The sequence below is a fragment of the Sporanaerobium hydrogeniformans genome (assembly GCF_002735925.1).
GTDB classification, from domain to species: Bacteria; Bacillota; Clostridia; order Lachnospirales; family Cellulosilyticaceae; genus Sporanaerobium; species Sporanaerobium hydrogeniformans.
In genome coordinates this window covers 173014-230684 of the sequence record NZ_PEDL01000002.1, presented here as the reverse complement: position 1 = coordinate 230684, position 57671 = coordinate 173014, and the positions used below count along the sequence as shown (strand labels likewise).

General features: G+C 34.6%; 49 protein-coding genes, 1 pseudogene and 1 other annotated feature (2 of these 51 only partly in view). Of the genes and pseudogenes, 13 read left to right on the top strand and 37 right to left on the bottom strand.

Annotated features, from left to right (window positions below):
* On the top strand, positions 1-24 hold the 3' end of the coding sequence (locus CS063_RS03965; protein WP_099448385.1) for a hypothetical protein. Its footprint begins 1338 nt before the window's first position; only the last 24 of its 1362 coding nucleotides appear in the window; the start codon falls outside the window, past its left edge; its stop codon occupies positions 22-24.
* A gap of 113 nt (positions 25-137) precedes the next feature.
* Here CS063_RS03965 and CS063_RS03960 read toward each other — a convergent pair whose 3' ends face one another.
* From CS063_RS03960 to rpsA, 6 genes are all read right to left on the bottom strand, one after another.
* The gene (locus CS063_RS03960; RefSeq protein WP_099448384.1) at positions 138-2924 is read right to left on the bottom strand and encodes a calcium-translocating P-type ATPase, PMCA-type; all 2787 of its coding nucleotides are present in this window, start codon (positions 2922-2924) and stop codon (positions 138-140) included.
* Positions 2925-3089: 165 nt separating this feature from the next.
* The gene (locus CS063_RS03955; protein WP_099448383.1) at positions 3090-7301 is read right to left on the bottom strand and encodes a 2-hydroxyacyl-CoA dehydratase; all 4212 of its coding nucleotides are present in this window, start codon (positions 7299-7301) and stop codon (positions 3090-3092) included.
* A 231-nt stretch (positions 7302-7532) separates the two neighbouring features.
* The gene (locus CS063_RS03950; protein WP_099448382.1) at positions 7533-10175 is read right to left on the bottom strand and encodes a valine--tRNA ligase; all 2643 of its coding nucleotides are present in this window, start codon (positions 10173-10175) and stop codon (positions 7533-7535) included.
* Positions 10176-10191: 16 nt separating this feature from the next.
* Positions 10192-10395 carry a hypothetical protein gene (locus CS063_RS03945; protein ID WP_099448381.1) on the bottom strand — a complete coding sequence of 68 codons (204 nt, stop codon included), beginning with the start codon at positions 10393-10395 and terminating at the stop codon, positions 10192-10194.
* A 48-nt stretch (positions 10396-10443) separates the two neighbouring features.
* Positions 10444-10661 (bottom strand) — a binding site (T-box leader).
* A 21-nt stretch (positions 10662-10682) separates the two neighbouring features.
* The gene (locus tag CS063_RS03940; protein ID WP_099448380.1) at positions 10683-11822 is read right to left on the bottom strand and encodes a hypothetical protein; all 1140 of its coding nucleotides are present in this window, start codon (positions 11820-11822) and stop codon (positions 10683-10685) included.
* 125 nt (positions 11823-11947) lie between these two features.
* Positions 11948-13099: a 30S ribosomal protein S1 gene (rpsA, locus tag CS063_RS03935; protein WP_099448379.1), complete on the bottom strand. Its 1152-nt coding sequence runs from the start codon at positions 13097-13099 to the stop codon at positions 11948-11950.
* A gap of 296 nt (positions 13100-13395) precedes the next feature.
* On the opposite strand from rpsA, the gene CS063_RS03930 reads away from it, so the two are divergent.
* Positions 13396-14760, top strand: a complete 1365-nt coding sequence (locus CS063_RS03930) for a sodium-dependent transporter (RefSeq protein ID WP_099448378.1) — start codon at positions 13396-13398, stop codon at positions 14758-14760.
* Positions 14761-14865: 105 nt separating this feature from the next.
* Here the strand turns inward: CS063_RS03930 and CS063_RS03925 are convergent, their stop codons facing one another.
* The 4 genes from CS063_RS03925 to CS063_RS17575 form a co-directional block, all read right to left on the bottom strand.
* A complete protein-coding gene (locus CS063_RS03925) occupies positions 14866-15711 on the bottom strand; it encodes a mechanosensitive ion channel family protein (protein WP_099448377.1) in 846 nt (281 codons plus the stop codon).
* Between the two features lie 56 nt (positions 15712-15767).
* Positions 15768-17570 carry an ABC-F family ATP-binding cassette domain-containing protein gene (locus CS063_RS03920; RefSeq protein WP_334293215.1) on the bottom strand — a complete coding sequence of 601 codons (1803 nt, stop codon included), beginning with the start codon at positions 17568-17570 and terminating at the stop codon, positions 15768-15770.
* Positions 17571-17828: 258 nt separating this feature from the next.
* Positions 17829-18440, bottom strand: a complete 612-nt coding sequence (locus tag CS063_RS03915) for a hypothetical protein (RefSeq protein ID WP_099448376.1) — start codon at positions 18438-18440, stop codon at positions 17829-17831.
* Positions 18441-18464: 24 nt separating this feature from the next.
* Entirely contained in the window at positions 18465-18635 is a 171-nt protein-coding gene (locus CS063_RS17575) for a hypothetical protein (protein WP_180270668.1), read from the bottom strand.
* 356 nt (positions 18636-18991) lie between these two features.
* On the opposite strand from CS063_RS17575, the gene CS063_RS03910 reads away from it, so the two are divergent.
* Entirely contained in the window at positions 18992-20179 is a 1188-nt protein-coding gene (locus tag CS063_RS03910; RefSeq protein WP_099448375.1) for a glycoside hydrolase family 5 protein, read from the top strand.
* Between the two features lie 165 nt (positions 20180-20344).
* On the opposite strand, the gene CS063_RS03905 is transcribed toward CS063_RS03910, so the two are convergent.
* Together CS063_RS03905 and CS063_RS03900 are read right to left on the bottom strand one after the other, a co-directional pair.
* The gene (locus CS063_RS03905; protein ID WP_099448374.1) at positions 20345-21415 is read right to left on the bottom strand and encodes an acyltransferase family protein; all 1071 of its coding nucleotides are present in this window, start codon (positions 21413-21415) and stop codon (positions 20345-20347) included.
* Positions 21416-21479: 64 nt separating this feature from the next.
* On the bottom strand, positions 21480-23075 hold the full coding sequence (locus CS063_RS03900) for an ABC-F family ATP-binding cassette domain-containing protein (protein WP_099448373.1): 1596 nt from the start codon (positions 23073-23075) through the stop codon (positions 21480-21482).
* A gap of 363 nt (positions 23076-23438) precedes the next feature.
* Here CS063_RS03900 and CS063_RS03895 point away from each other — a divergent pair, with 363 nt between their 5' ends.
* The 4 genes from CS063_RS03895 (at position 23439) to CS063_RS03875 (ending at position 27369) form a co-directional block, all read left to right on the top strand.
* Positions 23439-24059, top strand: a complete 621-nt coding sequence (locus CS063_RS03895) for a DedA family protein (RefSeq protein WP_099448372.1) — start codon at positions 23439-23441, stop codon at positions 24057-24059.
* Between the two features lie 165 nt (positions 24060-24224).
* A complete protein-coding gene (locus CS063_RS03890) occupies positions 24225-25091 on the top strand; it encodes a patatin-like phospholipase family protein (RefSeq protein ID WP_180270667.1) in 867 nt (288 codons plus the stop codon).
* A 10-nt stretch (positions 25092-25101) separates the two neighbouring features.
* Complete coding sequence (locus CS063_RS03885) at positions 25102-26199, top strand: DUF3810 domain-containing protein (protein WP_099448370.1); 1098 nt, start codon at positions 25102-25104, stop codon at positions 26197-26199.
* Between the two features lie 564 nt (positions 26200-26763).
* Positions 26764-27369, top strand: coding sequence for a hypothetical protein (locus CS063_RS03875; RefSeq protein ID WP_099448368.1), 606 nt, complete (start codon positions 26764-26766; stop codon positions 27367-27369).
* 187 nt (positions 27370-27556) lie between these two features.
* Here CS063_RS03875 and CS063_RS03870 read toward each other — a convergent pair.
* The 11 genes and pseudogenes from CS063_RS03870 to CS063_RS03820 all read right to left on the bottom strand — a co-directional run bounded on the left by CS063_RS03870 (position 27557) and on the right by CS063_RS03820 (position 38109).
* A pseudogene (locus CS063_RS03870) lies at positions 27557-29155 on the bottom strand (IS1182 family transposase).
* A gap of 110 nt (positions 29156-29265) precedes the next feature.
* The gene (ybaK, locus tag CS063_RS03865; protein ID WP_099448367.1) at positions 29266-29745 is read right to left on the bottom strand and encodes a Cys-tRNA(Pro) deacylase; all 480 of its coding nucleotides are present in this window, start codon (positions 29743-29745) and stop codon (positions 29266-29268) included.
* Positions 29746-29751: 6 nt separating this feature from the next.
* Positions 29752-30540 carry an AAC(3) family N-acetyltransferase gene (locus CS063_RS03860; RefSeq protein ID WP_099448366.1) on the bottom strand — a complete coding sequence of 263 codons (789 nt, stop codon included), beginning with the start codon at positions 30538-30540 and terminating at the stop codon, positions 29752-29754.
* Positions 30540-30812, bottom strand: a complete 273-nt coding sequence (locus CS063_RS03855; RefSeq protein ID WP_099448365.1) for a YkgJ family cysteine cluster protein — start codon at positions 30810-30812, stop codon at positions 30540-30542. Before CS063_RS03855 ends, CS063_RS03860 begins: the two co-directional genes overlap by 1 nt.
* A 1-nt stretch (position 30813) precedes the next feature.
* Positions 30814-31170 carry a zinc ribbon domain-containing protein gene (locus CS063_RS03850; RefSeq protein ID WP_099448364.1) on the bottom strand — a complete coding sequence of 119 codons (357 nt, stop codon included), beginning with the start codon at positions 31168-31170 and terminating at the stop codon, positions 30814-30816.
* A 142-nt stretch (positions 31171-31312) separates the two neighbouring features.
* On the bottom strand, positions 31313-32320 hold the full coding sequence (locus CS063_RS03845; RefSeq protein ID WP_099448363.1) for an ABC transporter substrate-binding protein: 1008 nt from the start codon (positions 32318-32320) through the stop codon (positions 31313-31315).
* A 1-nt stretch (position 32321) separates the two neighbouring features.
* Positions 32322-33197: an ABC transporter permease gene (locus tag CS063_RS03840; protein WP_099448362.1), complete on the bottom strand. Its 876-nt coding sequence runs from the start codon at positions 33195-33197 to the stop codon at positions 32322-32324.
* On the bottom strand, positions 33190-33357 hold the full coding sequence (locus CS063_RS03835; protein WP_180270666.1) for a hypothetical protein: 168 nt from the start codon (positions 33355-33357) through the stop codon (positions 33190-33192). The genes CS063_RS03840 and CS063_RS03835 overlap by 8 nt, the downstream gene beginning before the upstream one ends.
* A gap of 36 nt (positions 33358-33393) precedes the next feature.
* On the bottom strand, positions 33394-34437 hold the full coding sequence (locus CS063_RS03830) for a uroporphyrinogen decarboxylase family protein (protein ID WP_099448361.1): 1044 nt from the start codon (positions 34435-34437) through the stop codon (positions 33394-33396).
* Positions 34438-34733: 296 nt separating this feature from the next.
* Positions 34734-37142: a glycosyl hydrolase family 95 catalytic domain-containing protein gene (locus tag CS063_RS03825; protein ID WP_099448360.1), complete on the bottom strand. Its 2409-nt coding sequence runs from the start codon at positions 37140-37142 to the stop codon at positions 34734-34736.
* Positions 37143-37239: 97 nt separating this feature from the next.
* Entirely contained in the window at positions 37240-38109 is an 870-nt protein-coding gene (locus CS063_RS03820) for a helix-turn-helix transcriptional regulator (protein WP_099448359.1), read from the bottom strand.
* 135 nt (positions 38110-38244) lie between these two features.
* Between CS063_RS03820 and CS063_RS03815 the strand changes: the two genes are divergently transcribed.
* Together CS063_RS03815 and CS063_RS03810 are read left to right on the top strand one after the other, a co-directional pair.
* Positions 38245-39291, top strand: coding sequence for a uroporphyrinogen decarboxylase family protein (locus tag CS063_RS03815; protein WP_099448358.1), 1047 nt, complete (start codon positions 38245-38247; stop codon positions 39289-39291).
* Positions 39292-39313: 22 nt separating this feature from the next.
* Positions 39314-40372: a uroporphyrinogen decarboxylase family protein gene (locus CS063_RS03810; RefSeq protein WP_099448357.1), complete on the top strand. Its 1059-nt coding sequence runs from the start codon at positions 39314-39316 to the stop codon at positions 40370-40372.
* Between the two features lie 207 nt (positions 40373-40579).
* On the opposite strand, the gene CS063_RS03805 is transcribed toward CS063_RS03810, so the two are convergent.
* The 9 genes from CS063_RS03805 to CS063_RS03765 all read right to left on the bottom strand — a co-directional run bounded on the left by CS063_RS03805 (position 40580) and on the right by CS063_RS03765 (position 50306).
* A complete protein-coding gene (locus CS063_RS03805; protein WP_099448356.1) occupies positions 40580-40789 on the bottom strand; it encodes an FAD-dependent oxidoreductase in 210 nt (69 codons plus the stop codon).
* A gap of 68 nt (positions 40790-40857) precedes the next feature.
* Entirely contained in the window at positions 40858-41829 is a 972-nt protein-coding gene (locus tag CS063_RS03800; RefSeq protein ID WP_099448355.1) for an acetylxylan esterase, read from the bottom strand.
* Positions 41830-41972: 143 nt separating this feature from the next.
* Positions 41973-44309 (bottom strand): alpha-L-rhamnosidase-related protein, encoded by a 2337-nt coding sequence (locus CS063_RS03795; RefSeq protein WP_099448354.1) that lies wholly within the window; start codon positions 44307-44309, stop codon positions 41973-41975.
* A gap of 290 nt (positions 44310-44599) precedes the next feature.
* The gene (gene rhaM, locus CS063_RS03790; RefSeq protein WP_099448353.1) at positions 44600-44911 is read right to left on the bottom strand and encodes an L-rhamnose mutarotase; all 312 of its coding nucleotides are present in this window, start codon (positions 44909-44911) and stop codon (positions 44600-44602) included.
* An 18-nt stretch (positions 44912-44929) separates the two neighbouring features.
* Positions 44930-46120 (bottom strand): uroporphyrinogen decarboxylase family protein, encoded by a 1191-nt coding sequence (locus CS063_RS03785; RefSeq protein WP_308415420.1) that lies wholly within the window; start codon positions 46118-46120, stop codon positions 44930-44932.
* 222 nt (positions 46121-46342) lie between these two features.
* Positions 46343-46738 (bottom strand): hypothetical protein, encoded by a 396-nt coding sequence (locus CS063_RS17820; protein WP_099448352.1) that lies wholly within the window; start codon positions 46736-46738, stop codon positions 46343-46345.
* A gap of 412 nt (positions 46739-47150) precedes the next feature.
* Positions 47151-47387, bottom strand: a complete 237-nt coding sequence (locus CS063_RS03775; protein WP_099448351.1) for a DUF4372 domain-containing protein — start codon at positions 47385-47387, stop codon at positions 47151-47153.
* A 208-nt stretch (positions 47388-47595) separates the two neighbouring features.
* Entirely contained in the window at positions 47596-49035 is a 1440-nt protein-coding gene (locus CS063_RS03770; protein WP_308415419.1) for an MFS transporter, read from the bottom strand.
* A gap of 146 nt (positions 49036-49181) precedes the next feature.
* Positions 49182-50306, bottom strand: coding sequence for a uroporphyrinogen decarboxylase family protein (locus CS063_RS03765; RefSeq protein WP_099448350.1), 1125 nt, complete (start codon positions 50304-50306; stop codon positions 49182-49184).
* A gap of 117 nt (positions 50307-50423) precedes the next feature.
* Here CS063_RS03765 and CS063_RS03760 point away from each other — a divergent pair, with 117 nt between their 5' ends.
* A complete protein-coding gene (locus CS063_RS03760; protein ID WP_099448349.1) occupies positions 50424-51335 on the top strand; it encodes an AraC family transcriptional regulator in 912 nt (303 codons plus the stop codon).
* Between the two features lie 45 nt (positions 51336-51380).
* On the opposite strand, the gene CS063_RS03755 is transcribed toward CS063_RS03760, so the two are convergent.
* Positions 51381-51599, bottom strand: coding sequence for a hypothetical protein (locus CS063_RS03755; RefSeq protein WP_099448348.1), 219 nt, complete (start codon positions 51597-51599; stop codon positions 51381-51383).
* A 326-nt stretch (positions 51600-51925) separates the two neighbouring features.
* Here CS063_RS03755 and CS063_RS03750 point away from each other — a divergent pair, with 326 nt between their 5' ends.
* Positions 51926-53569, top strand: coding sequence for a recombinase family protein (locus CS063_RS03750; protein WP_099448347.1), 1644 nt, complete (start codon positions 51926-51928; stop codon positions 53567-53569).
* Here CS063_RS03750 and CS063_RS03745 read toward each other — a convergent pair.
* Positions 53566-54165, bottom strand: a complete 600-nt coding sequence (locus CS063_RS03745) for an ABC transporter ATP-binding protein (protein WP_099448346.1) — start codon at positions 54163-54165, stop codon at positions 53566-53568. The two genes, CS063_RS03750 and CS063_RS03745, sit on opposite strands and share 4 nt — an antisense overlap.
* Positions 54166-54346: 181 nt before the next feature.
* A complete protein-coding gene (locus CS063_RS03740; RefSeq protein ID WP_099448345.1) occupies positions 54347-55534 on the bottom strand; it encodes an aminotransferase-like domain-containing protein in 1188 nt (395 codons plus the stop codon).
* A gap of 120 nt (positions 55535-55654) precedes the next feature.
* Here CS063_RS03740 and yfcE point away from each other — a divergent pair, with 120 nt between their 5' ends.
* Positions 55655-56197, top strand: a complete 543-nt coding sequence (yfcE, locus tag CS063_RS03735) for a phosphodiesterase (RefSeq protein ID WP_099448344.1) — start codon at positions 55655-55657, stop codon at positions 56195-56197.
* An 81-nt stretch (positions 56198-56278) separates the two neighbouring features.
* On the top strand, positions 56279-57019 hold the full coding sequence (locus tag CS063_RS03730; RefSeq protein ID WP_099448343.1) for a peptidylprolyl isomerase: 741 nt from the start codon (positions 56279-56281) through the stop codon (positions 57017-57019).
* 75 nt (positions 57020-57094) lie between these two features.
* Here CS063_RS03730 and CS063_RS03725 read toward each other — a convergent pair whose 3' ends face one another.
* Together CS063_RS03725 and CS063_RS03720 are read right to left on the bottom strand one after the other, a co-directional pair.
* Complete coding sequence (locus CS063_RS03725; protein WP_099448342.1) at positions 57095-57571, bottom strand: pyridoxamine 5'-phosphate oxidase family protein; 477 nt, start codon at positions 57569-57571, stop codon at positions 57095-57097.
* 64 nt (positions 57572-57635) lie between these two features.
* Positions 57636-57671: the 3' portion of an HAD family hydrolase gene (locus CS063_RS03720; RefSeq protein ID WP_099448341.1), read on the bottom strand. It continues 615 nt past the right edge of the window; the window shows 36 of its 651 coding nt (coding positions 616-651); the start codon falls outside the window, past its right edge — the gene reads right to left on this strand; its stop codon occupies positions 57636-57638.

Genomic DNA, 57671 nt, shown 5'->3' with positions numbered 1-57671 from the left:
CTTTTAGAAAACGATTTCTTTTAAAAATAAGCGTTTCACAGACTATAAATACACAAAGACACCTTTAAGTTCGTCCAAAACGTCTTAAGGCGTCTTTTTATTTTTTATTAATTACTAATAGAGTAATAAGTGCCTATTTATATTTTCTTTAAGGCAGGAAATGTTTTTTTAGCTTGTCTCCATACTCTACGTGTAGAATGTTTAAGTGTTCTAAGTATCCATTTTACACCTTCATTAAGGATAAGAATCAAACTAGCGTAAGCTACTATTTTAAGCCATAATCCTAGACTAAGAGGTGCTGCACTAAAAAGTTCTTTTCCCCACTGTACCATCATTACATGCATACAAAGGGTGATGCCAATCGTCCATAATGCCCATTTATTTTTTAAAAGATTAGGGAATATACTTCCTGTGCCAAACTCCCGACAATTAAGGGCATTAAAAAGCGTACTAAAAACTAAAAGGCTAAAAAGAGCTGTTTGTGCCTCTACAGGATTATTTATATTTATACCTAAAAAGTTATTTCTAATTTGTAACATAAGCAGTGTGATAATAATACCTCCATTTACTATAATGTTGCGGATCATATACTGATTAATGATATTAGCCTTACGAGCAATGGGCTTACGCTTCATTACTGTTTCACGAATAGGTTCAAGTCCTAATACTAAAGCAGGGGGTCCATCCATAATGATATTCATACATAAAAGTTGAATCGTAGTAAAAGGCATGGGATAATCCATTATTTGAGTTAAAATAGCAACCATAAAGGCAATCACATTAACTGTTAATTGAAATTGTATAAAACGTTGAAAATTATTATAAATTCCTCTTCCCCATTTAATAGCTTCAACAATTGTTCCAAAGCTATCATCTGTTAAGATAATATCTGCTGCATTTTTACTTACCTCTGTTCCCGCAATGCCCATAGCAATCCCTACATCTGCCTTAGTAAGTGCGGGTGCATCATTGATACCATCCCCTGTTACCGCAACAACCTCTCCTGCTTTTTGAAGGGCTTTAACGATGCGCAACTTAGTATCTGGCTTGGACCTTGCAACAATACTAATGGTTTCTAATTCTTTAGCTAGAATAGCTTCACTTAAGCCTTCTATATAACTGGCTTCTACTGCTCTTTTACCCTTCCCTACAATTCCTATTTCTTTCCCTATAGCAATGGCTGTTTGTAAATTATCACCTGTTAGCATTTTGGTTTCAATACCACCTTCTGCCGCACAAGCCACTGCTTCTTTAACACCTGGACGAATAGGGTCACTAATAGCTACAAAGCCATTAAATATAAGCTCTCTATTCCACTTTTCCTTCTTTGTACTCCCAGGATTAATCCCTTCTTCTCCATACGCAAACGCAAGTACACGCATGGCCTCACCTTGCATAAGTCCTATTTCATAGAGAATCCTCCCACGCCTTTCAGCTGTTAGTTCTTGAAGTCTCCCATCTTTCTTTTCATAACGACATTGTTCTAATATAACTTCCGGCGCTCCTTTAGAAAAGATTTTATAACAGCTACCGTCCTTTACTGTAGTTACCATAAACTTAGTTTGTGACTGAAAAGGTAAACGATAAACAATCTGTGTTTTTTCTCGTAGTTGCTTATAATGATAGTCCTTACATAAATGAAGTAAGGCCCCTTCTGTCGCACTACCTATGTACTTTTCTTCATGTGGCGTCGTTTCTAAGTCAGCCGTACTATTAAGTACACAGTTTTCAATAAAAAAACAGTCCATCCCCTTCAAGGACACATATTGACCATTACAATATACTTGAGCAACTTGCATCTTATTTTGAGTTAAAGTACCCGTTTTATCACTGCAAATAACACTAATGGAGCCAATTGTTTCACAAGCTTCTTTCTTGCGAACTAATATATGAATACTTGCCATCTTTTTCATCATAATAGCCAAAGTAATATTAATCATTGTATTTAGACCTTCTGGTACCGCTGCCACAATGAGTGCTACACAGACAACAAAAGCTGTTTTTATTTCAGGAAAATGATAAAAGAGTGGACTAAGAGAATGGATAAAATTCCCTAAGCTATCAAACTGTAATGTAATATGACTTTCTTTTCCAATTTGCCAAAACATATAAACAAAAAGAACTGCTGCAACTGCAGTAGAGATTTTAGAAATTCCTGCCCCTAAATTATTCATTTTAATCTGTAAAGGTGTGTCCTCTTCTCTTTCCCCTAATTCCTTTGCAATATTCCCCATTTCTGTATGGTCACCTGTTTGTGTAACTACCATACACCCTTGTCCACAAGCTACCAACGTCCCTCCAAAAAGCATATTGTACTGTTTAGCCGGTATAGGGTCTTTAAGTACTTTCTCACCATTTATATCTAACTTTTCAAGTTCTACAATACCTTGTCTTTTCTTAACATCATCCGACTCACCTGTAAGCATGTCCTCTCTTACCTTAAGATCAATAGCCTCTAAAATTCTCCCATCAGCAGGTACTCTGTCCCCACCTTCTAAAAAAATAATGTCACCTGGAACAATTTCCTTTTTAGATAGCAATGTCTTTTGTCCGTCACGAAGCACTTTTACCTCACAGTCATCTACCATTTGTGAAAGAGCTTCAGAAGCCTTACGTGACTTACTTTCTGTCACCAGTCCAATGGTAATACCTAATAAAACAGCAAAGCAAATACCCATTGCATCATCGTATTCACCAATTAAAAGACTTACTCCTGATGCAATTAACAAAATCACAATGAGTTGTTGGGTTAATGCTTCTCCTAATTCCTGTAACAAACTTTTTTCTTTAGGAGGTGTAAACGTATTAGGCCCCACCTTTTCTAATCTTTTTTTTGCTTCACTTGTAGATAGACCTCTTTGCTTGTCCACCTCTAGTGCTTGTAATACCTTATTTGCTTCTTGCCTATAATATCTGTCTTCCATAGTCTCCTCCCTCATTCATCAAAGTGTAACCTACTACTATATATATACAGCTTGACTATTTTGTATGTCATATAAAACAAAAAAGATAGCAAATAAGAAAGGTTGTTTTAATCACCTCTTATCTGCTATCTTTTTAAAAAGGAAAGAAACTTCTTCTAATACTTATTATTGATTTTTAAAAGCTGTTGCCATCATGAGTTTGATACGATTCAACTGATTGACACTGGAAGCTCCTGGATCATAATCAACTGTTACAATATTCGAATGTGGATAAACACGTCTTAATTCCTTGACCATACCTTTCCCTGTGACATGATTAGGTAAACATCCAAAAGGTTGCATACAAATGATACCATTCACTTTTTCTTCTAGCAAGCTAATGATTTCTCCTGTTAAAAACCAACCTTCTCCCATTTGATGCCCTAATGACATAATCTCTCCTGCTTTTTGAGCCAAATGATTAATAGAGTGAGGAGGAGTAAAGCGTTTACTTTTTGCTAAAACCTCTTTTACATACTGACGTTTTTGTTCTAGATAGGCAATAGCAATCTGCCCTCCTAATTTTCCTTTAATGGATTTTTCTAAAAAATGATGCTTAAAGATATTATTATAAGCGCAATAAAGGAAAAAGTCTAAGAGATCTGGCATTACAGCCTCTCCCCCTTCTTTTTCAATAATATCCACTGCATGATTATTGGCCTCAGGATGAAACTTTACTAAAATCTCACCTACAAGCCCTATCTTAGGCTTAACTATTTCCTTTAACTCTAATGTATCAAACTCTTTTACAATAGCAGCTACATTTTGTTTAAAAACAGTCTTATTCCCTGTCCTTACATTTTCAATCCCCCTTGCTACCCATTTTTCATAGAGTGCATTTGCAGAACCATGAACCGCTTCATAAGGACGTGTACGGTATAAAACACGCATTAATAAATCTCCATATAAAATAGCAATAATTGCCTTATTTAACATATTGGGAGTAAGTGAAAGCCCTGGATTATCCTCTAAACCAGAAGCATTTAGGGAAATAACAGGTATCTCATCAAAACCACATTCATGAAGTGCCTTACGCAAAAAACCAATATAATTAGACGCTCTGCACCCTCCCCCTGTTTGCGTTATCATAAGAGAGGTATTATGGATATCATATTCACCACTTTTAAGAGCCCTAATAAACTGACCAATCACAATAATAGCAGGATAGCATGCATCATTATTAACATATTTAAGCCCTTCTTCAATATCTTCTCTTGTTGCATCAGCTAATAGTTTAAACTGATAGCCTGAGCTTTTAAAAACCTCTTCTACAAACTGAAAATGAATAGGTGACATTTGAGGTGCCAAAAGAATATGGTCCTTCTTCATTTGTTTAGTAAAGATAACTCTAGGTCTAGGTACACTTACTTTTTCTTTCCTATATAGCTTTTTACGTTCCTCCATAGCTGCCTTTAAAGAACGAATGCGAATCTTAATAGCTCCTAGGTTACTTCCTTCATCAATTTTAATAAGGGTATAAATTTTCCCTGCACCTTCAAGTATTTCTTGTACTTGATCAGCTGTTACCGCATCCAAACCACAGCCAAAAGAAGTTAACTGTACTAATTCTAAATTCTTCTGATGACTCACAAAATCTGCTGCACGATATAATCGGTTATGATAAGACCATTGGTCCAGTACACGAAGTGGTCTTTGAATCTTCCCTAAATGAGCTACCGAATCTTCTGTTAAAACGGCCAGTCCTTCTCCCGTAATGAGATGGGTAAGCCCATGGTTGATCCCAGGATCTACATGGTAAGGACGTCCACTTACTACGACTCCTTGAACTCCTTCTTTATGCATCCATTTAAGTGTTTCTTCACCTTTAGCTGCCATATCCGCTTTAAAAACTTCTAGAGTCTCAAATCCCTTTGTAACAGCTGCTTTTATTTCCTTATAAGTAATATTTAATTCTTTAAACTCTTTTGTAAGTTGCTTAGTTACCATTTGCGTATCATTTAAGTTTAAAAAAGGATATTTAAAAATAAATTTAGAATCTCTTACTTCATCCACATTGTTCTTAATAACTTCTGGGTAAGAAGTAACAATAGGACAATTATAGTGATTATCACTTGTTAGATCTTCTTGCCTTTCATAAGGCACAGAAGGATAGAAGATAAAACGAATACCTTTTTCTACTAAATCCATAATATGCCCATGAGTTATTTTAGCAGGATAGCATACAGATTCCGATGGAATAGTTGCGATTCCTTTTTCATAAATTTTTTTATGAGAAACACTTGATAGCTCTACACGAAATCCAAGGGTTGTAAAGAAACTATGCCAAAAAGGATAATTTTCATATATATTAAGTACTCTTGGTATACCTACACTGCCGCGAGGCGCTTCCTCAATGGGAAGGCTCTCATAGTCAAAAACACGCTTATACTTATAGTGTACCAAATTAGGAATCTCCCCTATTCGCTCTTTACTACCATTCATTTTTTCACACTTATTGCCATATACGAAGCGTCTACCATCACTGAGTTCATTAACAGTTAAAAGACAGTGGTTTTCACAGCCTTTGCAACGTGAAGGAATCTTAATCATAGAAAGTTTACAAATTTCCTCACTATTTAATAAGGTACTTGGCTTTCCTTGATAACGCTCTACTGCTAAAAGAGCTGCTCCATAAGCTCCCATTAATCCAGCAATGCTCGGACGGATGACCTCCTTACCTAAAATAAGTTCAATAGCTCGTAAAACTGCTTCATTATAAAAGGTACCACCTTGCACAACAATATCCCCTTGTATTTCTTCCGTACTGCGCAGTTTGATTACCTTATATAAAGCATTTTTAATAACAGAATAGGAAAGTCCTGCTGAAATATCTCCTATTGTCGCACCTTCTTTTTGTGCTTCTTTTACTTTAGAATTCATAAAAACAGTACACCGTGTTCCTAAATCTACTGGATCCCTGGCATAAAGTGCAGCTTCCACAAACTCCTCAAGACTCATATCCAAAGATTGACTAAACATCTCAATAAAAGAGCCACACCCCGAAGAACATGCCTCATTTAAAATAACCGATTGTACCACACCTTCTCTGGTGCGTATGCACTTCATATCCTGACCACCAATATCCAATATAAACTCTACCTTTTTACTAAACCTTTGTGCTGCTTTATAGTGAGCAATTGTCTCCACTTCACCTAAATCTACTTTAAAGGTATTTTTTATTAAAGCTTCACCATAACCTGTTACACAACTATTTTTAATCTGAACTCCTACAGGTAATAATTCATATAATTCCTTTAATTTATCCTCTATCAACTGAAGAGGGTCTCCTTTATTGCTTCCGTAAAAAGAATACACCAATGTTCCTTGTGAATCAATAAGCGCTAGTTTAGTCGTAGTAGAACCTGCATCAATTCCTAAAAAAAGCTCTTTTTGACAAGTAACTAATGAGCTTTCCTTTACCTTATAAGTTTGATGTCTCTGACGAAAAACTTCAAGCTCCTCTTTTTTTTCAAATAAAGGTTTTAAACTATGCCTTCTGCTAAAACCTTGTTCTAAATCTTCTAATCTCTTAAGTAACTCTTCTAGAAAAAGACTTTCTTCTTTTTGAGCTAATAAAGCTGCACCTAAGGCAACAAAAAGTTGAGGTTCTTTTGGTAAAATCACTTCCTCTTCTTTCAAATGTAAGGTTGCTATAAAACGTTCCCTTAGTTCTGAAAGGAAAAAAAGCGGGCCTCCTAAAAAGGCAATTCTCCCTTTAATAGGCTTACCACACGCTAAAACGCTAATTGTTTGATTAACAACAGCCTGAAAAATAGAAGCCGCAATATCTTCTTTGCCTACTCCTTCATTAATAAGGGGCTGTACATCTGTCTTGGCAAATACCCCGCACCTTGCTGCAATGGGATAGATAACCTTATGCTTTTTTGCAAGTTCATTGAGTCCTGCTGCATCTGTTTCTAAAAGTGTTGCCATCTGATCAATAAAGGCACCTGTGCCCCCGGCACAGCTTCCATTCATGCGCTGTTCCAACGTATCTAAGAAATAGGTGATTTTTCCATCTTCCCCTCCTAATTCAATAGCCACATCTGTTTGTGGAATATAATACTCCACTGCTTCTGTACAGGCAATCACCTCTTGTACAAATTGTAATTTTAATAGTGTCGCAAGCTCCATAGCTCCTGAACCTGTAATCACTAATTGAATAGACGCATTGCCTACTACCTCTCTACTTGTCTCTAAAATATGTAACAAAGTTTTTCGTATATCTGAATAATGTCTTTCGTACCTAGAGTAAATAAGTTTAAATGCTTTATCTAAAAAAACTACTTTTACTGTTGTAGATCCTATATCTACACCTAAATACAAACCCTGCTTCATACTACAACACCTCATTGTGCTAAAAATAATAATTATTCTTTATATTTTACCTTTTATTTTTATAAACACTTATTTATGTAAAATTTTTATAAAGTGATGCTTTCTTTATTATAGTCCCAAATTTCATTATTGTATAGAGATGGCTTTTACTTGTGATTTACCCTCTCTGCATAATTAATTTTAAAAGACGTATCCCCTAGTTTTCTAGAAAATACGTCTTTATACAAACTCTTATTTCTTTAAATGATTTAAGCGCTCAACAACAACTTGAAGCATATCTTGATATTTTTGACGTTTTGCCTTTTCTTCTTCAATCAGCTTGGCAGGTGCTTTAGCCACAAAACCCTCGTTAGAGAGCTTTTTGTCTACACGCTCTACTTCTGCTTCTAACTTCTGCTTTTCTTTAGTGAGACGTTCCAACTCTTTTTCAATATCTACAAGCTCCGCAAAAGGAATATAAAGTGTTGCATGAGGAACAACAACAGAAACAGCATCACTATCAATACCTGTAGTATCTTTTTGAATAATAACTTCTGAAGCAAAACCAAGTACGCTAAAGAATACTTTACCTCTTTCAAAAATATCAAGTGTCTTTGTATCCTCTGATACAACATATACTTTGGCTTTACGTGAAGGAGGTACATTCATTTCACTTCTTAAATTACGAATATTACGTACAGCACCTTTTAAAAGTTCAATTTCTTCTTCATCTTCCTTATAATCCCATTCTTTTTTAAAGGTTGGCCAACTAGAAAGCATGATAGTATCTTCTTGATCTTGAAGACTCATAAAAATTTCTTCTGTAATGAAGGGGATATAAGGATGGAGCATCTTTAAAATAGAAATCATGACTGTTTTAAGTGTCCAAAGAGCAGCCTTACGAGAAACATCTTCTTTGTTATAAAGGCGTGGTTTTACCATCTCAATATACCAATCACAGAATTCTTCCCAAGCAAAGTCATAAAGCTTTTGAACAGCAATACCTAAGTCGTATTTATCCATATTCTCTGTTACTTCTTTAGCAAGTGTATTTACTTTAGAAAGAATCCAACGGTCTGCCGCTGTAAACTCTTCTTCTTTAACCGTTAAGTTAATGTCTTCTCCTTCAAAGTTCATAAGGATAAAACGTGCTGCATTCCATAATTTGTTACCAAAGTTACGGTTTGCTTCTACTCTTTCATAGTAGAAACGCATATCATTACCTGGTGCATTACCTGTTACTAAAGTTAATCTTAGTGCATCTGCACCATACTTTTCAATCACTTCAAGTGGGTCAATACCATTACCTAAAGATTTACTCATCTTGCGTCCTTCAGCATCTCTTACAAGTCCATGGAATAAAACATCCTTAAATGGTATTTCCCCCATTTGTTCAAGGCCTGAAAATACCATACGTATTACCCAGAAGAAGATAATATCATAACCTGTCACAAGGACACTTGTTGGATAAAAATGTTCAAGTTCTTCCGTTTTTTCTGGCCAGCCTAAAGTAGAGAATGGCCATAGTGCAGAGCTAAACCATGTATCTAAAGTATCCTCATCTTGTACCAACTTTGTTCCTTGACATTTTAGACAACTATGAGGCATTTCTTTTGAAATAATAATTTCACCACATTCTTCACAATAATAAGCTGGAATACGATGTCCCCACCAGAGCTGACGAGAAATACACCAATCTCTGATATTTTCCAGCCAATTAAAGTAGGTTTTTTCAAAACGTTTAGGAACAAGATTCATATCCCCATTCCTTACAGCTTCAAGAGCTGGCTTTGCTAACTCTTCCATTTTAACAAACCATTGGGCTTTAATCATCGGCTCAATAACAGCCTTACAACGGTCATGTGTCCCTACATTATGAGTGTGTGGTTCTACTTTTACTAAAATACCTTCTGCTTCAAGATCTTTTACCATTTCACGACGTGCATCATAACGATCCATACCTGTATATTTACCCGCTAAAGCATTCATGGTTCCATCATCATTCATAACACAGATTTGAGGTAAATTATGACGCTGACCTACTTCAAAGTCGTTAGGATCATGAGCTGGTGTAATTTTTACCACACCTGTTCCAAACTCTTGATCTACATAACTATCGGCAATAATGGGTATCTCTCTATCAGTAAGAGGTAATTTGACTGTTTTACCAATAAGATGTTTATAACGTTCATCTTCTGGATTAACTGCCACAGCTGTATCACCTAGCATGGTTTCAGGACGAGTCGTTGCTAACTGAATAAATTCATCACTCCCTACAACTGGGTAGCGTAAGTGCCAAAAATTACCTTCTTTTTCAGCATGTTCTACTTCTGCATCCGAAATAGAAGTTCCACATACTGGACACCAGTTAATAATACGAGAGCCTCTATAAATATATCCTTTATTATAAAGTCTAATAAAAACTTCTTGTACAGCTTCACTACAACCTTCATCCATGGTAAAACGTTCACGTTCCCAGTCACAAGAACTTCCTATCTTCTTAAGCTGACTAATAATACGTCCACCATATTGTTCTTTCCATTCCCATGCACGTTCAAGAAAACCTTCACGTCCAATATCCTCTTTAGTAATGCCTTCTTTTAACATTTGCTCTACAATTTTTACTTCTGTAGCAATACTGGCATGGTCTACACCAGGTACCCAAAGGGCATTATAACCTTGCATACGTTTATAGCGAGTTAAAATATCTTGAAGGGTATTATCAAGGGCGTGACCCATATGCAATTGTCCTGTAATATTAGGGGGTGGCATCACGATAGTAAAAGGTTCTTTATCCTTTTCTACTTCCGCATGGAAATAACCGTTATCTACCCATTTTTGATACAATCTTTCTTCTACTTGATTAGGATCATATACTTTTTCTAATTCTTTCATAATATCCTCCTTTGTTTTAGTGCATTAACATCAAAAAAACCAAACCTATAGCTGCTACCACAAAACCAGCTAATCTCACCGCAATAATAGCTCCTGCTGCTAGAATTTCTATCTCTTCTTTATCTTCCTTATCTAGCTTTGTTTTAGCAAGTACAATTCGCCTTGCTCCCAAAGTAATGGCTAAGCCGATACAAAGCAGTACAAATCCAATGAGCTGCATCCTAAGCCTCCTTATTTTCCCAATAAAAAGAGCTTTTTCTTCCTTATCTCTAAGGACGAAAAAGCTCGCGGTACCACCTTAATTTTTTGCTTTGCAAGCAAAACTCTCAAATGCTATAACGGGCTGACCCGCTACTTCCTACTTAATTTCAGAAATAGTGCTCCAAAGCTACCTTCTAATAGCCTTTGCGTAAGAAGACTTGCAGCGTCATCATCTTCTCTCTCTAGTCGCAGTACTACTATACTCCTCTTTGTCATTGCATGTTGTTTATTGGATTACTTCATATTTTAGGCATCTTTTACTAATTTGTCAAGAGGCATACTTATACGCCTATTGTATTCTTTGAGCTTATTATTAATAAAGTCTCTTGCTTCTGGTTCTTCTTGCAGAGCAAAAATTTCCTTCCATAAATCCTCTTCATAGCCCTCAATTATTTGAAGCTGCTCTAGGGTCTTTTCTTTATCTGCTTCCAATGTTTTTAAACTACTTACTTTTTTATTGGTTAAAAGCCAGTCTGATAAATTTTCAATATACGTAATAGCAATGCCTTTACTCTTGATAATGGCAAGCATTTCTTCCTCAATTTCTGAAAGCGTACGATTAAAGCCTGTATACTTCTTCTCATTATCCTTATTCTTAAGATAACGACTATAATACATCTCTAATTTAGCAGCACTATCTACCCCTAGCTTATCATACTGGAAATTCAAATAGCGGACTTGATGAAAATAACGAATTTTAGTCTTGTTCATATAGCGAGCTGCTTTTTGTTGCAAAATAGCATTTTTATTTAACTCTTTTTCAATATGTTCCTTGGCATAAATAAGTCCTCCTACAAAAAGAACTAGTATCGATCCAAAGCCACTTAAATACACCCATGTTTTTTCTCTTAAAGCCTGCATATAACCAAATGTCATCAAAAGCCCTATTCCAATTGTTACAATAAAAACAATACTAAATATTTTAAGAAAGTGATAACCTTTTAAAAGTGCCTCTCTTTCTTCTAAAAGTTCTTCTCTTTCCTCTTCAAGATAATACATATTTCTCTCAGATTCTCTTTTCTTTTTTTCACACTGTTGAATTTCATGAATGAGTTCGGGTATTTGGGCTTCATATTGAGAAACAATAAAGAGAGACTTGTTATTTTTAATGAGTCGACCTTTTAAACTTTGCTTCTTCTCCTCCAGATCTTTTGCCCTACTTGCTAAAAGACTTAATCGTTCCCTATCTTCCTTTTTAAGGGCATCAAACTTCTTAATTTCCTGCTCTCTTCTCTCTAAATCTCCTATGTACTCCTCTATGCGTTTCTTTTTAACAAATAATTCCCCTAATTCTTCAAAAAGTTGTTCTATCGTCCGTATAGGCATATCTACTACAACACTACTTTTTGCCTTTCTACTTCGCAAAAAATTCTTAAGGAATTGCATTTCTCCTCCTCGCCCTCTTTTTTATTTTTCTTTAATGATAGCATGTTTTTCCCCTTTTTCCTACAACAAACTCATAAGCAAAAAAGAACCCCTAGAATCTAGAGGTTCTCATTATTCCTATAAGCTTAGAATACATTTCCTAAAACATCGCCTAATTTTGCATTGTCATCTTCTTGTGTCATATAGTGTTCAATTTCACTATTATCTACTTCTTCCGCTACTTCTTTCATACTAAGAGAAATCTTTTTATTTTCTTTATCAATGTTAAGAATTTTTACTTTTACTTCTTGTCCCATTTCTAATGCTTCATCAGCCGTTTTAATACGTTTTTCTGATATCTGCGAAATATGGATAAGTCCTTCTACATTTGCACTAAGTGCCGCAAAAGCACCAAAACTTGTAAAGCGTGTAATTTTAGCTGTTACCACTTGATCCTTTTCAAGATTAACAACTTCTAATTGCCATGGATCAGCAGTAATATCCTTAAGGCGAAGAGAAATTTTACCTGTTTCAAGATTAACACCTAGTACAGTTACTTCTACTTTCTCACCTTCTTTTACTACATCTGAAGGATGTTTAATACGTACCCATGATAAATCTGTATTATGAACTAAACCTTCTACACCACCTAAATCCACAAAAGCACCATATGGCATCAGTTTAGTAACTGTCCCTGCATATTTTTCACCCTCTACCAACTGAGCAAGCTTTTCTTTTTTAAGCACTTCAGCTTTTTCAGTAGCAATGCGTTTACCTGATAATACAAGCTTTTTAGTTTTTGGAATAAATTCAATGATTTCTACTTCTACATCTTGACCTACATATTTTGAAAGATCTTCAACATATGTATTACTAATTTGAGAAGCTGGGATAAAGGCTCTTAACCCTTTAACAGGTGCAACCACACCACCTTTAACTACTTCTTTGATACGTACTGTAAAGGTTTCTTTGCTATCTGCTAAAACCTTAACATCTTCAAGAGCTGTTTCAGCTTCTGCACGTCTTTTAGAAACAAGTACATTCCCTTCACCATCATCTACTTTCATAACAAGCACTTCAAATTCAGCACCGATCTCAATATCTTCTTTTGCAACATCTTCATAAGAATATTCATTCCAAGGAATGAGTCCGTCTGTATGATAGCCAATATTAACTACCACACCTCCATCTTGTACTAAAGCTACTTTTGCTTTAAGAATGTCACCTCTATATATACGTGTCATTGACTTATCAATTTCTGCCATCAAGTCAGCCATGGTGAGATTATTTTCATCCATCTTTGTATTCCTCCTTAATTATCTCTCAATATACCTCTATTATTATACACACTTTAAGCTCAAAAATATAGTATATTTAAAAGTTTTTATGCAATAATTTATAACCACTCCTATAGTTCAATTTTTTATAATAAAATTTATATAATTACCACATTCTATCTTTTCATCCTTCTTGTTTCCAAATATATAAAATAAACTTCTAATTTAGAAATAAAAATCTTAAATTGTATTTATAGCTAAAACCTTATATAATAAAGCCGTTCAAACTAAACTAAAAACTTGAAAGAAGGTGCAAAATGCATAATAGAGATACATTTGCTTCAAAAATAGGTATTGTTGCTGCTGCTGCAGGTTCTGCCATTGGATTGGGAAATATTTGGAAATTCCCTTATATGGCTGGTAAATATGGTGGAAGTGCTTTTATTATCATTTATTTATTAGCCATTCTTTTAATGGGCTTTCCTCTTATTTGTGCAGAGTTTGCTATGGGACGAAAGGCACGTACCAATGCAGTAGATACATTTGGCGTGGTGACTAGTAAAAAAGCTTGGAACATTATAGGTGTTGTTGCTGTTCTTACAGTTTTCCTCATTTCAACCTTTTATATTATGATTACAGGCTGGGTTATTTATTATTTTGTTACAACCCTCACTGGTAAGCTTTATCATATACCAGTAGGTATAGAAGTTGCTACTTATTTTGATATGGTTTTTAACACCATGAGTTCCTCTATGTGGCTTCCTTTAATTCTTGCTTTAATAGCTGTTTGCGCAACAGGCTTTATCAATGCTATGGGAATCCAAAAGGGTGTTGAAAAGTATTCCAAACTACTCATGCCTGTTTTATTTATCCTTTTTCTTGTACTTATTGGTTATTCCACTACTTTACCCGGCTTTAAAGGAGCCATTTCCTTCTTATTTCAGCCTGACTTTAGTTCTATTACTCCATCTGTTATCATCAGTGCTATTGGGCAAGCCTTTTTCTCACTAAGTTTAGGTATGGGTGCACTTATTACCTATGGTAGTTATATTTCAGAGAAAGAAAATATTCGTAGTATTGGAGCACAAGTAGTGATTGCCGATACCATTATCGCTCTTTTTTCTGGATTGCTCATTTTTCCTGCTGTTTTTACCTACAACTTAGAACCTACAGCAGGTCCTGCACTTATCTTTATGTCATTGCCGCAAGTTTTTCTCAAAATGCCAGGTGGACAACTTTTTAGCGCTCTTTTCTTTTTAATGATTTTTGTGGCTGCCCTTACTTCTCTTGTTTCTATGCTTGAGATTCAGATTACCTACATTGAAGAAAAAACTAAGTGGTCTCGGAAAAAAGCTACAGCCGTAGTTGTAGCTGCAATCAGCTTAGGAAGTGCTCTTATTATTGGTGGAGAAGGTCCTCTTTCCTTTATCACGATTACAGGGAAGTCCTTCTTTGACAGCTTGGATTACTTAACCAATAATATTACTATTCCTTTAGTAGCTGTTTTCACAGCTATCATTGTAGGCTGGGTATGGAAAAAAAACGCTTTCAACAAAGAACTTGCCAAAGGTGGCCATGAAGCTAATACAGTGGATCATTTCTTCTTTTTCTTATTGAAATGGGTTATTCCACCAACTATCCTCATTTTGATGATTGCTCTTTTACTGGGTGTACAAGCCTAATCTCTGACTGATCATCTATTTAATCCAAATAAAGTGGACACGTCAAAACAATTTGCCGTGTCCACTTTATTTCGTAACTCTTCGCTATACGCTATATTTGACCTTTTAGACAAGATGAATATCCGTCCTCCCACGTACTTCTTTTAAAATATCTTCCCATATCAAATGCTCTAGTGTACGTCTTTGACGTGGTTTACACAAATAACGTAAGAAAAACACAATCTTTCCATCTTTAACTTCTGTATAAATGATAGGATCTAAATTGTTATAATAAATAAGATATTTACTTCCAGCAGAAGCAATCTGTTCCTTCGCTTCTTCTTGATCATCCAAAATATGCCTTTGTAAAATTTCATAAAAAAACACCTTAGCAAGTTCCCAGTTACTATCTAAACTTAAACTAACTTGTTGTTCATTCCAAATAAACTGAAAGCCCTTATCATAATTGGCAAGTGGTGAGCTAAAAAGAATAGCATTAGGCAAGTGTACAATGCGTCCTGTACTTTGTTCTCCTCCCATGCGATGTCCTACCTCTAAAAGCTTAAACTCAAAAAAACCAATATCAATGACATCTCCTATTTGACCTGCTACTTCTATGCGCTGCCCTACTTGAAAAGGTTTTGTACTTAAAATATAAAAACCACTGATACTATTAATAATTACATCCTTCATAGCAATGGCTAAACCTGCGGAAAAAATACCTAAAAAGGCTAATATATCTGAGGAGGATTTATACCAAATAAAGAGCAGGGAAATGATGTATATTACCAAATATAAATTATTAAAATATTTCCTCCTCTTATAATCCTTAAAAACATCTTCACACTTTTTACAAAATAGCTTTTTAGTGGCAAGGCGTAATATTAACAAAATGATGAGTCCTATTAGACTATAGATAAGTGCTTGAAAGAATGCTAAATCTCCCATTAAAACATTTTGCAATGCTTTCATAGAATCCCTCCTATTTTAACTGGTTACCTCTTTGCTATGTTAACTTAAAAATCTTACTATCTTGTTTTTTCATGAAGTTCACTTAAATATTCCCATCGTTCCATCTTATACTCCAGCTCACTTTCTAATTCTTCTTTTTTATTTGTTAGTTCTTGTAATTTATTAAAGTTGGTTGCATTTTTAGTCATTGCTTCTTCTACTTCTTGTAGTTTACCTTCTAGGTTTTCTATTTCTTCTTCAATCTTTTCATATTCCATCTTTTCTTTAAAACTCATTTTTAACTTTTGGGCAGCTGCTTGTGCCTTTTGCTCTTTATAAAGTGCATTTCCTTCTTTAATAGATTTTTGAATGTCTTCTTTTATTTCACTTATTGGTATCTGACGTGCTCTATAATCACTATAGTTACCTGGACAGTTCACAATCTTTCCTTGTCCTTCAAAGGCAAAAATCTTTTCTGCCATACGATCTAAAAAATAACGATCATGTGATACTGCAATGACAGGCCCATCAAACTCCTCTACATAATTCTCTAAAACCTGTAAGGTATAAATATCTAAATCATTAGTAGGCTCATCTAAGAGGAGTACATTTATGTCTTCCATTAGTACATGCAGCAGATAAAGACGTCTACGTTCTCCTCCTGATAACTTCCCAATAGGTGTATAGTGCATATAAGGTGGGAACAGAAAACGCTCTAACATTTTGCTCGCAGAAACCAAGGTTCCATCCGCTGCTTTGATAAACTCCGCCTTTTCTTTGATAAAATCTATAACACGCATATCCTCTTTTAGGTCTTTACTCTCTTGTGTATAATATCCTATCCTAACAGTTTCTCCTATTTGAATCTCTCCTGTATCGCAAGAGATTGTTTGACTTATTAAATTAAGTAAAGAGGATTTACCTATGCCATTATTACCTATAATCCCAATACGGTCTCCTCGAAGAACGGTGTACGTAAAGTCTTTAACAACTGTTTGGTCACCATAAGCCTTATTAACTTCTTTAAGTTCAATAATTTTTTTACCTAATCGACTCGTACTAAGGCCTACTTCTAAATTTTGCTTGCCATTACTACCTAAACTTTCTTCTAGTTCATAAAAACGATCTTGTCTTGCTTTTTGCTTAGTACGCCTAGCTTCTACACCTTTACGCATCCATTCCAATTCCTTTTTATAAAGAGTAGATCTTTTCTCACGTAGACGTTCTTCTATACTTTCTCGTAATTGTTTTTGCTCTAAAAAAGCTTCATAGTTACCTTCGTAACGATATAGCTTTCCCTCTTCTAACTCCACAATCTTATTAGCTACCCGGTCTAAGAAATAGCGGTCATGAGTCACCATAAGAAGAGCTGTTTTTTTAGCCTTTAATTTTTCTTCTAAATAGTCAATCGTTGCATTATCTAAATGGTTAGTAGGCTCATCTAAAATCAGTAAATTACAAGGGCGAATAAGTACCCCTGCAAGAGCAACCTTTTTTCGTTGTCCCCCAGAAAGTTCCTTAACCTTTTGACTAAATTGAGTAATGCCTAGCTGCATGAGTATTGCTTTTGCCTCACTTTCTAGCTGCCATGCATCCAAAGCGTCCATTTGTCCATTTAGCATTATTAATTTCTGTTGCAAAGCTTCATTATCTGGTGTTTTATTAATAGCCTCTATTGTTTCCTCATAAGCACATAGTACCTTCATTACAGGAGATTCCCCTTTAAAAATTTGTTCAATAACAGTAGAGTCTTCATCAAAAATAGGATTTTGAGGTAAATACTCCATAGTTAGCTCATTAGAAGTAGCCATTTCACCTGCATCAGGAGTTTCTATACCTGCTAAAATTTTCAAAAAGCTACTTTTACCTGTGCCATTAATCCCAATAATACCAATTTTATCTTGACTATCTATACTTAATGAAAGATCACTAAATAAAACCTTTTCACCATATACTTTTTTTTAGTCCTTGTGCTGATAATAAAATCATTTTTCTTCCTCTTTCTCTTTTCGAATTTCTATACTCTTACTATATCAACAATTTATAAATAATAAAAGAAAGAGTTATAAGTCTCTAAATTTCTACTCTAACTCTCTCTTTACATTTTTTATTTATTTTTAAAATCAATTTTTCAAAAATCATACTTCTTTTTCATTATACATTTGTAATGTCTCTATAGCTGTTCTTTTTCCTTTATGGATAGCTAAGTACATATACATACTATAAAGAGCTGCTCCCAATGTGCCATAAACAATATCCTCCATCGTATCTTGTAAACTTCCTAGTTGTGTCCTAGTACCTAATAAGCTATCTGAAGTAAATTCAAATATTTCCCATATCCCTGCTCCCGCTAGTGATAAGAGGCTCATGAAGAGTACAATAAGTAACCATTTTTTATGTTTTATCAAAAGCTGCTCTCTGTCTAAACACATCAGTACTAAAAGTCCCACATAATCTAATAAAATTCCAGAAGTAAAGTGCAGGAGTATATCCCACCAAAAAAAAATATCATAGCATCTTAAATAAGTTCCTAGCCATTGTGAACAAAATATAAAAAGTTGATAACTCATTATGGCTCCTGGCGTAACCCTTACTTGTAAAAGTTTTGTAAAAATTTCCGGTACAAAAGTAAGTAGAAGACTTGCAAAAAGGAGTCCTCCCTTACCAAAATCACCTACTACTAGCTCATATATACCACTTAGTACAAATAGAATACGAAAACCATAAGTCATTACTCTTTTCCACAACATCTTTTTTCTCCTTAATTACTTTTTTTACTCACTGATGGCGTCCATTAAAAGGAGTTGGCTATTTGTACATTCTCTTCCTGTTTCCTTGTTAATATGTAAAAACTCCGTCATCCTCTCAGGATTAAAGGATACCCAATAAGCAGGTATTAAATGCACAAAACCACATACTTCACATTTATAGAAATAATTTTCCATCTTCTTCCCTCCTCTTTTCGTTAATATATTTATTATAAAACAATTAGTTTGAATAAACCACAAAAGAGTAGGTTATACTAGTATTACATCTTAATCCGAACCGTTAAGATGCCAAGACATCCAAGCAAACACCCTATATTACATCCATCATTTTTAAGAACCTTATCTCTTTGACTTCCTTCGGAAGCCAAACACCTTACCCAAGCGCAAAAGATCTCTCTTTTCCTAAGAGAGATCTTTTGTTTTTAAAAGAGTGCAATATTTTTATTTATAGTTGTCAAAATAATCATCTCATTAATCCCTCAAATGCTCTAAAATAGAAAGAAAAAGCTTATCATTTTTCAAGGAGGTTCATTATGTTTAAAATGCAAAAAATATTAGGTATTTTTTTTACTAGTTTCTGCTTTCTTCTCATAGGCTGTAATACTTCCTCCTCTATAGTTCCCCCTAGTTCTCCACCGACTACAGAATCCACGTCCTCTTCTTCTCCATTAGAAATTTCGCCTTCACCCAGTCCTGAGATTAATCCACAGTTGAATGCTACCAACCAGTCGCCTCCTCTTGTCATCTCTAGCGAAATACCTTTAGCTCCCCCCATTTTTCCCGATGGTTCACCTGTAGCACTACATGGTGCATTACATATAGAAGGACGTCAGCTTCTCGATACCCATAACAAGCCTTTTCAATTAAGAGGTATTAGTACCCATGGCATCCAATGGTTTGGAGACTTTGTTAACGAAAAAAGCTTGAAACATTTAAGAGATGACTGGAAAGTGAATGTGATTCGTTTAGCTATGTATACTGACACCACTTCTGGTTATTCTGATAATCCCCTCCTCCTTCAGCAAAGCATGCAAAAAGGCATAGAAATTGCTACAGAACTTGGACTCTATGTTATTGTAGACTGGCATATTTTATCCGATGGCAATCCCAATACCCATCTTGAAGAAGCGACTATTTTCTTTGATGCTTTTTCTCGTCTTTATAAAAATTACCCCAATATCCTCTTTGAACTATGTAATGAACCTAATGGCCCTAATGTCACATGGGAGGAAGAAATTAAACCTTATGCTGAAAAAATTTTAGCTTGCATACGTTCTAACTCTAATCAATCCATTATTATAGTAGGTACACCCACTTGGTGTCAAAACATCTTAGCAGCTGCTAAAAATCCTCTCGAAGATACTAATTGCCTCTATGCCCTTCATTTTTATGCTTCCACCCATACAGTTACTTTAAGAACCTATTTACAAATTGCCAGCGATAAATATAGCTTACCCCTTATTGTCAGTGAATTTGGTACCTGTGAAGCCTCTGGCGATGGAGCTATTAACTTTACAGAGTGTGATAATTGGATAGCACTCTTAGATGATTATACTATCAGTTGGGTTAACTGGAGTCTCTGTGATAAACCTGAAACCTCCGCTCTATTAAATCCCGGTGCTTCTTTCACTGGTCCTTGGCAAGAGAACGAGCTTACTGAAAGTGGTCGCTATATAAAAGCTCTTCTTATTCAATCAGCTGCTTCCAAGGATAAAGAGTAACTTAATTCCTTAACTTATTGAAACCAAAAAGGAGTGACTTAAAAATCACTCCTTTTTTAATGAAAAGATATAAAGTATTTAGCTGTGCATCATTAGTATAAGAGAATGTTCCATTTATTCCTACCTTTATTTGTTAGAACTATGTTAAAAATAGGTTAAATGAGGTCACCTTCGTATTTTGCGTCCTATTTTAACAAGCCTAGGGCGCATATGCTGATATCCCCTTCGACAAGGTTCCCAAATTTTAGGACTGTATACTACAGAGTTAACTGGATGAAAAAGACTTTTATATATTTTTTGAGTAGGCCTTCTAGAAAGCAAATACACAATAATAATAGGACTTATACACATAAAACTTATACTTATCCATACATTGTGCGTAAGGTATTGTACACAATAAATCATTCCATATACTGCAATAGTTAAATAAGGGTGAAAAATATAAATATTCATCGTTTGCTCCCCTATTCGGGTAAAAAATGTCCTACGCCGTGGAATAAGGCTAAGTACACAAATACTCAATAAAGTGGCACCTACATATAAGGCTCCTCTAGATAAAAATCCTTCTTGCATACTTAAGCCACTTTCTAAATAGGAATGGGAATTATAAAAAAATTCATAGTTTATAAGTCCGGTCTTTACCACAAAGCTTGCTACTCTTATACCTAGTAAAATGCCACATATAGCCAAAGTCTTTTCTATCTTAGATACTTTTAAAAGCATTTCTTCCTTAGTATAATAGCCTATTAAAAAGAAGGGCATAAATGTAATAGTTCGTGATAAGGATAAAATGACTCCTCCTCTAGGCATTAACCCAATTAGTAGGCCACATACAATACTAATGGGAACAATATGCGGAATCTTAACGAGGTATTTAAGGCTCATCCTCCAAAAGAAAAGGCTAATCAAATACCATAAGGTCCAGCCTGGATAAATAATAAGTAACATGAACTTTCCTGTGGCAATAAAAACAAGGACATACCAAATCACATTAAAAATGACATAAGGAATAAGTAAATTTTTAATAGCTGTCTTGCGTCCTTTATCAATGTTTTTAGAAAGATAACCTGAAATAAAAACAAACAAGGGCATATGAAAAAAGTAAATAAACAAATAGACTACTTTTAAAAAAGAATATTCATCAATATAATACTCAATAATATGTCCAAACACTACAAAAAAAATCAAGAAAACCTTTAGATTATCTATAAAATAATTCCTTTTGCTTGTCTCCACTTGCCTGTTTCCTTTCCGGCTTTATCCCTTACAAAATTATAAATTTATCCACTTTGATTCCTCTTTATTTGTTTGCTTTTTTAAATTCTAAATACTCATCATAAGTTGAAGTACGGTCAATGAGTCCATCCTCTGTTAATTCAATAACCCGATTCGCAATAGTTTGGATGAATTGATGGTCATGGGAGGTAAAGAGTACATTCCCTTTAAAGTCAATAAGACCATTGTTAAGAGCTGTAATAGATTCAAGGTCTAAGTGGTTAGTAGGTTGATCAAGAAGTACTACGTTGGCTCCTGAAAGCATCATGCGCGAAAGCATGCAACGTACCTTTTCTCCCCCTGATAAAACTTTAGCTGGTTTAAGTGCCTCTTCACCACTAAAGAGCATACGACCTAAGAAACCACGTAAATAGCTTTCCGATTGATCATCTGAAAATTGTCTGAGCCAATTAATAAGGTCTAAGTCACAATCGTTGAAAAACTCCGAGTTATCTTTTGGGAAGTAAGATTGAGAAGTCGTAACTCCCCATTTAAAGCTTCCTTCATCTGGCTCCATCTCTCCAATCAAGATTTGAAGAAGTGTAGTTCCTGCCATCTCATTTTCACCAACAAGTACAATTTTATCATCCTTATTCATACGAAAGCTTACATTGTTTAATACTTTTATACCCTCTATTGTTTTACTAATACCCTCTACAGTAAGGATTTCATTACCCACTTCGCGGTCTGGCTTAAATTGAACAAAAGGATAACGTCTTGAAGAAGCTGGCATTTCTTCCAAAGAAATTTTATCTAAAAGTTTACGACGAGAAGTCGCTTGTTTGGCCTTCGACTTATTAGCAGAGAAGCGCGTAATGAAGTTTTGTAATTCTTTCATTTGATCTTCTTTTTTCTTATTTTGAGCCTTCATTAAGTGTTGCATCATTTGACTTGATTCATACCAGAAATCATAGTTCCCTACATACATCTTAATTTTACCAAAGTCAATATCTACAGTATGAGTACATACTGTATTTAAGAAATGACGGTCATGGGATACCACAATAACAGTACCTGGGAAATCTAATAAAAAATCTTCTAACCAGTTAACAGATTCAATATCTAAGTGGTTAGTAGGCTCGTCCAAAAGCAATATCCCTGGTTGTCCAAAAAGAGCCTGTGCTAAAAGAACTTTGACTTTATCTCCACCTTTTAGGTCTTTCATTAAAGCATAGTGGAGTTCTGTCCCAATCCCTAATCCTTGAAGGATTTGAGAAGCATCTGAATCTGCTTCCCAACCATTTAACTCTGCAAATTCACCCTCTAATTCTGCTGCTCTTTCGCCATCTGCATCACTAAAATCTTCTTTAGCATAAAGTGCTTCTTTTTCTTGCATAATTTCATATAAACGGGCATTCCCACGAATAACAGTTTGAAGTACTTCGCATTCATCATATTGGAAATGATCTTGTTTCAAAACAGACATACGAATATTTTTAGGGATAGCTATTTCCCCTGTTGTGCTCTCAATTTCACCTGATAAAATTTTAAGGAAGGTAGATTTACCTGCACCATTGGCTCCGATAACACCGTAACAGTTACCTGGTGTAAATTTTAAGTCCACATCTTTAAAAAGTGTACGTCCTGCAAATTGCAAGCTCATATTATTCACTGTAATCATCTATTGCTCCATCCTTTACTTTCCTATTATTTTCGTTCATTTTGACTGTGCTAGTATACCATAAAATTGAGAACTTGTAACCTCAAAATTGCAATAAGCTTGCTTATCCTACATAAAATACTATTATTATCAGATATAAAGAAAAAATTTATACTTAAGTATCTCAGACCTTTTGCATCTTATCCTAGTCATTTACTCTACAAAGCCTTTTTATTACTCTTTCCTATTACCTGTAAAAAGTGTATATTATTTATAAATGAAGTCTATTATTTATAAATATAATTCAAATACTTGTATTATTTTTCTTGTTTTGAAATAGTATTAGATAAGAAATAATTTATTTTAGTATAAAGGAGTTTTTACATGTCAATTATTACATCTTTTCTTAATCAACTCATGAATCTGGTAGGACTGTTAGGGTATCCTGGCATTTTTGCCATTATTGGACTTGAATATGCCTGCTTCCCTATTCCCAGTGAAGTCGTCTTACCTTTTGTAGGTATGAGTATTACACAAACTCATTTATCTTTTTTTATCGTATTTTTGGTAAGTATTTGTGCTGGTCTTATAGGCTCTCTTCTCTGTTATGCCATCGGATTTTGGGGAGGAGCACCTTTTTTAGCATGGCTTTCTAAACATTCCTCAAATGCTGAAAAAGCAACTTGCAAATTTAATCGTTGGTTTGATTGCTATGGTAGATGGGCTGTTTTGCTTGCTCGCATCGTACCACTTACGAGGACTTATATCTCCTTCTTTGCTGGAGCAAGTCGCATGTCATTATCTATCTTTTTACTCTATTCTTCTGTTGGTATCAGTGCTTGGAATCTAGTACTTATTAGTCTTGGTTACTTTGTCGGAGATAACTGGCCCCTTATTGAACGTTTACTTAATACCTATAGCAATGTTGTTCTCATCTTACTCGCTCTCACTCTTCTTCTTTACGTTATCAATCACTTCTTTTGTAAAGTTAAAAAGGCCCAATAGGGCTTTTTTATTGGTTAAAAGTCTAAATATAAGGAAACAAGTTCTTTTCGAGAAAATCTTGTGATTCTTTTGACCATACTTTATACTAAAAGTAGGAATTATTTTGATTAATGAATGACTATTTTAATTAGTATGTATTTTATAACACGCTCAAGGAGGAATCCCGTGGAAAAGAAAATTGGACTTATTGTAGAAGGTGGAGGGATGCGCGGTGCCTATACAGCTGGTGTTCTAGATGCCTTTGATGACCACCACCTTTTTTTCCCTTATATTGTAGCTGTATCTGCTGGTGCTAATACTGTTTGTAGTTACCTTTCCAAGCAAAAAGAACGAAATAACCGTATTTATACAGAATGGATTACTGATAAACGCTTTATTCATGTAAATAATCTCTTTAAAGAAGGTTGTTACTTTGGAATGCAATTTTTATTCGAAGAACTGCCACTTAACTTAGACCCTTTTGATTTTGAAACCTTCAAAAAAGCAAAAAATATCTTCAAGGTCGGAACAACACACTGCAAAACAGGTAAAGCGGTTTATTTCGAACCTCTAAGATGTGAAAAGCAACTTGATACCAATCATCTATTACAGGCTTCAAGTAGTTTACCGCTTATTGCAAAACCCGTTTTAATTAATGGCGATTACTACTTAGATGGTGGCATTGTCGATGCTATTCCTATTGAACAGTCCATTAAAGATGGGAATACTCATCATGTCATCGTTCTTACTCGCAATGCCTCTTATCGCAAGAAGCCTTCTACTTCTATGTCTCGTTTAGCCAAACTAGGGCTTAAACAGTATCCTGAAATAGCAGAAGCCCTTCGTGTACGTCACTTGCGTTATAATGCTACACTGGATAAACTTGAACGCCTTGAAAAAGAAGGTAAGGTATTTGTCTTTAGACCTCAAGCACCACTTAAAGTGGATCGCTATGAAAAAAATCCTGTTAAACTCAAAGCACTTTTTAAACAAGGTTATGATGAAACCGTTAGTAACCTCTCTCAGTATACAAAGTGGCTAGATAGCCTATAAGGAGGCTTTTATGAAAAAATGGACTCACTTACAACTTATCAGCCTACTATTAGGTCCTGTAGGACTCTTTCTCCATGTACTTTATTCGTATTTTCCAAGCCATGGAGAAAGACTTTATTCAGCTAGTACCAATAAACTGTTTATTCAGTTTCAAAGCCTATTTACAGGACTTTTCCCTTTCTCTTTTCATGAATTCCTTTTTTATGGGTTAATACTCTTTGTTTTTTATCTCATTATACATACATTCATAAGGTCTAAAAATGCTTCTCAAAAACAAAAACTATATTTTCTTTCTCATCTCTTTAATATAGGAACCTTTTTATCTGTTACTCTTTTCATCTTTATTAGTTTTTGGGGGCTTAATTATAGCCGCCCTTCCCTTAGTGAAACCTATGGTTTTCACAGAACTTCTTATACACATAAGGAATTAATTAACCTTTATAGTTATCTCATCAAAAAGTGCAATACGCTTAGAGAAAATCTTCCTGAGAATGAGGTAGGTGTTTTTACTTTTCAGGAAGATTATCGCTCTATCTTCAAACGTGCCTTTTTAGGTTATGAAGAGGCTGCTTCACTCTTTCCTACGCTAGGAGGTAACTACGGTAACCCTAAACCTATCTTAGCTTCCAAACTTATGAATTATACAGGTATCACTGGCTTTTACTCCCCTTTTACTGGTGAAGCAAATGTGAGTACAGCCATTCCCGACCTATGGCTCCCTTGTACAACTACCCATGAAATGGCCCATCAACGTGGCTATGCTCATGAAGAAGATGCTAACTTCATTGCCTTCCTTACTTGTAGTCTCCATCCTGATACAGATTTCCAATACTCTGGTTACTTTTTAGCCCTTCTTCATACGCAGTCTGCCCTATGGAACGTGGATAAAAATCTCGTCAAAACACTTAATACTCATCTTTCTAGCAAAGTAAAAACTGATCTTAACTATAATAATGACTTCTGGTCTAAATATGATGGGTGGATAGAAGAAATCTCTGCTCAAATCAATGATTCGTATCTCAAAGCTAATGGTGTGTCTGATGGTGAGAAAAGCTATGGGCGTATGGTAAACCATTTACTCGACTATTATGAAGCCTATTTACATTAACTGAGAAACCTGTTCATTTTCATTATTCATTCTAAAAACACATAAAAGGGAGTGTCGCGAAACCATGAAATAGTTTTGTGGCACTCTTTTGTTATTTTTATATTTTACTTAATATTGATTTATATCAATTTTACGCAGTAAAGAAAGGGACATTACATAACTATAGCAAATTCAGTAACATACTTTTAAGAATAGGTAATTTAGCTTTGCATGAGAAACGTATGAGACAAACTGCTTATTCTCGTATAGAAAGCTATTTAGAGGAACTTATTCAATTTGGAAAAACTTAGGCTTAAATTAACGCCTATGATAAACCATCTATACTTTATAATTATGTAGAATTTTTTCTTGAAAATTTCATATCCTAAACTAACCTCCTTTTTCGAATAGTGTTAGAGTAAAAAACTCCAAGAAAAAATAATCTTGGAGTAATTATCTCATATTTACTAAGGTTTGAATATCTACTGGATTATTATGTGCTTACGTTTCAAAAGTATATATATACTTTTAAAACAATATCTTATATAATATTTTCAATTATAATTCATAGAGGGGGAAAGCTATGTGAAATGTTTCAGGAAAATATATAGTTTTGTACTTATAGGACTAGTTGTCTTTAATATGATACTTTATTTATTAGAGCGATTAGAAGGAATATCCATCATTAATGATGGTATTAATATCATATTTAAACTTATGGTACCAATTTTAACCTTATTTTTCCCTTACTTAGGAAAAAAATGGGTAGCCGCATTTATTCTAATAGGTAAATTTTTAGTGTTATTATCTATACCTTATATATTGTTAATGATTACCTTTTTCCAGAATGAAAGCGATGTTAAATATGGATATGTGCAATCCCCCTCCCATACACATGAAATTATAATAAAAGGATCTGTTAAAGGGTTACATAATTTTACACAATATATTGAAATTTACGAAAAATTAGGCGGAATCTTCAAAAAAAATCTTAATACATCTATTAGTGTACGTGAAAATAAGAATGGAGAATTTCGTAAAGCTATTTTTAAAGATGGAATAAGGCTAATAGGGCAAGAAAAATATGATCTAGGGAATGGTTATATTTTAGAATGGATAGACGAAAATACTCTTGAGATATCACATAGCCCATCTGCTGAAATTAAGAATACAGTAAACCTCTCACATTAATAGCACAAAATTTAAGCAAAAGTTTTTAGCTTTTAAATAATTGATTAGAAAGGGAGTGTCGCGAAACTATGAAATAGTTTCGTGGCACTCTTTTGTTATGTATATAAATGGAAGTTTACATCTATGTATATAAATATCCCTTATTTTTAGCGCATCTTAATAAACCTATAATTATTAGTTCTAAAATTTAGGCTGTTTTTAATGGATGTAGATGTTTTTCACACCGTTCATTTTGAATTTTTGAATGAAGTTTTCTGATATTGTAGGCAAAACATAGGAGCATAAATTCAGTTTTGACGTTATTTTTACCACGTCTTAAAAATCTAGTGAAATTATGATCCCACTTGAGTACACCAAAGGCCCCTTCAACCTGAATAGAACGATTCATCCTAAGCTGAATACCCTCATCTGTTTTTATATTTTCATATGAGATGGCTCTCTTTTCCACAAACTTTTTAGAGACTTGTAAGCGTCTATTTCCCTTTGTGCATTTTTCTTTATACCTACAACCTGTACAGTCTTCACACTCATAGGTTGTTACTTCTGATACATAACCATTTGCCGAAGTTTTGTGGCTAATCCCTTGTACTTTTAATGATTTATTTGCAGCACAAATATAATAATCTTCGTCTTCCATGTAATTCATGTTTTCTCGCTTACTTATATCATTTTTAAAACTTTTCTTTTTCCACTTTTCATACATAGAAGGCTTAATATAAGGTTTTTGATGATTTGCTTCAAGATAAAGATAGTTTTCTTCACTTTCATACCCTGCATCTGCAATAATATTTTTAGAGCGAATAGCTAAATGATTATGGAGATTTTCTAGGAAAGGAATTAATGTTGCAACATCACTACGATCAGCATAAATATCCATGCCGATAATATATTCACTTTCAACACCAATCTGAACATTATAGCCAGGTTTGAGTTGTGCATTTCTCATAGGGTCATCTTTCATATGCATAAAAGTGGCATCTGTATCTGTTTTTGAATAACTATTTCTGCCTTTAAACAATGCATTACAGTTATCATATTTTTGTTGCCGTTCTAAAAATGCTTGGGTTTGTTCGGTGAGTTTTTGTAAAAGGGTTTTTCATTTACCTATGCCGTGAACAAAGCTAATGCCTTCATCAGATTGTTTTGTTTTTAGAAAGGATAATACTTTGGATAAGGATGTGGCTACATTTTTAGGATCAAATGCTATATCTACCAGGTAATTTGTGTTTATTTGATTAAAAAGATCTTCTATTTTTGTATGCATCTTATCTTCATTTTTACGAATGACTTTCTTCCATACAAAAGTATATTTATTAGCATTGGCTTCAATTTTTGTGCCATCTACAAAAAGATGATCAAAATTTATCTCATGAATATCGCGTAAAAGAAGGATCATTTGATAAAAAAGATCTTCTAAACAATCACGGAGGTAATCTTTGATAAATCTAGCAATGTTAAAATGATTTAATGCTGGGTAGCCTTATAAAAGCCATTTAAAGTTAATATCTCTTTGACATGCTTTTTCAATTTCACGTGTAGAATAAATGCCTTCCATAAAGGCATAAACGATTACTTTAAAGAGGATTCTAGGTTCGACACCGGGTTTTCTCTCTTTGTGAGAGTAAGCCTGATATAATTTTGTATAATTTAATTCCTCCAGTATGTGGCTAAGGAGCCGAACAGAATCATCTGGTGCAACCGCAGTTTCAAAATCTATAGGGAGGGGGAGTTGATAAGCTCCTCTAAGTTCAGTATACTGTTTGTGTTGTTTTACGATGTCTTTCATAAACTTAGTATAACAACAGAGGCAGGGGATTATCCCCTGCCTTATTATTTTGTATAAAAGTAGGGCTGTCGCCCAACTAATCTAATTGATTAATTGCGCGACAGCCCCTTTTAATCTATTACTAAATCTGCAAAATCTCCATTAATATAGGCGCTTAAATGCTCTGGTGCAATGGTCACTTGAAAACCAACTTTCCCTGCACTAAAGGTAATCTTTTGTTGTGATTTAGCAGCCTCATGAATATACGTTTTAAATTGCTTTTTCATTCCTATAGGTGAACACCCTCCTCTTATATACCCAGTTACTTTTTGGAGATCTTTCACATGAAGCATTTCTATATTTTTTTCACCTACTATTTTGCTGGCTTTTTTAAGATCGAGTTCTTGGATAACTGGAATAACAAAAACATAGTAGTTTTTTGAGTGCCCACAAACTACTAGTGTTTTATAAACCTGTTCAGGTGCTTTACCAATTTTGGCAGCTACTGCTACACCATCTATTTTACCATCGCTTATATCATAACTGGTTATCTCATAAGGTATCTTTTCTTTATCTAATAGACGCATGACATTTGTCTTAGCTATTCCCACTTCTCCTCATCCTTCCCTATGTAAATAGAGTGTTTGATCTAAAGGTTCATTGTCTGAAAATAAATCTGGATTAATGGCTAGCATTTGAAAGAGTAACTCTGTCATTGGCTTAGCTTCACAGCACCTTACCTCAGCATCACCAAAATGCCCCATCTTCATTACATGACGTTCTTGAAAGAACTTATCTACCTTCCAAAAATGCAAAGACCATCTTAGTCCACAATGTCTTCTAGAAGGCACATCTATTTCTGTACCATCCTTTAAAACAACCACCAAAGGTTCAGGCTCATCTGTTAGGCGTCCTGGAATATCTGCCCACTCCTCTACTCCATGTATAAAGGTATTTCGAGTAAGATCTACTCCTAATAGCATAATAGTAGCTTCTCGCTCAAGCAATTTGCCCCAAGGAGATTCTTTTGAACAAGGTGTATCACATTTCTCATAGTCTGCAATAAAGCTTTCTGCTTCTTTACCTATTGCTGCGACAGAATGTGTGGGATGCTTAGCTCGAACAACACCTGGTCTCTTACGAAAAAGCTCAGGCAAAATCCCTACACAAGAAGGACTATCTTCTAAATAAAACCTAGGATTTTCTTTATTAATATACGCCCAGGTATGGGTTGGTAGTACAAGAAGCCCTTCCTTCATGTATTCCATCAAAGCATCAAGTACAGTATCTGCTCCCCCTTCTACTTCTCCTATACTCTTCATCGAAGAATGAACAAGTAGCGTCCCTTTCGGATCAATATTTAATTTCTTTAAATAACCTATCAAATCCTGCTTTGAATAACTCATTACTTTTCTCCTCTCTCCGTAGGCATTGTTAGCTTTTCTAAATGTTCTAAATAAGCCATGGCCTCTTCTTGTGAATGACCACACATTTCCTCATGAGGCTTTAATCTGCCACATACTTCTGGTCTACTAGGGCTTCCAAAAATTTTACATCGGTTAAACTCATCCAGTTGCACACAACGCTGACCTGCCTTTTTGCCTTGTGGCATACCTGGAATAGGTGTCGTAATTGATGGGGCAATGCAACATGCCCCACAGTTTTCTCTACATTTCATTTTATTTTCTCCTTGCCCCACAATAAGGGCAAAAATCATAATCTCTGTCTAAAATTCTTTGACAGCTTGGACAACTCAAAGGCATTTGTTCTATTTGAAGTGGTCGGCAAGCTTCTACCCCCTTTTTGTCATAGGTTAATAAAACGCCATCCTCTTCACTGATTTCATAACGTTTGCCGCAGCTTTGATCTACCAAAAAGTAGCGGGTTCCCCAATGCCAAATAGGAATAAAAAATACCCTTAAACATTGATAGGTCTTTACTAAAACAAGTGAACCTTGCTGCCCACAACCATGACATCTTCCCATAAGACGCTTCACTTCTTTTTGCAAAGTTGTGATATCTATAAAAATAAACATTGCATCCCTCACTTCTTTTTACATTTATCTCCTGCCCATTATAGCAAATTTCTTTCTCTTTGTATCCTTTTTTATAAAAAATGGAGTTTGGTTAACTGTCTTATTTGCACAGTATACGCCAAACTCCTTATCTTTAATCCTCTTACTTAATTGCTTTTTCTGCAAATACTGTTGTAACAAGCGTCTCATAATCTGCACGTTTATTTAGTTCGCCTGCCATTTCCATAACATCCATTAAACGATTAAAGCTTTCTTCTTTTAAAACAGGTGTCTCACACCATGCGTCAATATCTTTATAACGCTGTACAACAGCTGTTAAATCTTCTAAACTAAGTTCTTTAAATTGAGGTGCAATGACTTTAGCGATTTCTTCTGCCGAACTATTTTTAACGAATTGTTGCCCTTTATAAAGAGCATCTGTAAACTTTTGAATCGTATTCGGATTTTTTTCCATATAAGATTTTAAAGCAGAATAAGCTGTATAAGGAATTTCACCTGATTCTGCTCCAATAGAAGCTACAACATACCCTTTACCTTCTTTTTCAAGAGAGGTAGCTATCGGCTCGAAAAGTGCAACATAATCTCCTTCTCCACCAACAAAAGCACCACCCATAGCTGCAAATTGGACATCTGTACGAACATTTACCTGACCACTTGCTACCTCTTCACCTAATACTAAGCCTTTATTTTTAAGCACATATTCTAGTGTCATTTCAGGAACGCCACCTTTTCGTCCCCCAATGATTTCCTTACCTGCTAAAGTCTTAAAATCAAAGTTAGGTTCTTCCTGTCTAGAAACCAAAAAGCTTCCGTCTCTTTTTGTCACTTGTGCAAAATTAATCGCATAATCTTTATTACCTTGATTATTCACATAAATGGAAGCCTCTGGTCCCATAAATCCAATTTGTACTTCACCAGAAAGAACCGCGGCCATTGTCTTATCTGCACCTTGTGTACCAATAAGCTCGATATCTAAACCTACTTCTTTAAAAAAACCTTTTTCAAGAGCAACATATTGAGGAGCATAAAAAACAGAATGTGTTACTTCTGCTAATTTAATGTGTGTTAAACCTTTATCACCACAGCCTGTTGTTAACATAGAAAGAACCATGGCAAAAACAAGCACCCAAAGAGCTTTCACTTTTTTCATATTATTTCACCTCGTTATTAACTGGTATTTTTTTACAATCTTCTGCTATAGCATACTCACTTTTAGCTTGTTTGGTGACTCTTTTGGCAGAATATATTTTCTCAATCAAGTTTACAATTTCATACATACCAAAAGCACAAAACGCAAGTACAACAACTCCTAGCATAACAAGATCTAAACGAAATACCTGGCCACCATACACAATAAGATAACCTAGTCCATAACGCGAAACAAGGAATTCACCAACAATAACACCTACCCAGGAAAGCCCAATATTAATCTTTATAATATTTATGATATTTCCCACATTAGAGGGTAAAATAAGCTTGGTTAAAATTTGATATTTATTTGCACCAAAGCTTTTAAGCATTTTAATTTTTTCTTCCTCTGCATTTATAAAATAATTGTAAGCTGATAAAATAGTCGTTACAATAGAAATCGTTACAGCAGTTACCACAATCCCACCAATTCCTGCACCTGCCCATACGATCAAAATAGGAGCCAAGGCTGTTTTAGGTAACGCATTTAAGACAACTAAAATAGGATCACATACCTTAGCTACTGTTTCAGACCACCATAAAATAATAGCAATGAGTATCCCTAAAAAAGTCCCCAAAGAAAAACCTAAGACTGTTTCCCACACAGAGATACCCACATGTTTAAATAAACTCCCATCCTGCAAGTAGACTAAAAATAATTTATAAATTTGTGAAGGACTGCTTACTAAAAAGGTATTAATGATCTCCAGTCTTGCAAGTACTTCCCATAACATAATAAAACCTAGGGTTAGTCCAATTTGCCAAAAACGAATAATACACTGTTTCCTTTTCTTATCTTTTATAAACTGCTTATAGCCTTCACTTCTCTCATCAGTCATTCACATCCAACTCCTTCCATAGCACATCAAAATAGTCTTTGAATTCAGGCGCTTTGCGAGCTGTGAGAGGTGTTTTTTGTCCTTCAACACTTAATTCAATTTTATAACTCTTTTTGATTCGAGCTGGTCTTCTTGAAAGGACACTTACTGAGTCTGCCATGGAAATTGCTTCTGCGATTTCTCACGAATGGAAACATTATAAATTGTATTTCCCATGAGTTTTAGCTAGCTCCACCATCATTTTTGCTCGATCAAAGGCTGCATTAGCAGGGTATTCACAACCCGTTGCTAGCATAAACCCACCACCTTTCATCATAGCATCCATACTTTGTTTACATTCTTCTATCCAGTTTTCATCTGTTCCAATAGCTGCACTAGCAGGTGTTACACAACCAATAAGTGTTACTTGATCCCCATATTTCTCCTTACATTCCACAAAATCCTTACAATCATCTGGTGGATAAAGGAATGAAATAGCGCAAGGATTCATCGTTTCAATTTGAACATCGAAATAAATTTTTTGCCCACAGTTATGAACCATTACAAGACCACCTTCTTCACGAATCACATCTGCAAGCTCTTTGCAAAGATCACCTTCCATTTCACGCCACATATCTTTAGACATAATGGAACCTGATGCAAAAAGAGTATCTAACATAATCCCATTTACACCTGTCTTCATAAGTGCCCGGCAATAATCTTTTAATGTTTCGTTAATTTGGCGTGCTGCTTCTTTTACAGCATCTGGATCATCATATAAGTCCATATACATATCTTGTTGATTACGAAGCATCGATAATATACCTAAAGGTCCAAACACAAACGCTATAACTGGAAATTCACCTTGCGCACCTTCTACAAGCTTTTTACAGGTATCAATATGCATCATCATACGCCTTGATGTGGTATAATCAACTTTTTTAATCTTTACATAATCCTCAATATCTTGTATTATACATTCACTATAATCTGGATGTGCCGCTTCATCTGCTGGATAAATAAGTTTTTGCCCCCATGCATCACACTCTATACTTAAATCAATCAAAGTAACAATACAATCCAGTTCAAATTCTTCTCTTGCTTTTAAAAGTGCCCTACTACAAACATCTGCATTATTAGCCCACTCTTCATAAGATGCACCAATAAGCCTTCTAGATGCACCACTTATAATAGGGTAGACAGGTACTCTGTCAGCTTGCTTGTGTTGTAATGCAGTAACTACACGTTCCATTGAATTCATATTTCCAACTCCTTTTATTTTAATTAATTGATAAAATGAGTATAGAATTTACAGAAAATAATTTCTAAGAAATTTTATATTATTTTTGTATTTTTATTTGATTTTATAGTTTTTTCTTTTCATTCGCACAGAAAACCAAATTATTTACTTGCATCAGCTTATACTATATGTTTACTTTAGCTGTAACTTGTACCATTAACTTAATGTGATTTTTTATCTTCTTATCAATTACCATTAAAAACCCCCTATCATCTAATCTATAGATTCTAAGGGGTTCATCTATAAGTTATTAAATTCTATTTACTATGAAAAGTAATCGTTTCACCTTGTTCTAAATTAAACTCAATTATCTCATGAAGCTTTTGCTTAATCGTTTGAGTAGCCTTTATTTGTACACTTTTGCCTCTTAAGAAATCTGGAAATTCAAGGGTAATAGTTGTTTTTTGAGTAGCTTTCAGCTCTCCTTTTAACCAGCCTTGTTGTTTATCCCATTCAATGGAAATTGTTCCTCTAGAAAAATGGAAATCTTTAAAGGCACCTTGTTGCCACTTATCTGGCAATGCAGGTAGAAGCTTTAATACTTTTTGGTCTGTATAAAGTAGCATCTCCTGAATCGCTGCTACTAATCCTAAGTTAGCATCTAATTGTACGGGAGCAATATCCTCCATTTCACCTGTCATATCTAATGTCATGCCCATTTTCCTCCAATCATTATGAAGGGTAAATAAACTATTGGTTAAACAAGACCGCGTTATTTGATTTAGACATAAAAGTGCTTCATTCCCTCTACCTAATCGTGCATTTAAACATGCCATAAAGGCTAGAGACCAGCCGGATTGTCCGCCTAATATCCTTAAATCCACTGCCTTTTTAAAAGCTATACCTAGAGGTGTATCTTTCTGGCTTACCATCTCCTTCCCTGGAAAAATAGGATAACAATGTGATAAATGACGATGATAGTAAAAATCCTCTAGCTCATCATCCATCCATTCTTTGATAGCCCCTTCACTGTTAATCTGATACTTTGGAAAATGCTTTAACATCTCTTTGCACTTCTCTACTTCCTTCTTATAGTCAGGTAAATTTTCACATAAAGCTATAAAATGATTTAAAAATTCTTTAATGATAGCAAAATCCATTGTGGCGTTTTTAGCTGTAGGACTAGCATGACTCATATGCCTAAATGGCTTCTTATTCAAATTCCCAGGCGTATTCTCTGGAGATATAGAAGGATAAATCTTATAATAGCCTTTTTCATCTAGAACCATAAAAGCTTCATAAAAGGCTAATGTTTCTAACATAAAAGGTAAGATCGCATTATGTAGCGTTTTTTCATCTAAGGTGTAGGTATAGTATTCATAAAAATGGGATGCCATCCAACCTGCTCCTCCAATCCAGTTCGTAATAACAGGAACAATTTGATTGGCAATACCATAACCAGGCGTAGAGCCTGCTGACATGTAGATACCTGGAAGTCCAAATATTTTTTTTGCATTCTCACGGAAATCTCCCATCAAGTCTACATAATAAGTAATTAATGCTTTCATTACCTCACTATATCCACCCATTGGTGCCTGCCAATACATCATTTGAATATTGACATTGGTCATATTATGGCTCCATAAAAGATCATAGCGTCCTCCCCATAAGCCATACAAATTAAAGGGCTGAGTATCTTTGTCTGTACCTGATATAAAGAGGTAACGCCCATAGTGCCATAATTTTTCTAATAAACGAGGTGAGCTACCTTCACTATATGCTTCTAAAAGTAATTCTTCGTTACTATTTTTTTCTGTTTTATCTGTACAAAGAGTAAGAGAAGCCGAGTGGAATAATGCTTGATGTAAAGTGACATGTTCAGCTAAAAGTGCTTGATACGATTGATGAAGCTCCTTAAATTGTTCTTCTGCCTCTCTATATACCTCTTTTCTTTTTGCACACGCAAATGCTTTAAAAACCATCGTTACTTCACTAGCCTCTTTTATGACTAGTTTGTCTTGGTCTGCTACAACTTGACCATCACAAGTTAAAATACGTCCTATAACCCCATAATCTGTACCATCTTCATTGGTTGCAGCGTAGTATAGGCTATGTCCCTCTGCTCTATTTTCTATACTTTCTTTTATTTGTTCTAGTTTTTTAGTATAATCTTCAAATTCTGTCTGATGCACCTGTAACCATACATCAGCTCCTAAAATGGGTTTACTCGTCTTCATGCGATAAACAACCACTCCATCTTGGCGAGATACAAAAGCTTGACGTTTATACTCTACTTGATCACATTCCCAGCTAACTACAACCTCTCCCGTTTCCATATTTAATTGCCTGTTGTAGTTTTGAAAAACCCCTTCTTGATGCATATGTACTTTAAGATCACCTAATGGACAAGGTTTATAGAGATCTGCTATATAGCCCTTATCATGTAATGCTTTTGAAGAAACCTCATTAGCTTCTAAATATTTTCTCTCATCAAGAAGTTCTCTTGTTTGTTTTAAACTTTCACTAACATCTGGCAAATCACTTCTCTTTCCCCAATGCCATAACTCACAATGATTAATGAGTATTGTTTCTTCTTTCACTGCTCCATATACAGAAATACCTACCTCACCATTCCCAGCTGGAAAAGCATCTTTCCAACTGTCTTTATACCAACTCGCAGGCATTTTTCCTATCAAGCTATATTTATAACTATTTGTTTCGCTCATCTTAGTAGCATCCTCCAATTTTTATAGTAATTTCATCCATAGAACTAAATAGAGATGTTTTTATAATATTTCTTGTCAAATAATCTAAATAATATAACTAATACTTTTTATCCATTTTAATCTGACTTACCTTAAATTGTTTGGGTGTCTGTCCTGTATATTTTTTATAGGTCCTTATAAAGTGCGTGGCATCATAAAATCCTAAGGATTGAGCTAAATCTTCACAAGTAGGTGAACCTATTGTTAAAAGCCTTGTAGCTTCCTCTACTTTTAACATCATAATATATTGAGTAGGTGTTACACCCATTGCTTTAGAAAAACTTTTTGTAAAGTAAGAAAGACTACAATGTACGTATCGTGCTAAATCTGTAATATTAATAGTAGTATGTAAATGCTCTTTTATGTACTTTAGCCCTCTATCTATGTGAGCAGGATAAACTATCTGATGCTGTGGGTATTTTTTGTATATTTTAATGGTTGTACACATTAACGTATAAAGTAAAATAGATATTTCAAAAACATTAATAGGGGGACTTTCTTTTAGTACTTCTAATAAAGTAATTAATTGCTCTCTTAAACTATCCGTTTCAGGAGCGTGAAGGACATGCCTGCCTTTATTCAGTATAATATTAACAAGCTGAGTACTATTGCTCCCATAAAATTCTATCCATAAAAGTTCTAATCTATCGGTATCATTACTTCTATAAATATGAGGTTCCCTCGTTCCCAATATAAATAGATCACCTTTACTTAATTTATATTCTTTCTTACCTACTATAAGCAGTCCACTCCCTTGATAAACATAATGGAATAACGAATAGTCATAACTGCTATCCCTAATGATTTGAAATCCTTTATTCACTCTACCATGACCTGCCCGATTCACTAAATAGAGGTATGTTTCTGGCATATAAACTGCTTCACTTCTATAATTAAATGGCTGTGAGCAGTCGGAATATTTTTTCATTTTTATATCCTTTCTTTATTTCAGAACAAATTTATACTATTAGTAGATTGTTTTATACATAACATGTTAGATTTTTATACTTTATACTAAAAATAACATATATTAAATACTTATCATACATAGGGAGGAATTAAGATGACATCTAAAGAAAGAGTAAGAAGAGCTATTCAACATCAGCGTCCAGACCGTATTCCTGCAGCTTTTGAAGCAGTAGATCCTGTCGTGGAAAAGCTCATGAATCACTACGGTTATACTGACCGTGAACAGTTATTTGAACGTTTTAACATTGATACACGCTATGTATCCCCTAAATATATCGGACCTGAACTTAAAGTGTATACCGATCCACAAGGTCGTGAAGTCAGACAAACTTTTTGGGGTTTTGAAGAAACCTTCACTGTATTAGATGGGGATAAATATGGTACTACTACTTTCTTTCCCCTCGAGCATGTTGAAACCATTGAAGATGTAGAAGCCTTCAATTGGCCAAGTGCAGATTGGTTTGACTATGAAGACCTTAAAGAGCAGTGCAAACGCTATCAAGATAAAGCTATCGTTGTTGGTCATGAAGGACCTTTTCAAATCGTAACCTATCTCATTAGTATGGAAAAGTTCTTTATGCTGATGATTGATGCGCCCGAAGTGGCCCAAAGCATACTTGATAAAATGGTAGAGTTTGAATTAGATTACTATGAAAGAATCTTTAAAGCAGCAGAAGGTCAAATTGATATTTTAAGACCACATGATGATTATGGCACCCAAATTTCACTTTTATTTAGTGTAGACATGTGGAAACAATTCTTTGAAGAAAATACTAAAAAGTTAGTCCAACTTGCTCATAAGTACAATGCCTTTTATCAACAACACTCTTGCGGAGCTGTGCAACCTATTATTCCCGAATTAATTCGATGTGGTGTGGATATACTGGAACCTTTACAAAAAGTTGAAGGCTTAGAGCCTGAAACGTTAAGAGAAAAATTTGGTGGGCAAATCACTTTTCATGGTGGTATTGATACACAAGGTATATTGCCTTTTGGCACAGCTGCTGAAGTTCAAGCTGAAGTTCGCAAATATATGAACATCTTACATCAAAATGGGGGATATATTCTTATGGCAAGTCAGGCCTTCGAATCAGATGTACCTATTGAAAATATAGAAGCTGTTTATTCTGTAGAGAGATAAAAAAATAAAGGAGGACGATAAAATGTCTTATAAACATGGTTTAGCAGCTATTCAATTAGAAATGAGCGATCGTGTACCACGTACAGAATATTCTGCTCATTTTCACTGGGACTTAGTCAATAAAGTTACAGGAAAAGCAGTAACAGCACATAGCCCACAAGCTTTGCAACAAGAAGCTTCTAATGCCTTCGTAAAAGCTTGGAATTATGATTTCTTTTGGAATATTTTAACCTATAATGAGGTTTTTGGAGATTTTAAAACCAGTATGGGGCATGCAAGTTATGCAGCTGAAGGAACTGATTTCAACAATCAAATTTTTTGTCCCTTTGAAGACCCAGAAGATGTGCTTGATTTTGACCCCATGGAACAGTATGGGATAAGAGATCGCCAGCAAATTATTCAAGACTACAATGCTAACTACGACAAAATGGTCAGTGATTACCCTGAATGTGTCAATATGACAGGTATTTATGTAACTTGTATGTCCGGTCTTATTGAGATGCTCGGTTGGGATATGCTACTCATGGCAGCTGGCATTGATAGTAAGGGATTTGGTGAAATGACCAATCGCTATGCCAAATGGATTAGTCACTATTTTGAAGGATTAGCAGAATCTAAAAGTCCTGTTGTTATGATTCATGATGATATCGTTTGGACTCAAGGTGCGTTTTTAAAGCCTGAATGGTACCGCCAGTACATTTTCCCTAATTATAAAAAGCTATTTGAACCCCTTAAAGAAGCCGGCAAAAAAATTATTTATACCTCTGATGGCAATTATACAGAATTTATAGATGACATTGCTGCTACAGGTGTTCATGGATTTGTCCTTGAACCCTCAACCGATATGGCTTATATCGCTGAAAAGTATGGTAAAACGCACTCCTTTGTAGGAAATGCTGATACACGTATTCTTCTTTACGGTACAAAACAAGATATTGAGCAAGAAGTAAAACGTTGCATGGATATTGGAAAAAAATGTCCTGGTTTTATTATGGCAGTTGGTAATCATATACCTCCTAATACTCCTGTAAATAATGCCTTATGGTATAATGAGATTTACGAAAAACTGAGTAAACGTTAAGCTCACTTCAAGAAATTAAACTAATTTCAACCGTTAAATAGCCTACTGTATAAAGGGAATTTTAGTCCTATTACAGTAGGCTATAATTACTTTTAACCATCCTATTCATCATCTATTGTCTTGAAAATGTCTATCCAACTTATCATTTAAAGCTTATTTGTAATTATCACTGATTGCCTATTTATTTCTCTTTTTTCTAATAAATTCTCATTTCAAACAGAGAAGCTTTCTCACTACCATAGGTTTGCATAATCTATAAATATAGAAGCTTGCATTTCCTCCTAATACAGGCCTGTTATGTATTAAGGCTGTTTTTACACCCTGCCTACTACTAGCTAGTGCACTACAAATCCCTGCCATCCCTCCTCCTATAACCACTACATCATATTTTTTTAATAATGTTTTTTTATCCTCCATATAACGTTCCTCATGTTCTTTTATTCATTAATATCTTTTATTTTATATAAATCTATTTTTTAATCCATTTACTTTTTTTCTAATATTTCTTTGAGATATTTAAAATTCATATCATCAGAATCAGGCAAATACTCATGTCCAAAGTCAGGATAAATAATATGTTCCTTTTTTGATAAGATTTTGTTATAAACAGCAAACTGAGTAGATGGAGGGCAAATATCATCAATAAGTCCTGTGTACATGATGACTTTTGCTTTAATACGAGTACATAAATTCTGAATATCAATATAACCTAGTTTGTAAAAAATTTCTTCTTCTCTTTCGTGTCGGGGATCTCTCGTTCTAAAATAATAATGTAGTTCTTCATACGCTCTTCGTGTCATATCCATTTCCCAAACCCGCTTATAATCAGCTAGAAAAGGATAGGTACTAAGTGCCAATTTAATTTCAGGTACCAAACTAGCACAAGCTATAGTCAATGCTCCGCCCTGTGAACTTCCCATAGCCGCTACACGGGTTTCGTCTACCTCTTCAAAAGACATCACAACCTGAGCTAATTGTGCCGTATCTAAAAAGATATGTCTAAACAGTAATTCTTGAGGATCATCTTCAATCCCCCTTATAATATGTCCCATCACTGTTCCACCAGTTACTCCTCCGACATCTTCCGACTTACCTGCTTGTCCTCTACAATCTAAGGCAGCCACACAATATCCTTCAGCAACAAGTCCTAACTTACTATACCATGCCCCTGCATCCCCTTTGTAGCCATGGAACTGCAAAATGGCTGGTGCTTTTTGCTTCCTGTTTTTAGGACGTAAGTATTTAGCATGAATCCTCGCACCCTTTACTCCGATAAAATACAAATCAAAACATTCTGCAAAATCACAGGTGAAAGGTGCAGGAATCAATTCTATTTGAGGATCTATAGCCTGCATTTCTTTCAGTGCTTTTTCCCAATATGTATCAAAATCTTGAGGTTTTGGACTTTTTCCGTTGTAACATTTAAGTTCTTCTAATGGCATATCTAATGCTGGCATTTCTTATTCTCCTTCTTTATTAAGGTTCAACACCTAATTAAAACCTCTCTTTAGATAGTTTTTAATGAATATACTAACTTTTTTCCCTTATACTTTAACCTTATCTTCATAAAATAATTGCCTTTTCGAATAAATAGAAAAATTTATTCCATGGAATGCATATAGATTACTTGATAGCTTTTTTCACCTTCCAATGTTTCTCCTTTATATACCTGGCTTGCTTCTACTGGCCATTGAAACACTATGTTACATTCCTTTGGACATATGATATGGAGTCTATACTCTTTATTCGTCTGTTCTACCCTTACTTGAAGATTACCTGTTGGAAGTGGAATACTTCCCTCTGCCCACTCTAAATCTCCCATTTGTGGCATAATAAGTACCTCCTCAAAAGCTGATTTAAGAGGTCTAATCCCTAATACTTTAGAAGGTAATTGATAGGTCGGAGTGCCTCCCCAAGCATGGCTATAATCGCAATCAAATCCTTCCCACACTTCTTTTAATGTCGCTTCATTTTCTTCTAACAACCTCTTCCATCGTCTGATTTGCTTTAAACCTTGTTCATTAAATAAACCCGCATGATGGATGGCCTCTAAAACAAAATGCATAAAGTAAGGCTGGGCTTGGGTCAAAGTTGGCTCTGTTACTACCTGATACATAATGGACTGATGTAAAGGTTGAGGGGCTAAATCATAAAGCACTGCCAACGCATTGGTGTGCTGACTAAAATGGATTTCTTCCGTATCAGCTGGTAGCCATTCATTAGGCACAGTAGGAACATCTCCCTTTCTACCATCACAGTAAAGTCCTTTTTCTTCTACCCAAAAACAAGCATGAAAAGCCTTTTTTAACTGCTCTGCTTCTTGCCTATAGCTTCTTTCTTCTGCGTCTCTTCCTCTTAACGCTTCTAGATGTGCAACATCTTGAAGTGCCTTATAATAAAAGGCTGTCAGATAACCTTGCCCTACAGTCTTAGGTGGATGATGTAAATTATAGGTTCCACAAGGTACCCAATCCATAAACATATAATTGGGAGCCTGTTCAATCGTTCCACTTGAACCTATATAACCTTTAAAACGAGTCATCAGTGCTTCAATAACTGGCAGAACATCCTCCAAGATCGTTTGATCTCCTGTAAAGAAGACATAGTCCTTAACCATCTGGACATATAGCAAGCTATAGCTGGTATGAAACATAAAACCTTGATGCTTCTTAAGCATCTGTGCCGTACGCCATATATCCAGTCGACTTAAATGCTTATCTCCAAATACATAATAGTTCATTAAACTCAGTATCATATAATCTCCCGTACACCCTAAGGCTTCTTGGTGAATCGGCGAATCTAAGTGATAACTTTGACGACACATTTCTAAAGTGTTTTTACCTGCCTCATAAATGGCTGTTAGTAAAGAGTCATTACACTGAAAATAGCCTTGCCTTGGTGTAGGATAATGTGAAAAAAGAAGACCTATTTTTTTAATACGAATAGGGGATGTGAAATTGGAAACCGTTAGATATAAGTAGCGCACACTTAAAAGGTTCATATTCTCAAAAGTTTGTAAACCTTCTTTCAGCGTATACACGATCTTTTGTTCATTTTTCCCTGCTATTTCTTGAGTATAAAAAGTGAGATGTGTTCCTGCTGCACCTTCTATTTCTAACTGAATTCTACCGGAGTAAATTCTTCCAAAATCCAAACTAAACGTAAGTGGAGAGCCCTTCGTTAAAAGCGTCTCTCCTGCTTCTTGAAGTAAATTTTCTTTATCTTGTATTCGGGTTTCATACTGTGGATAATGAATAAGAACCGTTTTAGGGTATAACATTTCTTCTGTCAAATGAGGAATAGGTTTATGAATCAGACTTCTTGAAGGAATAACTTCTGCTTGTTCCCAGCTTGTATCGTCGAAGTTGTCCTTTAACCACTCCCCTCTATCTAACCTTGCATCATAGCAATCCGCCTCAAGTGCTGCTTCATTTCTTACTGCCTTAAACGTTTCATCAGAGATAATCGTTTCCTCAGTACCATCACTATACTGAATATGCATTTCCAAAATTAGTCCACCTTGTCCCTGAGAATAATCACATTGTATACCTGTTTGCAAAGAAATTTCTACACCCAGTATATTAGTTCCCTGTTTGATAGACTCCTTCACTTCATAGGTATCATAAAACCAGTAATCTAATACATCTTGATTACCGTAATCTCCCCCAATTTCTGCTGGTCCTCGTCCTACTCTTTCTCCATTAATATGTAGTCTATATTTGACGTCCGCACTGATATAGAGCATGACCTTCTTGATAGCTTTATTTACCTCAAATTGCTTACGAAATAAAGCCAAAGCATAGTGCATATCTTGTTTATCGCTAAAATAAGTGTAATGTGTCTTTTGATAGTCTGCATATTTTTGTTTGTTTAGCCAAATCCACTGTGCTTGCCACAGCTCTGGTTTCATGGTTTGATCAGGTTTGAAATAAGTCATAGTCAATCTCCCTTTCTGTTTTCTATAGTATAACTGCTTTGATTTCAGTATAATATCTAAAATTTAAAGCTTTTATACAAAATTTAAAGACTGCTAGAGTTTTTCCATTCTACGAACCTATTTATCATAAGTTTTTTTCTATAAACTACTGATAATCTCTCAAGTATTTAAAAAATACGACTTAAAAAGCCGCCTAGATAAATAAATATTCTTGTAAAATAAGAACATCTATTTATCTAGACGGCTTTTTGTTCATGTACCTATCCATTCAAGAAAAACAGACTTCACCATTAATCTAAATGAAATAAAACTTTTAAATCCTTACAAACAGGACTATTATCTGCATTTGTTTCCATAATATCAGCCATAAAATCCCACCATTTACGATTAATAGGTGTATCTGCACTTCTACTCCATTTTTCTTCATCCTCTATTTCAATATAACCATAAAGTATCAAACTCTCTGGATCTAATGAAATGGTATAATTTTTACCACCATGCTCATGAATCATATCAATCATCTCAGGCCACAATTCATTATGTCTTTTCTCATACTCTGCTTCCATTCCCGGATAAAGTTTCATTTTAAAGGTTTTTATCATTTTATTGCTCTCCTTTACTTATAAATCTGCTCCACATTGTTCCATCACTTGTTTTAATTTTTGAATATAATATTGATAATCCTCTAAAGACGTTGAAGGAGCTACTTGATGATCTGAGCCAGGTAAAAATCCACCTTGTCGAATGATAGGCAGTAGACGCTCAAATTCTTGATCAATTGCCTCTTTTCCTTTTGCTATTTCTAATTTGTTAAAACTTCCTATAAATTTAAGTCGAGGAAACATTTGTCTTACTTTGACAATATCCATTCCTGCATTCACATCCATAGGCAAAAATCCATCTACACCCGCTTCTATAAAATAAGGAATCATGATCTCAAAACAACCATCTGTATCGACAAATACATTATCTACTCCATGTTCCTTGAACATCGGAATAAGCTTTTTATAATAAGATAGTACAAATTCTTCAAAAATATCTGGAGATACCATAGGACCATTTTTACCACTCATATCTTCCATCAAATAAAGTACATCTGGCTTCAATAAATCAATCACTTTCAATAACTGATTCGAGTAGACTTCAAATATAAAATCATTGATATCCTTCATCAGTTCCGGTTCATCATAAAAATTGTACATATGCGCTTCGATTCCCATCAGCTCTCTAGGCACCCAGAAAAATCCTTCAATATTTAGACGAATAGAATAGTCTCCTTTTTCATGACCTTCTACGAGATGACCGTAAGCCTGTTGAATTTGCTCATCAGAATAATACTGTTCTAGCTCCTTACGGGCATGTTCTTTTAATTTATCCCAATCTTCTTGAGTACTAATCACTGGTTTATACTCTAACTCAAACTCTGATGTTGAATACTTTATAACCTGTCTTCCAAAAAGATCTTGTTTAATCACATGCTCTGCTGTTTCTTCAATTACTTTTTCCTCAAAACGTCTAAAAGGCAACACAAAATGAACTCTCATTACGGGATCAAATCCTAGATACCTTTCATAGTTCATGACCCCTTCTCCCCATTTTCCAATGAGATACTTTTCTGATTGATTGGATTTATTGCCTACAATATCATTGGTAATATCCTTCGCTCCATCCGCAATATCTGTTGGCATCCCTTCTTTTTTAAAACGTTCAGTTGTCAGTGCCCAAGGATAAAATGTTTCTGTGACTGCACCTCTCCCTTCTGGCTTACCAAAGTTTAACGTTTGTCTTTGCCTTTCTCTTGCTGTAATCATACTATACCCTCCTCTTATCAAGTATCTTATTATTTCGCTATATACTTTTATCACTGATTTTATTATATCGATTTATCATTGTATTCAACATGTAATAATCAAATTTTTTTATATAATATACAAAACAATTGGTTATCTCTTAATACGCTACTTAACCTATTTTCTATCTAATCATGTTATTAATAAGTAATAGACCAAATATTATTTTAATACAGATTCTTGTTAACTAAATTTAATATATCTGTTTTCAAAGTTTTCATCTATTCCATATTTGTCTAATTCGAAAGGTTTAAATCCTATACTATAGGCTGGAGACTTTTCATCTAATCTGAAGTCACACTTATCACTATCTAAAAACAAAGGATTTGCATACATGGAATGCATATCAAATCCTATATCTTGCCATTCTTTCAAATTATAATAGTATGTTTCGCTTCCTAAAGGTCTCATGTGTACAATAGCCTTAAAAGCATCTTTATCATTAAAGAACAGATTATAATCTATCTCTTTTAACCATTTTCCTTTCATAGGAGGTCCTATAAGCTCATAGATGGCTCCATCTGCTGCTGACTTTTTAAAATCAATATCTACTTCTGGATTATCAAACTGCGTATTCATGACTATAATATTTCTTCTAAATATATCCTCATTATCTTCGTAACCTATATGGAAACCAGGTGGATTCGCACAATTAATAAATATATTATTTTCAATGATTCTATAGTTTCCTTCCCTCAGCTTAATGCCTATACCTATGCAAAGGTTATTATAAATATGGTAATTAGATGAACCATCATCTAAATCAATTCTCCCCCCCTTGTAATCTTCAAATCGATTATTCCTAATAATGGTCGTATGCTTTGCATCTAATAATACATTTCCTGACCTATGTGAGGCTGGTCCATGAGATTGTTCTAAACACCAAAATCTATCCCTTCCCCATGAATTAAAAGGTCCATGATCTCCTGTTTCTTTAACGGTATCATGAATGTCATTATACTCTATAACATGACCTCCCCATGTTCCATCATTAATACTGATACGTTGTCAATAAAATGGACAACGTATCAGTATCTTGAATACTTTGATTTAAGTCTCTTAATCCATCATGTTCACAAATATGAAAGTAAATCATACTGGCTAAATGATGATGGGTATAAAACGAGCGTATTTTGAAGTCAGAGTTAAGCTTAACAGCACATGCCTGAAATAATTTCCAGTCAATATAACCTGTAAATTTTTCAAATAAAGTAATATAATTATCCATGGTCAGTGTCCTTCTTTCGGGTGATATGATGTGGTAATTATATTTAACCCTAAGGTACTGACTATTTTCATGTCTAAACTTATGGAAATTTATTTTAGTAGCCGTCAATGGAAATAAAAGTTAGTAACTAAATAGTAATGATATTTATATTATGTTAAAGATCTTCATCTATAAACTATAATATAAATTTGCTTTAGGGGAAAAAGTTTTAGATAACTGTCCCATCTTCACAATTTACCTGAACATGTGCTGTTTGTATAAAAAATTGAATGTATCCAATAGTCATTAAAATCATTATAAAACCTAGCAGATTAAGTACTTGTTGTGCATAAAGTTCTCGTCCCATTAACATAAAGGGATTATGTTGTAAATAATCTAAAATACATCCACCAATTAATGAAATAAAGAAACCAAACATGCCAGACAAAGAAGAAAGTATAGTCAGCTGAATAACCCTTTTATCTTTTTCCAGAAATTCCAACTGTATACCAAATAATCCAGGTCCAATAAATGTCCACCCTAATGCTGCAAAAAAAGTACTTATAATCGTCATTCTATAAGCATTACTCGGTACTGTACAGGCAATCATGAGTTGACTTATTCCTAAAGCAAAAAGTACATATTTCAAAATTCTCGCCATACCATAAGTATCTGCTAACTTCCCTAGCTTAGGCGTCAAACAAACACGCATCATATTAGATAAAAAGCCTACCATCATGATAAAAGTATAAGGAAGCTGTAGTTCTTTAATCTGATAACTGGCATTAAATGGTAAGGCTATATAAAAAGATAACATCCATAAAAAATTTAAGGAAATAGCTTTTCTAAAATGAGAGGATTTTAAAGCTTCTTTCAAGCCTGTCCATAAACTTTCTCCCTTATATTCTGTTTCTGATTCATGGAGTCTTTTTACCATTCTGCCATGTATTTCTTTCCCTTCTCTATTGAGATAAGCAAGTTTTGGTTCTTTCATCTTGGATAAACAAATAAAGTTAACCGCTACAAGAAGCAAAATTAGACTACCTAGCAAACTAAATCCTACTATAATATTGTCTTTCTTAAAATAATCTAAAATCATACCACTCAGTAGCATAATGGTAGCCACTACTCCTACTGCTACACTGTCTTTTGTTGCCAAATACCTTCCTCTTACTTGATTAGGCACAAGACTAGCAATCCAATCCTGTGTAGCCGGTGTCCCTATTTGTACAAAAATTTGCGCTATACAATAGAAAATAATAATTAAACCCATTTTTAAAGTGAGAGGAATAGTTAGTAAAGGAACAAAATACATCCATACGAAAAATAGACGTTGTAAAGCTGTAAAACATACAAAAAATTTATATTTTTTGAGTTTCATTACATAACCTAATGTTAGAAGCTGAAAAAGTGCTACAAAGCTCCCTAAAGAAGTAATCACACCAATATTAGCATCTGATATGCCTACATAAGCCATTAATGCAACTAAAAAGGTGCCTCCTGCCAGTTGAACAATGGTTTGTGCCGCTGCATCACTTATTGTAAAATAAAATCTACTTTTTTTGAGTTCTTGTTCATTTTCTGGTATAGCCATGAAATAAACTTTTCTTGCCCTTCCTAATGTGTAATTCACCACTAATTTCATATTTTCCATACTTCTTCTAAGCATTATTCTACTAAGCTCCTGTCTTATATTAAAAAATTTACTATTCAGTCCCTTTATAAGACCCATAACTTAGAATATATACTATTTAATATCATTTTTAAATTATATTTATTTACAATAATAAATATAATTTTTAGGTATTGTGTATGTTAAAAAGAGGCTACCTTTATTTCTTTGATTTTCTCAATATAATACTGAACTAATTCAAAACGAGTCCCTGGCATCAAGCGATGATCCGGACAAGGTAAAAATCCTCCTAATTTTACGAGTTTTTCTATCCGTTTGAGTTCCTCATCAACAGCGCCTTTATCCTCCCTCAGTACAAGCTTATTTACTCCTCCTACACCTCGAAGTTCTTTTCCAAAATGGGTTCTTGCCTTTTCAAACTGGTCTCCCCATGTTCCTATTTCTATCGGAAATAATGTATTGACCCCATTTTTAAACCATATGGGTTGGAGGGCTTCTGTTACCCCATCACAATCCAGTGAAATAATGTCAATGCCATAAGAACGTACTAAGTCATTTCTCTTTTTATAGTGCTTGCCACAAAGCTCTTCAAACATACTGGGTGAAAGAAGAGGACCATTTTTAAAGCAGATATCTTCCCAATAATGAGCAAAATCAAATTTTGCTCCTGTCTTTAATACTTCTTCTGTACATTGATACTGCATTTCTGCATAAGTATCTACAATTTCTTGTAAAAGCTCAAAATCATCACACATTAAGTAACTCATCCCCACAACGGAAAGCATGTCACGAATGGAACCAAAGATGCTTCCTAAATTGAGCCCTACTGGTCCCGTTTTTTCTTCTCGGTTAAATTCTTTCTCAAAATACGCATAAGGGATACGCTCAGGTTTAAATTGCATTTTTTCCTTATAAAGACTTTCAAATGCTTCTCTATCTTTGAGTTGATAGTCATCTTCTGCAGGAATGGATTCAATCCCTTCCTTAACTCTCTCAATTAAACCCTGATAATTTTGAACTCTTAAAAAACCATTGGGTAATTTCTCTAAAATTTTACGTTCAAAGGCTGGATAGAGACCTACTTCCCCACTTTTAATGTTTTGCCAGTTAAAATCCCATCCTAGTAGGCGATCTAATTCTTTATCGGCTTCGTTAGAATCGCGAATACTTCTACTAAGCTCTTTTGAAATATGTCCTTGCTCTGCCCATTCTTCTAAAAGTTCACTCCAATAGCCAAAGTGAACAGCAGGCATCCTATCTACCGGTTTAAATTGTAAAATATTGAGTGCACGTTCTGTATTGTTCATGTGTTTTCTCCCTTTTTATGTTATAATTTTCTATAGATTGAGTATAACTTTTTTTAGACAATAAACCATGTTATTTGGTAGATACTTTTTGTAATTAGGAAAGAGAGTGAATAGCCCATGATTCAAGAAATTGACATTCATAAAATCTCCCCTTATATTCGATTTATTAATCATTTTCATTGTAAAGGGGGAGAAAAACTCCCTCAACGTATTATTTATGATTATGAACTCATCTATTGCTTACAGGGAAAAGCCTCTATTCATTATGACAATCAAGACTATAGTCTAGAAAAAGGGGATTTATTTTATTTAAAACCTCATATTCCCAATAGCTTATTTGTATCACCACACGACCAGTTTGAAGCCCACTGCGTCCATTTTGATTGGACACTTTTAGATGAACAATTCAATTTTACAGTGGAAGAAACCTATTTAAATCCACAATTTGCACTTGATAATCCTCAACTTTATCATCAATTGGTTCAAAGACCCTCTTATCAGGTTTCTGATTTTTACATGCCTATTCTTTTAAAAGGCCTAGATGAACAGTTCATTGCTCCTTATTTTAAAGAACTTTATTATACCTCTAAGCAGCAAGGTGTTAGTAGGCGTATAAAAGAGCGTGCTCTTTTCTTAGAAATTATTAGCTATATCATGCAATACCGATTAACTGACCATGGTGTCATTAAGCAGCACCGTCATCAATCCACAATCAGTGCAGCAATTGACTATATGTATACCCATTACAGTGAAGAACTCACTACTTATCAACTGGCACAAGTTATTCACTTATCACCCAAATACTTTGGCTCCCTTTTTCTTAAGATCACAGGAAAAACAGTGCAAACCTATTTATGTGAAATCCGCATTGAACAGGCAAAAAAACAGTTAATTGAAACACCCTATAGTATTGAACAAATTGCACTTTCAGTAGGATTTAAAGATGTGTTTTATTTTACGAAATGCTTTACAAAAAAAGAAGGTATTTCCCCAGGGAAATACCGAAATATTTCAAATATGATTTATTAATAATTCATTTGTACGATAAAATATAGATATTACTTATAACTATACCTAATCATCTACTTTTATTTTATCTAAAATCTGTAACTTCTCTTGATAAGATAGAGGTTGTTGATTTAAATAACTTTCAATAAAGTTTACCTGCCAGTTTATAGCTGCATCTTTAAATTTTTCTATAGCATCTTTCGCATTCAAAGATATTCCTGAAATTTCATCCAATCTTGATAAGTCATCTACCGCTAAATCAGCAAACCTAAAAATAATATTCATGCTGATCCCCCCTGATTATCTTTTAATTTAAAATATGAATGAGATATATTGTCTTATTCTTATAACTCTCTATTAACAGCTGTAAAAAATACATCCTAATTATTTTTTGCTTTAACACAACTTATAGTTATATACATATTCTTCCAGTTTATTATTTACACTCTCAATTTATAGTTGTATAATTTTTATATTATTAAGATATTTTACTTAATATTAATCTTACCTGAGCATTTAAAACAACATCAAGGCATGGTGGTATCATTTATAAAATATACCGTCATGCCTTATTATAATTGTTTGCTATCATTTTATTTGAGAGGTGATCTATGCTATATGTAGGTATTTATTCAAGAAAAAGCAAATTTACTGGCAAAGGAGAATCTATAGAAAATCAAATTGAAATGGGAACTTCCTATGCTAAATCTCATTTTCATGACCAAGATATAAAGATTGTTGTTTATGAGGATGAAGGATTTACGGGTGCTAATACAGATAGGCCAGAATTTAAAAGGCTTATGAAAGATGTTGCTAATAAAAAGTTAAATGTACTTATATGTTATCGTTTAGATCGAATCTCACGTAATGTGGCTGACTTCTCATCTACACTTACTACTTTAGAGAATAATAATGTGGCATTTATTAGTATTAGAGAACAGTTCGATACTTCTACGCCTATGGGCCGTGCCATGATGTATATTGCAAGTGTATTTGCCCAATTAGAGCGTGAAACAATTGCAGAACGTATTAGAGACAATATGATACAACTTGCCCGTACCGGCAGATGGTTAGGAGGCGTAACCCCCTTAGGGTTTCGCAGTGAGCAAGTTATAACAACAGATGAAAGTGGCAAAACAAGAAAACAACATCGCTTAGTTGTTGAGCCAGAGGAAATAAAAAAGGTAAAGCTCTTTTTTGATAAATTCCTTGAATTGGGAAGTGTGATTAAACTGGAAAGTTATCTTATCGATCATGCTATCAAAACGAAAAAGGAAAAGTATTTTGACCTTACCTCCCTTAAATTTATACTAACTAATCCTACTTATCTCACTGCAGACTCTACTTCTTACGAGTATTTTAAAAATAAAGGTTGTGAAATTTATAGGCACCTTAGTGAGTTTGATGGAACAAAAGGAATCATGGTATATAATCGAACGAATCAAAGTAAACATACAACCATAAAAAATGACATAACATCTTGGGTTATTGCAATTGGTGAGCATCCTGCTATCTTACCTAGTAAAGATTGGATAGCGGTACAAATTAAAATGGAACAAAATAGTGATAAAAGTTTTAGAAAGGTTCATAATCAAGAAGCTCTTCTTCCTGGCGTATTAAGGTGTGGCAACTGTGGGAGCTACATGCGGCCTAAAAGTAGCCGAATGAGTGCAGATGGGAGTACCCATCATTACTATTACATCTGTGAGTTAAAAGAAAAGAGTCATGGTAAGAAATGTAATATCAATAATATCACGGGCCATAAGCTTGATAGCATTTTAATGAAAGAGCTCAAAAAACTTAGTCAGTCCTCTTCTACACTAGCCGATAAAATCAACTTAGATAACTTGAGAAATACCACTGAACCAAGTGACCTAAATAAAGAAATAGAAAAGCTAAAAAAACATATTGCTGATAATGAAATTTTAATTGATAATCTTCTTACTACTTTGGGAGCTACTAAAAACTCTCCCGCTAGCAATTATATATTGAATAAAGTTAACCTACTTGGCAATGAAATAAGTACACTTTACGCTCAAATAAATAAATTGGAAGAGCAAAGGATCAAAACTACTATGAATACCTTTAATTTAGATTTGATGTCTTCTACACTTAAACATTTTGCTGATAATGTAGACCACGCTACCACCTATCAAAAAAGAGAGATGATCAAGCAGATGATTGATAAGGCAACATGGGATGGCGAAAACCTACTACTTGATATTTGGGGAGATGCCTCCTTAGGGGAGCTCTAAAAATGTTTCCATTTCAATGAGATTGCTTCTGAGATATCATGTGTTACAAGAACAGCCTCCTTATGCTCGTTTTTAATAATTTTATAAATATCATCACTTACTAAGAGCCGCGTTTGATAGTCTAAAGCCGAAAAAGGCTCATCCAGTAATAAAATATCAGGATTTGTAGCTAATGTCCGTATAAGTGCCACTCTCTGACGCATTCCTCCTGATAGCTCTTTTGGAAAACGACTTCGAAACTCCCATAAATCATACATTTTTAATAATCTCTCTATCTTTTGCATAGACTCCTGGGTTTTAGCATGTTGGATTTCTAGTCCCAATGTAATATTGTCAATGATTGTACGCCACTCTAATAGATGGTCCTTTTGAAACATATAGCCAATTTTACCATCTATTTTTACTTCGCCACTGGTTGGTTCAATAAGATTTGTTAGTAAATTTAAAATAGTAGATTTACCACTTCCTGAAGGACCTAATATGGCTAAAATTTTCCCCTTTTGCAAGGTTAGATTTACATCTTTTAATACACTAATTTCTCCATCATCGGTATAAAAATTTTTATATACATGTTTAATTTCAATAATATTAGTCATTCATCCACCTCCCCCTTGCACCTTTTTCTGGTGTCCTTGGAAATCACTCCTTGCTATATAGTATTAAAAGTGTAAAAAGGAAGTGCTTGTTTGCTTAGTTTTTATAGCTTTCTGTCAAAAAAACAAAAAAAAGCGTGTTGCAAAAACAAATCATCTGTTCTGCAACACGCTTTTTTATTTCTTAAAGTTCATGGGTCATTTTACCTAATATTTCAATTCCTTTAATGATTTGTTCATCAGTAGGTGTAGAGAAATTCATTCTGAAAGATTGCGTAGGCGTTCCTTCTACAATTGAAAAAGCTGACCCAGGTACAACAGCAACCTTATATTCTTTTACAGCTCTTGTACAGAATTCTACCATATCTACACCGTCTGGAAGTGTACACCAGATAAAGAGACCACCTTGAGGCCGTGTATAGGTCACACATTTTGCAAAATGCTTATCCATCTCTCCTAACATGAGTTCACATTTGTGCTTATAAATAGCCTTCAGTTTTTGAAGGTGCCCTGCCATATCACGTGTAGTCATAAATTCATGACAAATCATTTGTGCCAAAATATTGGAGTGAACATCCGTACATTGTTTAGCCACAATAATTTTAGCGACTATTTCCTGATGGCCAACTAAATAGCCTACACGCATACCAGGTGCTAATACCTTTGAAAAACTTCCTACATAGATGACAATACCTTCTGTATCCATTGATTTAATAGAAGGAATATCTTCACCTGCAAAACGTAAGTCCCCATAAGGATTATCTTCTAAAATAATAAGATGACGTGCCTTGGCAATCTCATAAAGCGCTTTACGCTTTTCATAGCTCATGGTTTTACCAGTAGGGTTTTGGAAGTTAGGAATGACATAGATAAAACGAGTATTAGGATTTGCATCCACTGCTTTTTCTAAAGCTGCCATATTCATCCCATCCTCCTCCATTTCTACTCCTACAAGATTAGCTTTATAAGAGCGAAAGGAGTTAAGAGAACCAATAAATGAAGGGTCTTCACAAATAACAGTATCTCCTTCATTACACAGCACCTTACAAGTTAATTCCATCCCTTGCTGAGCACCAGAAACCACAATGAGCTCATCAAAGCTTTTACCTATTCCATAGCGCGATGCTACAAAATCTTTTAACGTATCGCGAAGAGCTGGATATCCCTCTGTTAAGGAGTATTGAAGCGCTGCGATGGGATTATTTGTTAAAATCTCTTGAGAGATTGCTGCAATTTCTTCTTTTGGAAAAGCTTCTGGGGCAGGATTTCCTGCTGCTAAAGAAATAACAGAAGGATCAGAAGACATTTTTAAAATTTCACGGATAGCGGATGGCTGTAAACCGGACATACGATTAGAAAATAAATAATTCATTATTTAGCACCTACTTTATATTATAGTCTGAATTCATTAACTAATATTGTAACATATTGTAAGATGAATGCAAACAGTAATATAATAAAGATAACTTCAGTATAGAAAGGAAATGCACAAATGAAATATATGATTCTTTCAGATATTCATGGTTCTGAAACTTGTCTCCAAAAAGCTCTTAGTCACTTTGAAGACGGTCATTTTGATTTTTTAATCCTTTTAGGAGATATTCTTTATCATGGTCCTCGTAATCCTCTTCCTGAGGGCCATAATCCTTCAGGTGTAGTGACTCGTCTCAATGCATATGCCAAGCAAATCTTTGCTTGCCGTGGTAACTGTGAGGCGGAAGTAGATCAGATGCTTTTAAACTTTCCTTGTTTAAGTGATTATACTTTCATTGTAGATGAAGGAATTCGTCTCTTTGCAACTCATGGTCATCTCTATAACCCGCAGGAGCTTCCTCCATTAGAAGGAACAGCTCTTTTCCTATATGGTCATACGCATTTATGGGAAATACGCAAAGAAAAAGATATATGCATCTGTAACCCTGGCTCCCTTTCACTACCTAAAGAAGGTCGTCCGGCTACCTATGGTGTTTATGAAAACCATACCATTAGCATTTATACCTTAGATGGAAAACTTTTAGCTTCAGAAACTTTCTAGCTCTTTTCCTTTTTCTTTAATAATGTTAAACTAGCTCTAAGGACATAACTTGTCCACTCATTTAAAAGGAGATTTCTATCTATGGAAAACAAAATACTGGCTGTCGTAGACGGTCGCAACATTACAGATGCCGACCTTTATGAATTATTACAATCAATTGGTCAAGGTGCTTCTCAATTTCAGAGCCCAGAAGGCCAAAAACAACTTGTCAATGAACTTGTTATGCAAGAATTACTTTACTCAGATGCACTTAGCCAAGACTTTGACAAAGAACCTGCCTACTTACAAGCTCTTGAACGTATGAAAAAATCATTACTCAAACAATATGCTATGAATAAATTGCTTACAGCTGTACACGTTTCAGCTGAAGAGGTGAAAGCTTACTACGAAGCACACAAAGATGCTTTCAAAACACCAGAAACAGCTTCTGCTTCTCATATTTTAGTAGCTACCGAGGATGAGGCAACACATATTTTAACTGAAATTCAAAACGGTTTAGCTTTTGATGAGGCTGCTAAAAAATATTCTACCTGCCCTTCTAGTGCTCAAGGCGGGGCTTTAGGTGAATTCACACGCGGCCGCATGGTACCCGAATTTGATAAGGCTGTTTTTGCTATGACACCTGGTGAAATAGCTGGACCTATCCAAACTCAATTTGGCTATCACCTTATTCAGCTAGACCAACTCGTTAAAGAAGGGGAAGCTGATTTTGAAGCAGTTAAAGCAAAAGCTTCTGAGCAATGCCTTCTTGCAAAACGTCAAGACATTTATATTCAAAAGCAAGAAGAACTTCAAAAGATTTATAACGTAGAAATTAAATAACTTATAAGAGGCACCCCTTATTTATTTCCATACAAAGTAGTGTATGAAAAACAAATGAGCGGTGCCTCCTTAGCTTTATTTTCTTCTTGCTTTAGCACTGATGGCTGTTACGGTAACCTTAAATACTGCAACTCCTTTTGCATGTTTATCCTCAAAAACAAAAGTTTTGCCTGTTATATGCTTCATCATGACATTAAGAGCCTTTTTCTTCTCTTCTAACTCTTCAATAAAAGTAACTTCTCCCTCTGCAATAACGCTGGCAAATAAAAAACTATACCTGCAAGCTATATCTCCCTCTATCAATTGATGCTCACCGTCTAGTTCTAAACATACTACTGGATTTTCTTGTAAAATATCTAGTTTTCTTCCTCTGAGGGCGCTATGAAAATAAAATTCAAATCGTCCTTCTTGATAGGTATACCCAAAATTAAGCGGAACTATATAAGGTTTTCCTTGTTCCACCATAGCCATTCGGCATACTTTACATGCATCAATTATTTTTAGTATCTCTGTAACATCTGTTATCTCCCTATCTGCTCTTCTCATTTTCATGTTTACTCCCCTTCCTCCTTTTAAAATATAGTTCTATCTATTACCTTTTTCATTCTAGAAAGATTTATTCTAAAATATGCCTTTCTAATTCCTTTGGTGA

Coding starts and splice junctions, on each gene's coding strand:
- CS063_RS03960 (WP_099448384.1), bottom strand. CDS start 2,924: ATGGAAGACAGATATTATAGGCAAGAAGCAAATAAGGTATTACAAGCA.
- CS063_RS03955 (WP_099448383.1), bottom strand. CDS start 7,301: ATGAAGCAGGGTTTGTATTTAGGTGTAGATATAGGATCTACAACAGTA.
- CS063_RS03950 (WP_099448382.1), bottom strand. CDS start 10,175: ATGAAAGAATTAGAAAAAGTATATGATCCTAATCAAGTAGAAGAAAGA.
- CS063_RS03945 (WP_099448381.1), bottom strand. CDS start 10,395: ATGCAGCTCATTGGATTTGTACTGCTTTGTATCGGCTTAGCCATTACT.
- CS063_RS03940 (WP_099448380.1), bottom strand. CDS start 11,822: ATGCAATTCCTTAAGAATTTTTTGCGAAGTAGAAAGGCAAAAAGTAGT.
- rpsA (WP_099448379.1), bottom strand. CDS start 13,099: ATGGATGAAAATAATCTCACCATGGCTGACTTGATGGCAGAAATTGAT.
- CS063_RS03930 (WP_099448378.1), top strand. CDS start 13,396: ATGCATAATAGAGATACATTTGCTTCAAAAATAGGTATTGTTGCTGCT.
- CS063_RS03925 (WP_099448377.1), bottom strand. CDS start 15,711: ATGAAAGCATTGCAAAATGTTTTAATGGGAGATTTAGCATTCTTTCAA.
- CS063_RS03915 (WP_099448376.1), bottom strand. CDS start 18,440: ATGTTGTGGAAAAGAGTAATGACTTATGGTTTTCGTATTCTATTTGTA.
- CS063_RS17575 (WP_180270668.1), bottom strand. CDS start 18,635: ATGGAAAATTATTTCTATAAATGTGAAGTATGTGGTTTTGTGCATTTA.
- CS063_RS03910 (WP_099448375.1), top strand. CDS start 18,992: ATGTTTAAAATGCAAAAAATATTAGGTATTTTTTTTACTAGTTTCTGC.
- CS063_RS03900 (WP_099448373.1), bottom strand. CDS start 23,075: ATGATTACAGTGAATAATATGAGCTTGCAATTTGCAGGACGTACACTT.
- CS063_RS03895 (WP_099448372.1), top strand. CDS start 23,439: ATGTCAATTATTACATCTTTTCTTAATCAACTCATGAATCTGGTAGGA.
- CS063_RS03885 (WP_099448370.1), top strand. CDS start 25,102: ATGAAAAAATGGACTCACTTACAACTTATCAGCCTACTATTAGGTCCT.
- CS063_RS03860 (WP_099448366.1), bottom strand. CDS start 30,540: ATGAGTTATTCAAAGCAGGATTTGATAGGTTATTTAAAGAAATTAAAT.
- CS063_RS03855 (WP_099448365.1), bottom strand. CDS start 30,812: ATGAAATGTAGAGAAAACTGTGGGGCATGTTGCATTGCCCCATCAATT.
- CS063_RS03850 (WP_099448364.1), bottom strand. CDS start 31,170: ATGTTTATTTTTATAGATATCACAACTTTGCAAAAAGAAGTGAAGCGT.
- CS063_RS03845 (WP_099448363.1), bottom strand. CDS start 32,320: ATGAAAAAAGTGAAAGCTCTTTGGGTGCTTGTTTTTGCCATGGTTCTT.
- CS063_RS03840 (WP_099448362.1), bottom strand. CDS start 33,197: ATGACTGATGAGAGAAGTGAAGGCTATAAGCAGTTTATAAAAGATAAG.
- CS063_RS03835 (WP_180270666.1), bottom strand. CDS start 33,357: ATGGCAGACTCAGTAAGTGTCCTTTCAAGAAGACCAGCTCGAATCAAA.
- CS063_RS03830 (WP_099448361.1), bottom strand. CDS start 34,437: ATGAATTCAATGGAACGTGTAGTTACTGCATTACAACACAAGCAAGCT.
- CS063_RS03825 (WP_099448360.1), bottom strand. CDS start 37,142: ATGAGCGAAACAAATAGTTATAAATATAGCTTGATAGGAAAAATGCCT.
- CS063_RS03820 (WP_099448359.1), bottom strand. CDS start 38,109: ATGAAAAAATATTCCGACTGCTCACAGCCATTTAATTATAGAAGTGAA.
- CS063_RS03815 (WP_099448358.1), top strand. CDS start 38,245: ATGACATCTAAAGAAAGAGTAAGAAGAGCTATTCAACATCAGCGTCCA.
- CS063_RS03810 (WP_099448357.1), top strand. CDS start 39,314: ATGTCTTATAAACATGGTTTAGCAGCTATTCAATTAGAAATGAGCGAT.
- CS063_RS03805 (WP_099448356.1), bottom strand. CDS start 40,789: ATGGAGGATAAAAAAACATTATTAAAAAAATATGATGTAGTGGTTATA.
- CS063_RS03800 (WP_099448355.1), bottom strand. CDS start 41,829: ATGCCAGCATTAGATATGCCATTAGAAGAACTTAAATGTTACAACGGA.
- CS063_RS03795 (WP_099448354.1), bottom strand. CDS start 44,309: ATGACTTATTTCAAACCTGATCAAACCATGAAACCAGAGCTGTGGCAA.
- rhaM (WP_099448353.1), bottom strand. CDS start 44,911: ATGATAAAAACCTTTAAAATGAAACTTTATCCGGGAATGGAAGCAGAG.
- CS063_RS03785 (WP_308415420.1), bottom strand. CDS start 46,120: ATGATTACAGCAAGAGAAAGGCAAAGACAAACGTTAAACTTTGGTAAG.
- CS063_RS17820 (WP_099448352.1), bottom strand. CDS start 46,738: ATGAATACGCAGTTTGATAATCCAGAAGTAGATATTGATTTTAAAAAG.
- CS063_RS03775 (WP_099448351.1), bottom strand. CDS start 47,387: ATGGATAATTATATTACTTTATTTGAAAAATTTACAGGTTATATTGAC.
- CS063_RS03770 (WP_308415419.1), bottom strand. CDS start 49,035: ATGCTTAGAAGAAGTATGGAAAATATGAAATTAGTGGTGAATTACACA.
- CS063_RS03765 (WP_099448350.1), bottom strand. CDS start 50,306: ATGAACAATACAGAACGTGCACTCAATATTTTACAATTTAAACCGGTA.
- CS063_RS03760 (WP_099448349.1), top strand. CDS start 50,424: ATGATTCAAGAAATTGACATTCATAAAATCTCCCCTTATATTCGATTT.
- CS063_RS03755 (WP_099448348.1), bottom strand. CDS start 51,599: ATGAATATTATTTTTAGGTTTGCTGATTTAGCGGTAGATGACTTATCA.
- CS063_RS03750 (WP_099448347.1), top strand. CDS start 51,926: ATGCTATATGTAGGTATTTATTCAAGAAAAAGCAAATTTACTGGCAAA.
- CS063_RS03745 (WP_099448346.1), bottom strand. CDS start 54,165: ATGACTAATATTATTGAAATTAAACATGTATATAAAAATTTTTATACC.
- CS063_RS03740 (WP_099448345.1), bottom strand. CDS start 55,534: ATGAATTATTTATTTTCTAATCGTATGTCCGGTTTACAGCCATCCGCT.
- yfcE (WP_099448344.1), top strand. CDS start 55,655: ATGAAATATATGATTCTTTCAGATATTCATGGTTCTGAAACTTGTCTC.
- CS063_RS03730 (WP_099448343.1), top strand. CDS start 56,279: ATGGAAAACAAAATACTGGCTGTCGTAGACGGTCGCAACATTACAGAT.
- CS063_RS03725 (WP_099448342.1), bottom strand. CDS start 57,571: ATGAAAATGAGAAGAGCAGATAGGGAGATAACAGATGTTACAGAGATA.